This is a genomic window from Rhizobium sp. Root483D2 (assembly GCF_001426685.1).
Taxonomy (GTDB): Bacteria; Pseudomonadota; Alphaproteobacteria; order Rhizobiales; family Rhizobiaceae; genus Pararhizobium; species Pararhizobium qamdonense.
The window spans coordinates 454,134-508,512 of the sequence record NZ_LMFB01000019.1; the positions used below are offsets into that span (position 1 = coordinate 454,134).

At 61.2% G+C, this 54,379-nt stretch carries 61 protein-coding genes and 1 tRNA gene (2 of these 62 only partly in view); 27 read left to right on the top strand and 35 right to left on the bottom strand.

Annotated features, from left to right (window positions below; genetic code table 11):
- Positions 1-406: the 3' portion of a DUF930 domain-containing protein gene (locus ASD32_RS18385; protein WP_060639455.1), read on the top strand. Its footprint begins 362 nt before the window's first position; 406 of the gene's 768 nt are visible here — the last part of the coding sequence; its start codon lies beyond the left edge, outside the window; it ends in the stop codon at positions 404-406.
- A gap of 32 nt (positions 407-438) precedes the next feature.
- On the opposite strand, the gene ASD32_RS18390 is transcribed toward ASD32_RS18385, so the two are convergent.
- The 7 genes from ASD32_RS18390 to ASD32_RS30325 all read right to left on the bottom strand — a co-directional run bounded on the left by ASD32_RS18390 (position 439) and on the right by ASD32_RS30325 (position 6,433).
- Complete coding sequence (locus ASD32_RS18390; RefSeq protein WP_060639456.1) at positions 439-1,701, bottom strand: RNA polymerase sigma factor; 1,263 nt, start codon at positions 1,699-1,701, stop codon at positions 439-441.
- Positions 1,702-1,769: 68 nt separating this feature from the next.
- Positions 1,770-2,192 carry a YciI family protein gene (locus tag ASD32_RS18395; RefSeq protein ID WP_060639457.1) on the bottom strand — a complete coding sequence of 141 codons (423 nt, stop codon included), beginning with the start codon at positions 2,190-2,192 and terminating at the stop codon, positions 1,770-1,772.
- A gap of 202 nt (positions 2,193-2,394) precedes the next feature.
- A complete protein-coding gene (locus ASD32_RS18400) occupies positions 2,395-2,625 on the bottom strand; it encodes a sulfurtransferase TusA family protein (protein WP_060639458.1) in 231 nt (76 codons plus the stop codon).
- A complete protein-coding gene (locus ASD32_RS18405) occupies positions 2,625-4,097 on the bottom strand; it encodes a murein L,D-transpeptidase family protein (protein WP_060639591.1) in 1,473 nt (490 codons plus the stop codon). Before ASD32_RS18405 ends, ASD32_RS18400 begins: the two co-directional genes overlap by 1 nt.
- A 200-nt stretch (positions 4,098-4,297) precedes the next feature.
- Positions 4,298-5,251, bottom strand: coding sequence for an acetyl-CoA carboxylase carboxyltransferase subunit alpha (locus ASD32_RS18410; protein WP_060639459.1), 954 nt, complete (start codon positions 5,249-5,251; stop codon positions 4,298-4,300).
- A 79-nt stretch (positions 5,252-5,330) separates the two neighbouring features.
- The gene (xerD, locus tag ASD32_RS18415) at positions 5,331-6,287 is read right to left on the bottom strand and encodes a site-specific tyrosine recombinase XerD (protein ID WP_060639460.1); all 957 of its coding nucleotides are present in this window, start codon (positions 6,285-6,287) and stop codon (positions 5,331-5,333) included.
- Positions 6,284-6,433 (bottom strand): hypothetical protein, encoded by a 150-nt coding sequence (locus ASD32_RS30325; RefSeq protein ID WP_156383228.1) that lies wholly within the window; start codon positions 6,431-6,433, stop codon positions 6,284-6,286. Before ASD32_RS30325 ends, xerD begins: the two co-directional genes overlap by 4 nt.
- A 216-nt stretch (positions 6,434-6,649) precedes the next feature.
- Between ASD32_RS30325 and ASD32_RS18420 the strand changes: the two genes are divergently transcribed.
- From ASD32_RS18420 to ASD32_RS18430, 3 genes are read left to right on the top strand one after another with little or no spacing between them, the layout of a single operon-like run.
- Positions 6,650-7,228, top strand: coding sequence for a shikimate kinase (locus tag ASD32_RS18420; RefSeq protein WP_060639461.1), 579 nt, complete (start codon positions 6,650-6,652; stop codon positions 7,226-7,228).
- Positions 7,229-7,232: 4 nt separating this feature from the next.
- Positions 7,233-8,366: a 3-dehydroquinate synthase gene (aroB, locus tag ASD32_RS18425; protein WP_060639462.1), complete on the top strand. Its 1,134-nt coding sequence runs from the start codon at positions 7,233-7,235 to the stop codon at positions 8,364-8,366.
- Positions 8,363-9,697, top strand: a complete 1,335-nt coding sequence (locus tag ASD32_RS18430) for an HlyC/CorC family transporter (protein ID WP_060639463.1) — start codon at positions 8,363-8,365, stop codon at positions 9,695-9,697. Before aroB ends, ASD32_RS18430 begins: the two co-directional genes overlap by 4 nt.
- A gap of 47 nt (positions 9,698-9,744) precedes the next feature.
- Here ASD32_RS18430 and ASD32_RS18435 read toward each other — a convergent pair whose 3' ends face one another.
- Complete coding sequence (locus ASD32_RS18435) at positions 9,745-10,026, bottom strand: BolA family transcriptional regulator (protein WP_060639464.1); 282 nt, start codon at positions 10,024-10,026, stop codon at positions 9,745-9,747.
- Positions 10,027-10,178: 152 nt separating this feature from the next.
- Between ASD32_RS18435 and ASD32_RS18440 the strand changes: the two genes are divergently transcribed.
- The 4 genes from ASD32_RS18440 (at position 10,179) to ASD32_RS18455 (ending at position 14,923) form a co-directional block, all read left to right on the top strand.
- Positions 10,179-10,814 carry a J domain-containing protein gene (locus ASD32_RS18440; RefSeq protein ID WP_156383239.1) on the top strand — a complete coding sequence of 212 codons (636 nt, stop codon included), beginning with the start codon at positions 10,179-10,181 and terminating at the stop codon, positions 10,812-10,814.
- Positions 10,815-10,907: 93 nt separating this feature from the next.
- A complete protein-coding gene (cobS, locus tag ASD32_RS18445) occupies positions 10,908-11,903 on the top strand; it encodes a cobaltochelatase subunit CobS (RefSeq protein WP_060639466.1) in 996 nt (331 codons plus the stop codon).
- Positions 11,904-11,906: 3 nt separating this feature from the next.
- The gene (gene cobT / locus ASD32_RS18450; protein WP_060639467.1) at positions 11,907-13,811 is read left to right on the top strand and encodes a cobaltochelatase subunit CobT; all 1,905 of its coding nucleotides are present in this window, start codon (positions 11,907-11,909) and stop codon (positions 13,809-13,811) included.
- Between the two features lie 146 nt (positions 13,812-13,957).
- A complete protein-coding gene (locus ASD32_RS18455; protein WP_244490201.1) occupies positions 13,958-14,923 on the top strand; it encodes an esterase-like activity of phytase family protein in 966 nt (321 codons plus the stop codon).
- A 70-nt stretch (positions 14,924-14,993) separates the two neighbouring features.
- Here ASD32_RS18455 and ASD32_RS18460 read toward each other — a convergent pair whose 3' ends face one another.
- Positions 14,994-15,632, bottom strand: a complete 639-nt coding sequence (locus ASD32_RS18460) for a queuosine precursor transporter (protein WP_060639468.1) — start codon at positions 15,630-15,632, stop codon at positions 14,994-14,996.
- A 162-nt stretch (positions 15,633-15,794) separates the two neighbouring features.
- Positions 15,795-16,097: a 50S ribosomal protein L28 gene (rpmB, locus tag ASD32_RS18465; RefSeq protein ID WP_037099739.1), complete on the bottom strand. Its 303-nt coding sequence runs from the start codon at positions 16,095-16,097 to the stop codon at positions 15,795-15,797.
- A 350-nt stretch (positions 16,098-16,447) separates the two neighbouring features.
- Here rpmB and ASD32_RS18470 point away from each other — a divergent pair, with 350 nt between their 5' ends.
- Both ASD32_RS18470 and ASD32_RS18475 read left to right on the top strand, forming a co-directional pair.
- Positions 16,448-17,224, top strand: a complete 777-nt coding sequence (locus ASD32_RS18470) for a DUF3108 domain-containing protein (RefSeq protein ID WP_082546811.1) — start codon at positions 16,448-16,450, stop codon at positions 17,222-17,224.
- 29 nt (positions 17,225-17,253) lie between these two features.
- A complete protein-coding gene (locus ASD32_RS18475) occupies positions 17,254-18,144 on the top strand; it encodes an EamA family transporter (RefSeq protein ID WP_060639469.1) in 891 nt (296 codons plus the stop codon).
- Positions 18,145-18,146: 2 nt separating this feature from the next.
- Here the strand turns inward: ASD32_RS18475 and ASD32_RS18480 are convergent, their stop codons facing one another.
- Both ASD32_RS18480 and gloB read right to left on the bottom strand, forming a co-directional pair.
- The gene (locus ASD32_RS18480) at positions 18,147-18,590 is read right to left on the bottom strand and encodes a cupin domain-containing protein (RefSeq protein WP_060639470.1); all 444 of its coding nucleotides are present in this window, start codon (positions 18,588-18,590) and stop codon (positions 18,147-18,149) included.
- On the bottom strand, positions 18,590-19,360 hold the full coding sequence (gene gloB, locus ASD32_RS18485) for a hydroxyacylglutathione hydrolase (RefSeq protein WP_060639471.1): 771 nt from the start codon (positions 19,358-19,360) through the stop codon (positions 18,590-18,592). The genes ASD32_RS18480 and gloB overlap by 1 nt, the downstream gene beginning before the upstream one ends.
- Positions 19,361-19,449: 89 nt before the next feature.
- Between gloB and ASD32_RS18490 the strand changes: the two genes are divergently transcribed.
- From ASD32_RS18490 to ASD32_RS18510, 5 genes are all read left to right on the top strand, one after another.
- Positions 19,450-20,193 carry a class I SAM-dependent methyltransferase gene (locus ASD32_RS18490; RefSeq protein ID WP_060639594.1) on the top strand — a complete coding sequence of 248 codons (744 nt, stop codon included), beginning with the start codon at positions 19,450-19,452 and terminating at the stop codon, positions 20,191-20,193.
- A gap of 286 nt (positions 20,194-20,479) precedes the next feature.
- Positions 20,480-21,586, top strand: a complete 1,107-nt coding sequence (gene hisC, locus ASD32_RS18495; protein ID WP_060639472.1) for a histidinol-phosphate transaminase — start codon at positions 20,480-20,482, stop codon at positions 21,584-21,586.
- Positions 21,583-22,509 carry a prephenate/arogenate dehydrogenase family protein gene (locus ASD32_RS18500; protein ID WP_060639473.1) on the top strand — a complete coding sequence of 309 codons (927 nt, stop codon included), beginning with the start codon at positions 21,583-21,585 and terminating at the stop codon, positions 22,507-22,509. Before hisC ends, ASD32_RS18500 begins: the two co-directional genes overlap by 4 nt.
- 306 nt (positions 22,510-22,815) lie before the next feature.
- Positions 22,816-23,127 carry a hypothetical protein gene (locus ASD32_RS18505; RefSeq protein WP_060639474.1) on the top strand — a complete coding sequence of 104 codons (312 nt, stop codon included), beginning with the start codon at positions 22,816-22,818 and terminating at the stop codon, positions 23,125-23,127.
- On the top strand, positions 23,114-23,458 hold the full coding sequence (locus tag ASD32_RS18510) for a hypothetical protein (protein ID WP_060639475.1): 345 nt from the start codon (positions 23,114-23,116) through the stop codon (positions 23,456-23,458). The genes ASD32_RS18505 and ASD32_RS18510 overlap by 14 nt, the downstream gene beginning before the upstream one ends.
- An 80-nt stretch (positions 23,459-23,538) precedes the next feature.
- On the opposite strand, the gene ASD32_RS18515 is transcribed toward ASD32_RS18510, so the two are convergent.
- Positions 23,539-24,582, bottom strand: a complete 1,044-nt coding sequence (locus ASD32_RS18515; protein ID WP_060639476.1) for a DUF2125 domain-containing protein — start codon at positions 24,580-24,582, stop codon at positions 23,539-23,541.
- A 197-nt stretch (positions 24,583-24,779) separates the two neighbouring features.
- On the opposite strand from ASD32_RS18515, the gene ASD32_RS18520 reads away from it, so the two are divergent.
- Positions 24,780-25,325 (top strand): gamma-glutamylcyclotransferase, encoded by a 546-nt coding sequence (locus ASD32_RS18520; RefSeq protein WP_060639477.1) that lies wholly within the window; start codon positions 24,780-24,782, stop codon positions 25,323-25,325.
- A gap of 23 nt (positions 25,326-25,348) precedes the next feature.
- Here ASD32_RS18520 and ASD32_RS18525 read toward each other — a convergent pair whose 3' ends face one another.
- The 4 genes from ASD32_RS18525 to ftsE all read right to left on the bottom strand — a co-directional run bounded on the left by ASD32_RS18525 (position 25,349) and on the right by ftsE (position 28,697).
- Positions 25,349-26,146 carry a 1-acyl-sn-glycerol-3-phosphate acyltransferase gene (locus ASD32_RS18525; protein WP_060639478.1) on the bottom strand — a complete coding sequence of 266 codons (798 nt, stop codon included), beginning with the start codon at positions 26,144-26,146 and terminating at the stop codon, positions 25,349-25,351.
- A 92-nt stretch (positions 26,147-26,238) separates the two neighbouring features.
- The gene (locus tag ASD32_RS18530; protein WP_060639479.1) at positions 26,239-26,934 is read right to left on the bottom strand and encodes a YdcF family protein; all 696 of its coding nucleotides are present in this window, start codon (positions 26,932-26,934) and stop codon (positions 26,239-26,241) included.
- 100 nt (positions 26,935-27,034) lie between these two features.
- Positions 27,035-28,045, bottom strand: a complete 1,011-nt coding sequence (locus ASD32_RS18535; protein ID WP_060639480.1) for an ABC transporter permease — start codon at positions 28,043-28,045, stop codon at positions 27,035-27,037.
- On the bottom strand, positions 28,038-28,697 hold the full coding sequence (gene ftsE / locus ASD32_RS18540) for a cell division ATP-binding protein FtsE (protein ID WP_082546812.1): 660 nt from the start codon (positions 28,695-28,697) through the stop codon (positions 28,038-28,040). The genes ASD32_RS18535 and ftsE overlap by 8 nt, the downstream gene beginning before the upstream one ends.
- A 276-nt stretch (positions 28,698-28,973) precedes the next feature.
- Here ftsE and ASD32_RS18545 point away from each other — a divergent pair, with 276 nt between their 5' ends.
- The 3 genes from ASD32_RS18545 to ASD32_RS18555 all read left to right on the top strand — a co-directional run bounded on the left by ASD32_RS18545 (position 28,974) and on the right by ASD32_RS18555 (position 30,771).
- Positions 28,974-29,642 (top strand): hypothetical protein, encoded by a 669-nt coding sequence (locus tag ASD32_RS18545; protein WP_060639482.1) that lies wholly within the window; start codon positions 28,974-28,976, stop codon positions 29,640-29,642.
- 61 nt (positions 29,643-29,703) lie between these two features.
- Complete coding sequence (gene hpt, locus ASD32_RS18550) at positions 29,704-30,249, top strand: hypoxanthine phosphoribosyltransferase (RefSeq protein WP_060639483.1); 546 nt, start codon at positions 29,704-29,706, stop codon at positions 30,247-30,249.
- Between the two features lie 162 nt (positions 30,250-30,411).
- A complete protein-coding gene (locus ASD32_RS18555; RefSeq protein ID WP_060639484.1) occupies positions 30,412-30,771 on the top strand; it encodes a response regulator in 360 nt (119 codons plus the stop codon).
- 245 nt (positions 30,772-31,016) lie between these two features.
- On the opposite strand, the gene ASD32_RS18560 is transcribed toward ASD32_RS18555, so the two are convergent.
- The 4 genes from ASD32_RS18560 to argH all read right to left on the bottom strand — a co-directional run bounded on the left by ASD32_RS18560 (position 31,017) and on the right by argH (position 36,774).
- A complete protein-coding gene (locus ASD32_RS18560) occupies positions 31,017-33,644 on the bottom strand; it encodes a TIGR02302 family protein (RefSeq protein WP_060639595.1) in 2,628 nt (875 codons plus the stop codon).
- A gap of 145 nt (positions 33,645-33,789) precedes the next feature.
- Entirely contained in the window at positions 33,790-35,058 is a 1,269-nt protein-coding gene (gene lysA, locus ASD32_RS18565; RefSeq protein ID WP_060639485.1) for a diaminopimelate decarboxylase, read from the bottom strand.
- 12 nt (positions 35,059-35,070) lie between these two features.
- Positions 35,071-35,265 carry a lipoprotein gene (locus ASD32_RS18570; protein WP_060639486.1) on the bottom strand — a complete coding sequence of 65 codons (195 nt, stop codon included), beginning with the start codon at positions 35,263-35,265 and terminating at the stop codon, positions 35,071-35,073.
- Between the two features lie 105 nt (positions 35,266-35,370).
- Positions 35,371-36,774 (bottom strand): argininosuccinate lyase, encoded by a 1,404-nt coding sequence (gene argH / locus ASD32_RS18575; protein WP_060639596.1) that lies wholly within the window; start codon positions 36,772-36,774, stop codon positions 35,371-35,373.
- 84 nt (positions 36,775-36,858) lie between these two features.
- Between argH and ASD32_RS18580 the strand changes: the two genes are divergently transcribed.
- On the top strand, positions 36,859-37,485 hold the full coding sequence (locus ASD32_RS18580; RefSeq protein WP_060639487.1) for a TlpA disulfide reductase family protein: 627 nt from the start codon (positions 36,859-36,861) through the stop codon (positions 37,483-37,485).
- A 65-nt stretch (positions 37,486-37,550) separates the two neighbouring features.
- Here the strand turns inward: ASD32_RS18580 and ASD32_RS30965 are convergent, their stop codons facing one another.
- Positions 37,551-37,679 carry a hypothetical protein gene (locus ASD32_RS30965; RefSeq protein ID WP_280139458.1) on the bottom strand — a complete coding sequence of 43 codons (129 nt, stop codon included), beginning with the start codon at positions 37,677-37,679 and terminating at the stop codon, positions 37,551-37,553.
- A gap of 86 nt (positions 37,680-37,765) precedes the next feature.
- Complete coding sequence (locus ASD32_RS18585) at positions 37,766-38,638, bottom strand: 3-hydroxybutyryl-CoA dehydrogenase (protein ID WP_060639488.1); 873 nt, start codon at positions 38,636-38,638, stop codon at positions 37,766-37,768.
- On the opposite strand from ASD32_RS18585, the gene ASD32_RS30045 reads away from it, so the two are divergent.
- The gene (locus ASD32_RS30045) at positions 38,631-38,903 is read left to right on the top strand and encodes a hypothetical protein (RefSeq protein WP_162252675.1); all 273 of its coding nucleotides are present in this window, start codon (positions 38,631-38,633) and stop codon (positions 38,901-38,903) included. The two genes, ASD32_RS18585 and ASD32_RS30045, sit on opposite strands and share 8 nt — an antisense overlap.
- Here ASD32_RS30045 and ASD32_RS18590 read toward each other — a convergent pair.
- The 6 genes from ASD32_RS18590 to ASD32_RS18615 all read right to left on the bottom strand — a co-directional run bounded on the left by ASD32_RS18590 (position 38,869) and on the right by ASD32_RS18615 (position 43,349).
- Complete coding sequence (locus tag ASD32_RS18590) at positions 38,869-39,798, bottom strand: electron transfer flavoprotein subunit alpha/FixB family protein (protein ID WP_060639489.1); 930 nt, start codon at positions 39,796-39,798, stop codon at positions 38,869-38,871. The genes ASD32_RS30045 and ASD32_RS18590 overlap by 35 nt on opposite strands.
- A 27-nt stretch (positions 39,799-39,825) precedes the next feature.
- Positions 39,826-40,575 carry an electron transfer flavoprotein subunit beta/FixA family protein gene (locus tag ASD32_RS18595; protein WP_060639490.1) on the bottom strand — a complete coding sequence of 250 codons (750 nt, stop codon included), beginning with the start codon at positions 40,573-40,575 and terminating at the stop codon, positions 39,826-39,828.
- 287 nt (positions 40,576-40,862) lie between these two features.
- Positions 40,863-41,657 (bottom strand): rhomboid family intramembrane serine protease, encoded by a 795-nt coding sequence (locus tag ASD32_RS18600; protein ID WP_060639491.1) that lies wholly within the window; start codon positions 41,655-41,657, stop codon positions 40,863-40,865.
- Between the two features lie 55 nt (positions 41,658-41,712).
- Positions 41,713-42,291, bottom strand: a complete 579-nt coding sequence (locus tag ASD32_RS18605) for a cob(I)yrinic acid a,c-diamide adenosyltransferase (RefSeq protein WP_060639492.1) — start codon at positions 42,289-42,291, stop codon at positions 41,713-41,715.
- A 3-nt stretch (positions 42,292-42,294) separates the two neighbouring features.
- The gene (locus tag ASD32_RS18610; RefSeq protein WP_060639493.1) at positions 42,295-42,492 is read right to left on the bottom strand and encodes a twin transmembrane helix small protein; all 198 of its coding nucleotides are present in this window, start codon (positions 42,490-42,492) and stop codon (positions 42,295-42,297) included.
- Positions 42,493-42,515: 23 nt separating this feature from the next.
- Positions 42,516-43,349, bottom strand: coding sequence for an SDR family oxidoreductase (locus ASD32_RS18615; RefSeq protein WP_060639494.1), 834 nt, complete (start codon positions 43,347-43,349; stop codon positions 42,516-42,518).
- A gap of 93 nt (positions 43,350-43,442) precedes the next feature.
- Between ASD32_RS18615 and ASD32_RS18620 the strand changes: the two genes are divergently transcribed.
- Positions 43,443-44,375, top strand: coding sequence for a YihY/virulence factor BrkB family protein (locus ASD32_RS18620; RefSeq protein WP_060639495.1), 933 nt, complete (start codon positions 43,443-43,445; stop codon positions 44,373-44,375).
- On the opposite strand, the gene gluQRS is transcribed toward ASD32_RS18620, so the two are convergent.
- Complete coding sequence (gluQRS, locus tag ASD32_RS18625; protein ID WP_060639496.1) at positions 44,370-45,260, bottom strand: tRNA glutamyl-Q(34) synthetase GluQRS; 891 nt, start codon at positions 45,258-45,260, stop codon at positions 44,370-44,372. The genes ASD32_RS18620 and gluQRS overlap by 6 nt on opposite strands.
- 86 nt (positions 45,261-45,346) lie before the next feature.
- Between gluQRS and ASD32_RS18630 the strand changes: the two genes are divergently transcribed.
- Together ASD32_RS18630 and ASD32_RS18635 are read left to right on the top strand one after the other, a co-directional pair.
- A complete protein-coding gene (locus ASD32_RS18630) occupies positions 45,347-45,994 on the top strand; it encodes a DNA-3-methyladenine glycosylase (RefSeq protein ID WP_060639597.1) in 648 nt (215 codons plus the stop codon).
- Positions 45,995-46,102: 108 nt separating this feature from the next.
- The gene (locus ASD32_RS18635; RefSeq protein WP_060639497.1) at positions 46,103-46,660 is read left to right on the top strand and encodes an HNH endonuclease; all 558 of its coding nucleotides are present in this window, start codon (positions 46,103-46,105) and stop codon (positions 46,658-46,660) included.
- A 56-nt stretch (positions 46,661-46,716) separates the two neighbouring features.
- Here the strand turns inward: ASD32_RS18635 and ASD32_RS18640 are convergent, their stop codons facing one another.
- Both ASD32_RS18640 and ASD32_RS18645 read right to left on the bottom strand, forming a co-directional pair.
- Complete coding sequence (locus ASD32_RS18640; protein WP_060639498.1) at positions 46,717-47,238, bottom strand: disulfide bond formation protein B; 522 nt, start codon at positions 47,236-47,238, stop codon at positions 46,717-46,719.
- A gap of 19 nt (positions 47,239-47,257) precedes the next feature.
- Positions 47,258-47,845 carry a YqaA family protein gene (locus ASD32_RS18645; protein ID WP_060639499.1) on the bottom strand — a complete coding sequence of 196 codons (588 nt, stop codon included), beginning with the start codon at positions 47,843-47,845 and terminating at the stop codon, positions 47,258-47,260.
- Between the two features lie 176 nt (positions 47,846-48,021).
- On the opposite strand from ASD32_RS18645, the gene ASD32_RS18650 reads away from it, so the two are divergent.
- The 3 genes from ASD32_RS18650 to ASD32_RS18660 all read left to right on the top strand — a co-directional run bounded on the left by ASD32_RS18650 (position 48,022) and on the right by ASD32_RS18660 (position 50,335).
- A tRNA-Leu gene (locus ASD32_RS18650) sits at positions 48,022-48,106 on the top strand.
- Positions 48,107-48,375: 269 nt separating this feature from the next.
- Positions 48,376-48,600, top strand: coding sequence for a hypothetical protein (locus ASD32_RS18655; RefSeq protein WP_060639500.1), 225 nt, complete (start codon positions 48,376-48,378; stop codon positions 48,598-48,600).
- Between the two features lie 106 nt (positions 48,601-48,706).
- Positions 48,707-50,335, top strand: coding sequence for an AMP-binding protein (locus ASD32_RS18660; protein WP_060639501.1), 1,629 nt, complete (start codon positions 48,707-48,709; stop codon positions 50,333-50,335).
- A gap of 25 nt (positions 50,336-50,360) precedes the next feature.
- Here ASD32_RS18660 and ASD32_RS18665 read toward each other — a convergent pair whose 3' ends face one another.
- The 3 genes from ASD32_RS18665 to secA form a co-directional block, all read right to left on the bottom strand.
- The gene (locus tag ASD32_RS18665) at positions 50,361-51,644 is read right to left on the bottom strand and encodes a GNAT family N-acetyltransferase (RefSeq protein ID WP_060639502.1); all 1,284 of its coding nucleotides are present in this window, start codon (positions 51,642-51,644) and stop codon (positions 50,361-50,363) included.
- On the bottom strand, positions 51,641-53,056 hold the full coding sequence (locus ASD32_RS18670) for a lipopolysaccharide biosynthesis protein (protein ID WP_060639503.1): 1,416 nt from the start codon (positions 53,054-53,056) through the stop codon (positions 51,641-51,643). Before ASD32_RS18670 ends, ASD32_RS18665 begins: the two co-directional genes overlap by 4 nt.
- Before the next feature lie 421 nt (positions 53,057-53,477).
- Positions 53,478-54,379: the end of a preprotein translocase subunit SecA gene (gene secA, locus ASD32_RS18675; protein WP_060639504.1), read on the bottom strand. The gene runs 1,810 nt beyond the window's last position; only the last 902 of its 2,712 coding nucleotides appear in the window; its start codon lies beyond the right edge, outside the window; the stop codon is at positions 53,478-53,480.

The window sequence follows — 54,379 nt, forward strand, 5'->3', positions numbered from 1 at the left end:
GGTGGATGCGATGGTTCAGGCAAAGAACCTGCAGTCGGCAAAGGTTCTAGCCGATCCGCGCAGTGCCAAGGCGCGGAAGGCGATGGGTCAGCTTGCATCCTCCGAGCGTATCGTCCAGCTCTGCAATATCGAGGCAATGGAACAGGTGCATCTCTGGAAGCCGACGTTAAAGCCGGATTTTCTGGTCGCCTATGCGATGGCAGATACGGAGCTGTCGGGGCAAAAGCTCAAGGCGGATGGCGGGGCGTTTCGCAGCAAGAGCCGCTGGTACAAGATCGGGTTCACCTGCGAAGTGACGCCGGACCTCAAGCAGGTCGTCTCGTTTGCCTTTGCGGTTGGCAGCGAGATTGCGAAAAGCGAATGGGCCGATCACAACCTGACCGCGGATGATGGTCCGGTGGATTAGAGCCTCGTACTCAATATTGATCGTATGAGGCTCTAATTGCCGCAGGCAGCGGCCCTTGCAAGAAAGAACGCCTTTTCGCTGCTGTTACGGGTGAGGCTTGCCGCGCGCTCGAATTCGGCCTTGGCGTCCGCCAGGCGTCCGGCCCGGTACAGGAAATCCCCTCTTGCGGCGGGCAGGGGGACGTAGTTTTGCAGTCCCGCTGCCGGATCGATCTCGTCAAGGCGCGCGAGCCCGGCTTCCGGCCCAAATGCCATGCTATGGGCGACGGCCCGGTTGAGATCGACCACCGGCGACGGCATGACGTCGCGCAGCGTGTCGTAAAGCCCGGCAATTTTATGCCAGTCCGTGTCTTCCGCCTTGCGCGCCCGGGCGTGACAGGCGGCCAGAGCCGCCTGCAGGGCATAGGGACCATGTGCGCCGCCGAGCGCTTCCACACGCTTGAGGGCTGCAAGCCCGCGCCGGATCAGGAGCTGGTCCCAGTGGGCACGGTTTTGCTCGGTCAACAGGATCGGCGCGCCGTCCGGTGCCACGCGGGCATTGAGACGGGAGGCCTGGATTTCCATCAGCGACAAGAGGCCGAGCACTTCCGGCTCGTCCGGCATGAGGCCGGCGAGGATGCGGCCGAGACGTTGGGCCTCCGCGCAGAGCGCCGGGCGGATCAGGTCTTCGCCTGCGGTGGCGGCATAGCCCTCGTTGAAGATCAGGTAGATCACTTCCAGAACGGATGCGAGCCGTTCTGCGCGCTCTGCGCCGCGCGGCACCGCAAAGGTGAGGCCGGCATTGCCGATCGTCTTCTTGGCTCTCACGATCCGCTGGGCGATGGTGGTTTCGTTGGAGAGAAAGGCGCGGGCAATTTCATCGGTCGTCAAACCGCCGATCAGCCGCAGGGTCAGCGCTGCCCGCGCCTCTGTCGAAAGCACGGGATGGCAGGCAGCAAAGAGGAGACCCAGCAGCTCGTCGCCGAGATCGTCGTCCAGCGCCGCTTCGATATCCTCGACGCTGGTATCACGCTCATCTTCGAGGTCGCGGCCGATTTCGGCATGTTTGCGCGCCAGCATCGTCTTGCGGCGCAAACCATCAATGGCGCGGCGCTTGGCGGCCGCCATCAGCCAGGCTCCCGGATTTTTCGGAACGCCGTTTACTGGCCAATCCGAGAGCGCGGTCACCAGAGCGTCCTGCGCCAGTTCTTCCGCCAGCCCGACATCCCGCACCATCCGCGCCAGGCCGCCGATCAGGCGGGCCTGTTCGATCCGGAACACTGTCTCGATTGCCTGATGCGTTTCGTTTGCCGCCATACTTATGGATTAAACGAGCGGGAAAGGCCGCGTCAAGCCAGCGGTAGTCTGACGCGGCCCGGCCGAAATCAGCGCTTGGCTGCCTTTTCGCGCAGGCGTTCTTCCTGTTCGGCCAGTTCCGGCGTGAACGCCTCGCCGAAATCGGCTGCCTCGAACACTTGGCGGATTTCCAGCTCGCTTGGGCCGGGCATCGGGTTGGGGCAGCGCTTGGCCCATTCGACGGCCTGCGCCATGTCCTTGACTTCCCACAGCCAGAAACCGGCGATCAGTTCGCGGGTTTCGGCAAAGGGCCCATCGATGACGGTGCGTGACGGGCCGTCGAAGGCGATCCGCTTGCCCTTGACGGAGGGATGCAGCCCTTCGCCGGCCATCATGATGCCGGCATTGACCAGCTCCTCGTTATATTTGCCCATGGCTTCCAGAAGCTCGGTCGTCGGCATGACGCCTGCTTCGCTATCCTTCGATGCCTTGACGATCACCATCACACGCATTGTGTTCTCCCTTGATTATTGGAAGCCGGAATGGCCTTCCTGACCATACGACGAACGACGCCCGGCTCGATCGACATCGTTCCGGAATTTTTTTGAGAAATCTAGAGAAGTTGTGATGGAGAGGACTGCTTGGCCGTCTTTACGGCAGAATGTGCCCGGCGGGACAGAACAGGTCTCTCGCCGTCAAGTTTGACCTTGGACGTCAAGCCTTCTTGCGGATGACGAAACGGTGGCCGCCGGACAGCGCCTCGGATTGCTCCAGGCTATGGCCGTCCTCGTTGCAGAAATGCGGAATGTCGATGATGGCAAGCGGGTCGGTGGTCTCGACCGTGATCAGCGTGCCGGGAGCAAGGGAAAGCATGCGCTTGCGTGTTCGCAAGACCGGCAAGGGGCATTTCAGCCCCTTGAGGTCATAGATCAGGCCGTCGGGCATCAATTGCCCCAGAGTTTCCAGAATGGCCGCTTCTTCGGCTGCTGTTCGGCCACTGCCTGTTCGGCGACCGGTGCCGCGTCGGTGGCGGCCGCTGTCTGGGCGGCTGCGGCATCGGCGGGCTTCTTCACCGTTGCGGTCGTAACAGGCTGGGGCGTTGCCGTTGCTGCGGCTTGCTGCACGGCCTGCTTCTGGCCAGCCGGCTGCTGTTCTTGAGCCGCGTTGATAGGCGCTGCGGCTGCCGGCTCGAGCTGCTGCGCATCGGCGCCGCTCTTGGAAAACAGGCTGCCCCAGAAGCCTTTGCGCGCAGCGCCCGGCTGTTCGACGGCGGCCTGCTGCACTGGTTTGGGCAACGGATTTTCCGCAGGCACCGGCACGTTTTTGCCGTTCTTGGTGGACTTGTCCAGCTCGGCCTTCTGGATTTCGATCGCCTTCTTGACCTCTTCCAGCTCGGCCCGGCGGGCTTCCTGCTTTTCGAGGTCGGCGACCTTCATAAGCTTGCCGGCGTCCAGCGAGGTACCGGTCGGGGCATAGGCCAGTTCCTTGCCGACGCGCTGCTTGGCGACGATCGCCTTGCGCTCGGCTTCGCTCGGCTCATACCAGACCATGCCGTCGAGCTTCTTGGTCGCCTTGGCGTAGTCGTCGTTGTATTTCTTGTTATAGCTGGCGAGCGCGCCCTGCATGGTTGCCGGGGTCGACATGGCCGGGCATTGGCCGGTCGGCGAGAATTTGCCGTCGGTCTGCTGGTTGAAGACGTATTTCTTCTCGCAGATATTCACTTCCGGCGGCCGTTTGGTGATCTCGAACTGGTCGTAGCCGGGCTTCAGCATGTTCCAGAAGTCGATGTTCGGGCTGTTTTTGTGCCGCGCCATGTTCTCGGCCGTCATGCGGAAGGGCAGGGCCTGCAGTTGGATCGCCTGCTGGCCGCCCTTGTAGGCATCGCGCGACAGCGCAAAGATTTCCTGCATCTGCTCGTCGGTCATCGAATAGCAACCCGACGAAGAACAGGCGCCGTGGATCATCAGATTGGTGCCGAAACGGCCGTTGGCCTGGTCGAAGCGGTTGGGAAAGCCGGTATTGATGGCCAGATAATAGCTGGAATTCGGATTCATCTGGCCGGGCGAGATCGGGTAGAACCCTTCCGGCGCCTGGCGGTCGCCTTCCTTTACCTTCGGGCCGAGCTTGCCCGACCAGGCGCAGATCTTGTACTGGCGCAGCATCTCGTAGCGGTTGGAGGCATTGGCCTTCCAGACTTCGAGAACGCCTTCCTCCTTGAAGATGCGCAGCATGATCGGCGAATCCTTCGCCATGCTCATTGCCTGCATCTTCTGGACGATCTTGCCGGAGAGCTGGTAGTTGACCTTGCTGGAGACCTTCTTGAGGTCGACATCGACGGTGTCCATCGCCTCATTGGCGGTGCAGCTCGAAAGGAGCGCAGCGATGGCAGCGGTGGCAACAAGATGTGTCAAACGCATCGGCAAAGGTCCATCAAGAAAACTGTCGAACGTGGCTTTCCGTGCAGGCGGTCCACAGGGAATCAATATGCCCTTTTACTTCACAAAATATTAACCTTACAAAACCGCCCTGCTCAACCGTTCCAGACGCCCAGAATATGGCCAAGGTTGGACCGCGCACAGATTTGCCACGCCGATCCTCCCAAAGCCAGCAAATTTGCTTAGAGCTGGCGGCCGATCGCCAGGTATTTCTGGCGGCGGTCAGAGCGCAATTCGTCGCCGGTGCGGCCCGAAAGCTCCTTCAGCGCATCGGCGATGACGGTGCCGGTCTTCTCGATCACGGCGTTGGGATCGCGATGCGCGCCGCCGACTGGCTCGGTGATGATGCCGTCGATGATGCCGAGCGACTTCAGGTCTTCGGCCGTGATCTTCATGTTGGTTGCCGCTTCCTTGGCACGCGTACTGTCGCGCCAGAGGATGGAGGCGGCCCCTTCCGGCGAGATGACGCTGTAGATCGAGTGCTCCAGCATGTAGACGCGGCTGCCGGTGGCGATCGCGATCGCGCCGCCGGAACCACCTTCGCCGATGACCACGGAGACGATCGGAACCCGCATGTTCAGGCACATTTCGGTCGAGCGGGCGATGGCCTCGGCCTGGCCGCGTTCTTCGGCGCCAATGCCCGGATAGGCGCCGGCCGTATCGATCAGGGTGATCAGCGGCAGGCCGAAACGGTCGGCCATCTCCATGACGCGGATCGCCTTGCGGTAGCCTTCCGGCCGGGCGCTGCCGAAATTGTGCTTGATGCGCGACTTGGTGTCGTTGCCCTTTTCCTGGCCGATGACGGCGACAGGGGTGCCGCGGAAGCGCGCGAGACCTGCCTGGATCGCCTCGTCATTGGCAAACTTGCGATCGCCGGCCAGCGGCGTGAATTCGGTGAAGAGGTTGGCGGCATATTCCTGGAAATGCGGGCGCTGCGGATGGCGCGCGACCTGCGTCTTCTGCCAGGGGTTCAGCTTGGAATAGATTTCGGCCATCGCCTCGCGGGCGCGGACTTCCAGACGCTCGACCTCGTCGGCCGTGTCGATGCTCTCGTCCTCGCTGGCAATCTTCTTCAGCTCGTGAATCTTGCCTTCGAGATCGGAGATTGGTTTTTCGAAATCGAGATAATTGTGCATGTGATGCGTTTCCGATCATATTGCGCCAGTGGCTACGGGTATGACGTTTCAGCCGTCCCGGCCAAGTGTTCTGGCGCTCCTAATCCTGTTTTTTCGCGTGTTTGGCAAGAGGGTGATGGTTTTGGACCAGCTGATGCAGCCGTTCTTCCAGCACATGGGTATAGATTTGTGTCGTTGAAATGTCCGAATGTCCGAGAAGTTCCTGCACGGCGCGAAGGTCGGCGCCATTGGCAAGCAGATGGCTGGCAAAGGCATGGCGCAGCACATGCGGCGAGATCGCCGCAACGCGGATGCCGGCGCGGGCGGCGAGATCCTTCAAGTCGCGGGCAAAAACCTGCCGCGGCAGGTAACCCGCCTTGCCGGAGGAGGGAAAGAGCCACGGGCTTTCCGGCGGCGGCGTTTTCTGCGCGGCATTGTCGCTGGCCATCGCCGTGCCATAGGCCTGCATCGCGCGGATCGCCGAATGCGACAGCGGCACCATGCGCTCCTTGTTGCCCTTGCCGCGAACGACGAGAAAACGGCCGTTCTGGGCAAGCACGGAGGCCGGTAGCGATACGAGCTCGCTGACGCGCATACCGGTGGCATAGAGCAGTTCGATCAGCGCATGCATGCGCAGCCGCGCAACCGTATCGCCGCCGCTTTTTGCCGCTTCCGCTTCCGCCTGACCGATCAGCTTGGACACGTCGTCGATGCTGAGCACCTTGGGCAGCGAACGGCCTTTCTTCGGCGCGTCGAGAACGCCGGTCGGATCGTCCGTGCGCAGGCCTTCGGCATAGAGAAACTTGTAGAACTGCCGCAGTGCCGAGAGCCTGCGGGCCTGCGAGGAGGCCTTGAAGCCCTGCTGCGCCAGATGCGAGAGATAGGCGCGCAGGTCATCGGAAGCTGCATCCGTCGGCTTGACGCCGCGCTGCTTTAAGAAGGAATAGGCGTCTTCGAGATCGCGCTCATAGGAGATCAACGTGTTGTTGGCAGCACCCCGTTCGGCGCTCATCATCTCCAGGAAGGATTCCATATGGGCGGCGGAAAGATCGATCATTGCGGCTTGTTGATCCGCTCGGAGGGAATGCGGATGGTGACGTCGCGCTCGACCGGATTGACGAATGTCACCAGCGCCACCATCGTTCCATAGATCACGCCGCCGATCAGGGCGCAGATGAACAGGAACCGGAACAGGGTGGGCATTTTCAACTCCTAGAGCCTCGTATGATCAATGAGGCAACAGCATGCGCCTCATTGATCATGCGAGGCTCTGACGTCAGGGGTCTATATGACCATGCCTGTTTGCAAGTGCAAGAACCGCTGTATCGCGCGGGATTCCCGTGACCTTGTATGCCGTGAAGTCTTGACGCTTCCAGCTGTTTTGTCGATACCGGAGCGGAACGGGGAAATTAAAACTGCATGAGCGACGTGATTGAACCGGTTTCCGAAGCGCTGGTCGAGCGGGCGAAGGCCGCGCTCGGGCGACGAAACCTCGTCTTCGTCGGTCTGATGGGGGCTGGAAAATCGGCGGTCGGCCGGATTACGGCCTCGGCGCTCGGAATTCCCTTCGTCGATTCCGATCATGAAATCGAGCGTGTTTCGCGCATGACGATCACGGAACTCTTCGCGGCCTATGGCGAAGACGAGTTCCGCGCATTGGAGACCCGCGTCATCAAGCGGTTGCTCAAGACCGGCCCGCGCGTCGTTTCCACCGGCGGTGGCGCCTATATCAACGAGCGCACCCGCAAGCATATCAAGCGCCAGGGTCTCTCTGTCTGGCTGAATGCCGAGCTTGAGGTGCTGTGGGAGCGGGTCAACAAGCGTGACAGCCGTCCGCTCCTCAAAACCGAAAACCCCAAGCAGACGCTGGAAAACCTCATGCACGCCCGCTATCCAATCTATGCTGAGGCGGACCTGACGGTGCTGTCGCGCGATGTCAAGAAAGAGGTGATGGTGGAAGAGGTTCTTGCCGCTCTCGCCAGTCTCCCGAAGAAGTGAAGCCATGACCACGACCCGTTTATCTGCCGCCCGCAAAACCGTCCGCGTCAATCTCGGCGACCGGTCCTATGATATCCTCATCGGTCCCGGCCTCATTGCAACGGCCGCAGACGAGATCGCCGGGCGCCTGAAGGGCCGGCGCATGGCCGTGATCACCGACGAGCATGTCGCACCGCTCTATCTCGAGCCGTTGATGGAAAGCCTGAAAGTAAAGGGCATCACCGCCGTGTCGCTGGTTTTGCCGGCCGGCGAAAAGACCAAGAGCTTCGAACATCTGATCCCGGTCTGCGAGGCGATCCTTGGGGCCCGCATCGAGCGCAACGATGCCGTTATCGCCCTTGGCGGCGGCGTCATCGGCGATCTCACCGGCTTTGCCGCCGGTATCGCCCGGCGCGGATCGCGCTTCATCCAGATCCCGACGTCGCTTCTGGCCCAGGTGGATTCGTCCGTCGGCGGCAAGACCGGCATCAACTCGCCGCACGGCAAGAACCTGATCGGCGTGTTCCATCAGCCGGATCTGGTTCTGGCCGATACGGATGTGCTGGATACGCTCAGCCCGCGCGAATTCAAGGCAGGCTATGCCGAGGTCGCCAAATATGGCCTGATCGACAAGCCGGACTTCTTTGCCTGGCTGGAAAACAACTGGCAGGCCGTCTTTGCCGGCGGCGACGTCCGTATCGAGGCGATCGCCATCAGCTGCCAGGCCAAGGCCGATGTGGTTGCTGCCGACGAACGCGAAAACGGCCAGCGGGCGCTGCTCAATCTCGGGCACACATTCGGCCATGCGCTGGAGGCGGCGACGCAGTATGATGGCGCGCGTCTCGTGCACGGCGAGGGGGTGGCGATCGGCATGGTGCTGGCCCATCAGTTCTCGGCGCGCATGAACCTTGCAAGCCCCGATGACGCCAGGCGCGTCGAAGCGCATCTGCGGGCGGTGGGCCTGCCGACCCGCATGGATGAAATTCCCGGCACTTTGCCGCCCGTGGAGACGCTGATGAACGCGATTGCCCAGGACAAGAAGGTCAGTGGCGGCAAGCTCACCTTCATCCTGACGCGCGGCATCGGCCAGTCCTTTGTCGCCGATGACGTTCCGGGATCGGAAGTGACCGCGTTTCTCAAGGAAAAGCATCCGGGATGAGCAACGAAGCCTTCACGCTCTTCCTGACCGACTACGGTCCGGGCATTCTGATCATTCTCGTGATGATCGTGCTGTCGGCTTTTTTCTCCGGCTCGGAAACGGCGCTGACTGCGGCATCGCGCTCAAGGATGCACACGCTGGAGGCCAATGGCGATGAGCGGGCCGGCATGGTCAACCGCCTGATCGAACGCCGCGACCGGCTGATCGGCGCGCTTCTGATCGGCAACAACCTTGCCAATATCCTGTCGTCATCGATCGCCACCAGTCTGTTCCTGCATTTCTTCGGCGCGTCCGGCGTGGCCTATGCGACGCTCGCCATGACGATCATTCTGGTCATCTTTGCCGAGGTGCTGCCGAAAAGCTGGGCGATCGCATCGCCGGACCGGTTTGCGCTTGGCGTGGCACGCACGGTCAATGTCATCGTTCTGGTGGTCGGCCCGGTTTCGAGCCTGGTCAACTGGATCGTGCGCCGCATTCTCGGCCTGTTCGGCATCAATCTGTCTTCGGAAATGCCGATGCTGACGGCGCATGAGGAATTGCGCGGTGCGGTCGATTTCCTGCACCGGGAAGGCTCGGTCATCAAGGCCGACCGCGACCGGCTCGGCGGCGTTCTCGATCTGGGCGAGCTGGAAATTTCCGACATCATGATCCACCGCACCTCGATGCGCGGCATCAATGCCGATGATGCGCCGGAAGTGGCGGTTCGCGCGGTGCTCGAAAGTCCCTATACCCGCATGCCGGTCTGGCGCGGATCGACCGACAACATCATCGGGGTCGTGCATGCCAAGGACCTGTTGCGGGCGCTGGCGGAACCGGATGTCGAGCCGGAAAATCTGGATATCGTCCGCATCGCGCAAAAGCCGTGGTTCGTGCCGGAAACCACCAATCTGAAGGAACAGCTCAACGCCTTCCTGCGCCGCAAGGTGCATTTCGCCATCGTCGTCGATGAATATGGCGAGGTGCAGGGGCTGGTGACGCTGGAGGATATTCTGGAGGAAATCGTCGGCGATATTTCCGACGAACACGATATCGAAATCCAGGGCGTGCGCCAGGAAGCCGACGGCTCGATCGTCGTGGATGGCAGCGTGCCGATCCGCGATCTCAACCGCGCACTCGACTGGACCCTGCCGGACGAGGAGGCGACCACGGTTGCCGGGCTTGTCATCCACGAATCCCGGACGATCCCGGAGGAGCGGCAGGCGTTTACCTTCTACGGCAAGCGCTTCATCGTCATGAAGCGGGTGAAGAACCGGATCACGCGGCTCAGAATCCGGCCAGCCGATGACCCGACCCTGCCTCCGCTGCCGGTCAAGACCGAAAGCGTCGAGTAATTCAGGCAGGTTTTGAAACGGTCAGCCCTTGTGGCTGCCGATGCCGCTCACCAGCGGGTGGCTTCGCCTGGAACAGCCGGTTCCAGCGCCAGCGCATGCAATCCGGCGTCGATCTCGGGCTGCAAAACCTCGTTGATGGCGCGGTGGCGGGCGATGCGGCTCATGCCGATGAACGCGCTGGAGACGATGCGCACCCGCATATGGGTTTCGCCGGTGCCGTCGATGTCCGGATGATGACCGGCATGCAGGTGGCTTTCGTTGACAACGATCAGCCGTTCGGGCGAAAAAGCCGTGTTGAGTTTTGTTTCGATGCGGCTTTGAAGCGACATGTTTTAGCCCCGATTCTCTGGCTTTTCGGCTGGCATCGATCGTAAACGAGCGGCCCGTCCGGGATTGCGCTGTGCGCGGTGCAAAATGGCTTCACAAAGCCTGCAACATTCCCGTTTGTCAATTCTTGTTGTGGCGTCCGCCACGCCCCATAATTAGCGCCATGAAACTTGATTCAAAATACTTTGATGGGATCCGGACGCGCCGCAGGGCGACCCAGAAGCCCGAGCCGATGGCTCCGAAGTGCCAGTGGGACGGGTGCGAGGAGAACGCCGTCCATCGCGCGCCGGTGGGCCGCAATGCAGAGAACGAGTTTTTCATGTTCTGCTTCGAACACGTCAAGGAATACAACAAGGGCTACAATTATTTTTCCGGCCTGTCCGACAGCGAGATCGCGCGCTACCAGAAGGAAGCCATCACCGGCCACCGCCCGACCTGGACGGTGGGCGTCAACAAGAACGCCAAGAATGCGCCGCAGCAGTCGCAGCAACGGTCGGGGTCGGCCGGTGCGCAGGCCCGCATGCGCGATCCCTTCGGCTTTGTCGATCAGGCGCGGGCCCGCGCCAACCGGCAGGAGCCGCGGCTGCGCAAGCTGAAGACATTGGAGGCCAAGGCCTTCGAAACGCTGGGTCTGCATGCCAATGCAACTGCGGCAGATGTGAAGTCGGCGTATAAAGAGCTTGTAAAAAAGCATCACCCCGATGCAAATGGCGGAGACAGGGGATCGGAAGAGCGTTTTCGCGCCGTGATCCAGGCATATCAATTGTTAAAACAGGCTGGCTTCTGCTAGGAACCCGTTTTATTACGGTCACACATTTATAAAGGCATAGACGGGAGCGCCCCCGCAAATTGATCGTAGGGGCTTTACCGTGCTGGAGACATGATGAGCAAGGTAGACCTCGATATTTCCAATCTCCCCGATACGACGGTTTCCGTCCGTGACGTTTTCCGTATCGATACCGATCTGCGCGTGCCGGCCTATTCGAAGGGCGATGCCTATGTGCCGGATCTCGATCCCGACTATTTGTTCGACCGCGAGACGACGCTCGCCATCCTGGCCGGCTTTGCCCATAACCGCCGCGTGATGGTGTCCGGTTATCACGGCACCGGCAAATCGACCCATATCGAGCAGGTCGCGGCCCGTCTCAACTGGCCCTGCGTGCGCGTCAACCTAGACAGCCATGTCAGCCGTATCGATCTCGTCGGCAAGGACGCGATCGTCGTCAAGGACGGCATGCAGGTCACCGAATTCAAGGACGGCATCCTGCCCTGGGCCTACCAGCACAATGTCGCGCTCGTCTTCGACGAATATGATGCCGGCCGCCCGGACGTGATGTTCGTCATTCAGCGCGTGCTCGAATCATCGGGCCGCCTGACGCTGCTCGACCAGAGCCGCGTCATCAGGCCGCACCCGGCTTTCCGCCTGTTTTCGACGGCCAACACCGTGGGCCTCGGCGATACGACCGGCCTCTATCACGGCACGCAGCAGATCAACCAGGCGCAGATGGACCGCTGGTCGATCGTCACCACGCTGAACTATCTGCCGCATGACAACGAGGTCGATATCGTTGCCGCCAAGGTCAAGGGCTTCACCAAGGATCGCGGCCGTGACACGGTTTCCAAGATGGTCCGCGTTGCCGATCTCACCCGTGCAGCCTTCATCAACGGCGACCTGTCGACCGTGATGAGCCCGCGTACCGTCATCACCTGGGCTGAAAACGCGCATATCTTCGGCGATATCGCCTTTGCGTTCCGCGTCACCTTCCTCAACAAGTGCGACGAGCTTGAGCGGGCGCTGGTGGCCGAACACTATCAGCGCGCCTTCGGTGTCGAGCTGAAGGAAAGCGCTGCCAATATCGTGCTCGAAGCCACGGCCTGATCGATGGCAGGCCGGGGCGACAATTCGAAAGCAAGGCCGGCCGGCGTCGTGGATGTGGAACCGTTCCGCCGCGCACTGACCGGTTGTATCCGCTCGATTGCCGGCGATTCGGAGGTCGAGGTCGTGTTTGCCAACGAGCGTCCGGGCCTTTCGGGCGAACGCGTGCGGCTGCCGGAAATCTCCAAGCGGCCGACGCGCCAGGAACTTGCGGTGACCCGCGGGCTCGGCGATTCCATGGCGCTGCGCAAGGCCTGCCATGATGCCCGCATCCACGCCACCATGGCGCCGCAGGGTGCCGACGCACGCGGCATTTTCGATGCCGTCGAGCAGGCGCGCGTCGAGGCGATCGGGTCGCTGCGCATGACCGGCGTTGCCAGCAATCTGACATCGATGCTGGACGAGAAATACGCCCGGGCCAATTTCGGCAATATCGACCGCCAGGCGGATGCGCCGATCGAAGAGGCGGTTGCCCTGATCGTGCGCGAAAAGCTGACCGGCCAGAAGCCGCCTGCCTCCGCCGGCAAGGTGCTTGATCTCTGGCGCGATTTCATCGAGGAAAAAGCCGCCGGCGACATGAAGGAATTGTCTGCGGCTGTGAACGATCAGCAGGCCTTTGCCCGCGTCGTGCGCAATATGCTGACCTCGATGGAGATGGCCGAGAAATACGGCGACGACGATGTCGAGCCGGACGATCAGGAAAGCCAGACCGACGAGGACCAGCCGCGCAGCCAGGAGCAGGATGAAAACAGCTCCGACGACGATGCCGGCTCCGACGCCGCTCCAGCCGACGAAAACGAATCTGCCGACGAGCAGATGGACGACGGCGAGATGGACGGTGCCGAAATCTCCGAAGAGGAGATGTCGGACGATGGCGAGGACGACAGCGAAACGCCCGGCGAGGTCAAGCGGCCGAGCCATCCGTTCGACGATTTCAACGATAAGGTCGATTACGGCGTCTTTGCCGAGGAATTCGACGAGACGACCACGGCCGAAGAGCTTTGCGACGAAGCCGAACTCGACCGCCTGCGCGCCTTCCTCGACAAGCAGCTGGCGCATTTGCAGGGCGCGGTCGGCCGTCTGGCCAACCGGTTGCAGCGCCGCCTGATGGCGCAGCAGAACCGGTCCTGGGAATTCGACCTGGAAGAGGGCTATCTCGATTCGGCGCGGCTGACGCGCATGATCATCGACCCGATGCAGCCGCTCTCCTTCAAGCGCGAGAAGGATACCAATTTCCGCGATACGGTCGTCACGCTGCTGATCGACAATTCCGGCTCGATGCGCGGACGGCCGATCACGGTTGCGGCGACCTGCGCGGATATCCTGGCCCGCACGCTGGAGCGCTGCGGCGTCAAGGTCGAAATCCTCGGCTTCACGACCAAGGCCTGGAAGGGCGGACAGTCGCGTGAAAAATGGCTGGCCAGCGGCAAGCCGCAGATGCCGGGACGTCTCAACGATCTGCGCCACATCATCTACAAGTCCGCCGACGCCCCTTGGCGCCGCGCGCGCCGCAATCTCGGCCTGATGATGCGCGAGGGTTTGCTGAAGGAAAATATCGACGGCGAAGCGCTGATCTGGGCACATAACCGCCTGCTTGGCCGTTCCGAGCAGCGCCGCATCCTGATGATGATCTCGGATGGTGCGCCGGTTGATGATTCCACCCTGTCGGTCAATCCGGGCAACTATCTCGAACGGCACCTGCGCGCTGTCATCGATCAGATCGAGACGCGCTCACCAGTCGAATTGCTGGCGATCGGTATCGGCCACGACGTGACGCGCTATTATCGCAAGGCCGTGACCATCGTCGATGCCGACGAGTTGGCAGGTGCGATGACCGAGCAGCTGGCGTCGCTGTTCGACGACGAGAGCTCCCGGCGCCGGGCTGCTGCGCCACGGCGGCGTGCGAGCTGATTGTCTTGCCGGCCGGGGCACGACTATGGCTCCGGTCTTTTCTGCATATTGCATGGTGAATTTTCCGGAGCCGTTTTGTGCTTCCTGCCGGCCTGCCAGAAGGACGTCTTTTGAAAGCGACACTGATCCAGGCCGCCGCCCTTTCCCTGTTCCTGGCCGCTACGCCCTCGGTTGCGGCGCCGCTCGCACCGTCCGAAACCGTTCCGGTGAAAAGCCGGCAGATCGAGAATTTCAAGATCGGCTCGGATCAGAAACGGTTCGGCAAGCTGGAATTTATCGGCGGCATCGAAATGTCGTCGTCGAACGCGCTGCTCGGCGCGATTTCGTCGATCCGCTTTCGTCCGGACCGGAAGTCCTTCCTCGCGATCATGGATACCGGCCATTGGGTCGAAGGTGAAATCCGGCGCGACCAGGAGGGCAAGCTCTCCGGCACGAGCGATCTCACCGTCACCTCGATGATCGACGCCAACGGCCGCTCGGAGCAGGTCAAGGAGCGGATGGATTGCGAGGGCGTCGCCCTGCGAAACGGTGAGGTTCTGGCGAGCTATGAGGGGTTGCACCGCGTCGATGTCTATCCGGATCCGGGCTTTGCCCAGTCCGGGCCTTTGGCGACCCTGCCGCTTCTCATTCCGGTCACGTCGCTGCGTGGCAATCGCGGTCTGGAAACCATCGCCGTCTCTCCGAAGGACAGTCCGCTTGCAGGCGGCGTCACCGTGGTGTCGGAGCTGAGTTTCGACGCGAACGGAAACCTTCTGGCTGCCGTGCTTGACGGTCCACGCAAAGGCATTTTCGGTGTCGTCCGCAAGGGGGCGTTTGCCGTGACCGACGGCGCGTTCCTGCCCAATGGCGACCTCCTCATTCTGGAGCGTCGCTTCAGCTTTGCCGAGGGCATCGGCATGCAGATCCGCCGCATCAAGGGTGACGCTATCAAGCCGGGCGCAGTGGTCGATGGCGACATTCTTTTGAATGCCGACATGGGCTATCAGATCGACAATATGGAAGGCCTCGACGTGATCGTCGAGCCCGGCGACACCCGCCTCATCCTCGTGCCTGACGACAATCACTCGATCCTCGAGCGCAACCTGATGCTGGAATTCCGGTTGACCGAATAGAAAAACAGGCAAGAAAAAACCCGCATCATGGGAGTGATGCGGGCTGCATTGCTTTCATCGGGTATCCGTCTCAGGCGTTGGCCTTCGCACCCGGCATCGGCTTGATCACGTTCATCAATGCGCCATAGGGCAACAGCATGACCAGGCCGACGATGATCTTGACGCTGAGGTCGCCGAGCGCCCAGGAGATCCAGCGCGGTGCTTCTGCGGTCATGACGCCGAGGATCGGCGCGCTTTCGAGCGCGAAGGGATCGTTCGGGCCAAAGACCACGAAGACGGCGGCAAAGGCGAAGGAGAAGAAGATCGCGGTATCGAGGAAAGAGCCGAACAGCGACCCGATCAGCGGCGCGCGCCACCAGCTCTGCGCCCGCAGCCTGTTGAACACCGAAATATCCAGAAGCTGGCCGAACAGGAAGGCCGAACCCGAGGCGATCGCGATGCGCGGTGTGGCGACCAGCACCGACAGGACGATGGCGACGGCAAAGCCGGCAATCACCACCTTGCGGGCAGTGCGTGGTCCGAACTGGCGGTTGGTAAGGTCGGTGACGAGAAAGGCGATCGGATAGCTGAAGGCGCCCCAGGTGAGCAGATCACCCAATTGCATGCCGGCAATCGAGCCGGGCAGGGGATACTGGACCAGGAAATTGGAGGCCACGACCACGAGGGTCATCAGCGCGACATAGGTGAGAAACGTGCGGTTTTTAAGCATTTTTTTATCCTGGGGTATGCCACCAGTTGGAGCGATCGGAGCCCGCTCTTTGCCATGCTTTTGGGCCGGCAAGCGCAGACGGTTTACAGTCTATAGGACACGAGAAAAAGGCTCGCCGGTTGCCCTAGCAAGCCTTCTCATCTGTGTAATCAAGTGTGCCGGTTAAGCGGCGACAGCGACGGCTTCAGCCGTCTTCTTGACGATCTGGCGGCGCAGCAGGCGAGCGCGCATCGACAGCTCGACTTCGTCAGCCTTGATCAGGAATGCGTCGAGACCACCGCGGTGTTCAACCGAACGCAAAGCTGCGGCCGAAACGCGCAGACGGTAACGCTGGCCGAGCACGTCGGAAATCAACGTAACCTGGCACAGGTTCGGAAGGAACTTGCGCTTGGTCTTGTTGTTTGCGTGGCTCACATTGTTGCCCGACTGGACGCCCTTGCCGGTCAATTCGCAACTACGGGACATGATGCACCTATTTTTCTTTTCGCCTTCGGTCCATGCGTTGGCGGGCCATATGCCCAGGCCGCATTCCGTTGGCCATGATTGGAAAGTTGCGGTTCTATAGTCAGACAGAGCCGCGGCGTCAAGCCAAACCTTCGTTTTCCGGGAAAAACTCTTGAGAAACGCAGGGTCTTTCAAGCCGGAGATGCCGTACGGTTTGGATTCTCCTCGTCCCTATACATCTTTGCGGCGGGCAATTCTACTTTATTGGTCCATGCGTTAAGGCTTGTGGCAAAAGCGGGGTTTGCGGCGCAGAAATGCCGTAAACACACCGTATCGGCTGTTGTCGCATGACCAATTGGAAGGGCTGAGGAATGAACTGGCGCATCGGTGTCTCGGCGCTTCTGGCGTTTGCAACGGCAACGTTTTCCACAGGTACGGCTTTTGCCGCCGATATCACGCATAATACGGATTACAGCATCTCGCTTGCCGGCCTACCGATTGCCAAGGCCTCGTTCCATACGGCATTGAACGACAAGCGCTACACCATTTCCGGCACGATGAACTCGGCAGGGCTTGCCGATATTTTTGCAAAGACCTCGGGTGAAACCTCGGTATCTGGCGTCATCGGCCGTGACCAGCTGAGTGCTTCCGAATACCGGGTGCGCTATCAGAGCGGTAAGAAGGGCCGGGCGATCGATGTCCAGTTCCGTGATGGCGATGTGGTATCCGCCTCGATGAAACCGCCGCGCAAGATCCCGAAAAACTGGGTGCCGGTGACCAAGGCCGATATGCGCAATGTCGTCGATCCGCTCTCCGGCCTGATCTTTCCGGCCGATACGCGGGTCTGCCCGAAAAGCGTGCCGGTCTTTGACGGCGAATCGCGCATGGACCTGAAGCTCTCGCCCAAGGGCACAAAGCCCTTCAAGACGGAGGGTTTTTCGGGCGATGTCATCGTCTGCGGTATCAAGTTCGTGCCGAAATCCGGCTTCCGCAAGGGCCGCGACGACGTCGATTACCTGCGCAAGCTGGAAACCATGGAAATCTGGTTTGCCAAGGCTGAAGCGGTGAATGTATATGCTCCGGTCTACGTCCGCATCCCCACCAGCTACGGCCCGGTCACCATCTGGGCCACGCGGTTCGGAAGCTGACATTTCCATTTGCGCCGGGGGGCACAGGCATGAAGGTCAAGGCAACGCTGATCGGCTTTTCGGCGATCCTGATGTGGTCGCTGCTGGCGCTGTTTACCGCCGCCTCCGGCACGATGCCGCCTTTCCAGCTCTCGGCCATCTGCTTTTCGATCGGCAGTATTCCAGGCCTCGCCGTCCTGGCGCTGAAGCCCGCGCGGCTCAAGCTTCTCAGGCAGCCGGCACAGGTCTGGATCGTCGGCATTGCCGGACTGTTCGGCTACCATTTCCTCTATTTCACGGCGCTTCGGAATGCGCCGGCTGTTGAGGCCGGGCTGATAGCCTATCTGTGGCCGCTGCTGATCGTCGTCGGTTCGGCGCTTTTGCCGGGCGAGCGGCTGCGCTGGTATCATGTCGCGGGCGCCGTCTGCGGTCTGGCCGGCACGATCCTGATCGTGGCGCGCAACGGCGTCCAGTTCGATGATGCCTATGTGATGGGCTATAGCGCGGCTTTGGCCTGCGCCTTCACCTGGTCGGGATATTCGCTGCTGACGCGGCGGTTCGAGGCGGTTTCGACCGATGTCGTCACCGGCTTTTGCCTGGCAACTGCGGCGCTGTCGTTCCTGTGCCATCTTGGGCTCGAAACCACGGTCTGGCCGGAAAGCGCCACGCAATGGATTGCGGTTGTGGGTCTTGGCCTCTTGCCGGTCGGGGCTGCCTTCTATGCCTGGGATTACGGCGTCAAGAACGGCAATATCCAGATCCTCGGTGTTGCCAGCTATGCGGCACCGGTTCTGTCCACGCTGGTGCTGATCGCCTTCGGTTTTGCCGAGCCGTCGTGGCGCATTGCGCTCGCCTGCCTGTTCGTCACGGGCGGCGCGGTGCTGGCGGCCAAGGATATCATTTTCCGGGACCGGTCGCGCGCCGCGCAGCCCGCCGCGTAGACTTAGAGCGCAGACGGCTGCCAGCCGGGCGGGGCCATTTCAAAGGCCGAGAAATCAAAGCCCGGTGAAACGGTGCAGCCCACCAGCGTCCAGGCACCAAGCGAAGTTGCCGATTGCCAGCCGTTCGCCGGCACCACGGCCTGCGGCAGTTCGCCGATCAGGATATTCGAGCCGAGCTTGATGGTCGTGGCAGGCTTGCCATCCTCAGCGATGCTGAGCGCCAGGGGCGCACCGGCATAGAAGTGCCAGACCTCGACCGCATCGCGGACCCGGTGCCAGTGCGAGCGTTCGCCGCGCTCCAGGAGATAATAGATGGCCGTCGAGTATCCTCGCGGGCCGCCTGCTGTGTCCTTGAAGGTCTGGATATACCAGCCGCCTTCCGGATGGCGCTGCATGTTCAACGTTTCGATAATGGCTTTCGCCGAGAGCGGCAGTTGGACGTCCATCAGAAATTGTCCTTGCGCTTGCGGATTTCGGCAAAGACCTCAGCGTCCGATGCGTTGTCCATATGCAGATGTGCCCTTATGGCCGCGTCATGCGGCCGCAGGAAGGGGTTGGTTGTCTTTTCCAGTCCCAGTGTCGTCGGCGCGGTGAAGGCGCCCTTGGCGCGCAACGCCTCGATCTCGGCCGCCCGCGATTTCAGCGCCGCATTGTCCGGATCGACGGTGACGGCAAAGCGGGCGTTGGACAGCGTATATTCATGGCCGAAATAGACCACCGTATCGTCCGGCAGCGCCATCAGTTTTTGTAGCGAGGCCCACATCTGCGCCGGTGTACCTTCGAACAGACGGCCGCAGCCGAGCGCAAACAGCGTATCAGCGGAAAACAGCAGCTTGTCGTCTGGAAAATAGAAACAGATATGCCCGGCCGTGTGCCCCGGCGTTTCGAAAACATGAACTTTGTGGCCGGCAAATTCGAAGTCACCACCGTCGCCAATGGTCATGTCGATGCCGGGAATTTTCTTGGCTTCGTTTTCCGGGCCGATGATCGTCGCCTCATAACGCGTCTTCAGCGCCAGGTTGGCGTCCACATGGTCGGTATGATGATGGGTGGTGAGAATATGCGTCAGCGTCCAGCCCCGGCGTTTCAAGGCGTCGAGGATCGGCTGTTCCTCCGGCGCATCGATCGAGGCGGTGGCGCCCGTTTCCGGATCGTGGATCAGCACGCCGAAATTGTCGGAGCGGCATGGGAACAGTTCGATGTCGAGTTTGGCCATGAGAGAATTCCTGCGGAGGGGCGGGGCGTTATGGCGAATGTAGTGAGCCGCGCCTTGAAGTCCACCTGTTCCAGTCTAACATGCATGTCATGCACGCAGATATCGTCGACCTTCGCCAGTTCTATCATTCCCGCCTCGGGCGCTTTGCCGAACAATCGATCGGCATGGCGCTGTCGTCCGTCTGGGCGCGGTTGCCGGAAGAGCGGTTGGTGGGGCTCGGATATGCCGTTCCCTATCTCGATCGTTTCCGCGCCGATACGGAGCGGACCTTTGCCTTCATGCCGGCGGGGCAGGGCGCGGTAAACTGGCCGGTGGCAGAGCTGTCCTCGACGGCGTTGATCTTCGACGAGGAATTGCCGCTGCCTGATTCGTCGATCGACCGGGTGCTGATGGTGCATTCGCTGGAATTTGCGGAAAATCCACGCGAAACGATGAAGGAGCTCTGGCGCATTCTGGCGCCGGGCGGACGGCTGGTCATCGTCGTGCCGAATCGCCGTGGCGTCTGGGCGCGCATGGAGCACACGCCGTTCGGGTCAGGTAGGCCCTATTCGCGCGGACAGCTCACCGCATTGCTGCGCGAAACCAATTTCACCCCCGGCGCCTCCGCCGATGCCCTGTTTTTCCCGCCGTCGAAACTGAAACTGATCCTGAAGATGCGCCAGGCATTCGAGCGCATCGGCCGCTCGCTCTGGCCGGTGTTTTCCGGCGTCATCATCGTCGAGGCGCAAAAGCGGCTCTACCAAGGCCTTCCGGTCGCCGCCCGCGCCTCGCGCCGTGTCTTCGTGCCGGTGCTCGCGCCACAGGGCGTTCCGACGACGCGGGATGTTGGGTAGGTCCATTTTGGCCACGGAGCCCGCTCGTCCCCCTCTGTCACGGAGCCGGTCCTCGGGCTTGCCGAAGGCAAGACCCGGGGGTGACATCTCCCCCTCAAGGGGGGAGATTATTCCTTTCCCTTATGGCGACAGAGCTGGCGGCTAATCTCCCCCCTTGAGGGGGAGATGTCGGCGTCGCCGACAGAGGGGGGTAAGTCACAGGCGCGAGCCAAGCATCGCACTCGACAAAAACCCGCTGCACCGGTATTGGCTGAGCGTCATTTCCCTGTTGCCGAAAGCTGATCCCATGAGCGCAGACATCCAGAGCCCCACGCCACGTCCCGGTATCCTTGATATTGCCGCTTACGTGCCGGGCAAGGAGCATGCGCCGGGTGTCGCCAAGGTCTATAAGCTGTCTTCGAACGAGACCCCGTTGGGGCCAAGCCCGAAGGCGATCGAGGCCTTCCAGAAGGCTGCGGCCAAGCTTGAAATCTATCCGGACGGCCAGGCGATCGAATTGCGCGAGGCGATCGCCTCCGTCTATGGCCTCAACATCGCCAACCTGATGTGCGGCAACGGGTCCGATGAACTGCTCGGCCTGCTCTGCCACGTCTATCTGGCGCCCGGCGATGAGGCGATCATCACCGAGCATGGCTTCCTGGTTTACAAGATCCAGATCATGGGGGCCGGCGCGACGCCGGTCACCGTGAAGGAAACCGATTGCCAGGTCACTGTCGATGCCATTCTTGCTGCGGTCACGCCGAACACCAAAATGGTCTTTCTTGCCAATCCCGGCAACCCGACGGGCACCTATGTTCCGGTCGACGAAGTGCGCCGCCTGCAGGCCGGCCTGCCGAAGAACGTCATCCTGGTTCTCGACGCTGCCTATGCCGAATATGTCCGCCGCAATGATTATGAGGCGGGCCTCGAGCTGGTGTCGTCCAACCGGAACGTGGTGATGACCCGCACGTTTTCGAAAATCCATGGGCTTGCAGCGCTCAGGATCGGCTGGATGTATGCGCCGCTTGCCATCATCGATGCGCTGAACCGGGTGCGCGGACCCTTCAACATGAATGCGCCGGCCATTGCCGCCGGTGCCGCTGCGATCCGCGATCAGGCTTTCGCCGCAACCGCCGTCGAGCACAATCAGCTCTGGCTCGGCAAGCTGACCGATGCGCTCTCGGCGCTCGGTTTGCGCGTGACGCCGTCGGTCACCAATTTCGTGCTGATCCATTTCCCCGATCTCGACGGCAAGCGTGCGCCGGAGGCCGATGAATTCCTGACTAGCCGTGGCTTCATCCTGCGCGCGGTGCGCGGCTATGGGCTTCCCAATGCGCTGCGCATGACCGTCGGCTCGGCCGAGGCCAATGAGGGTGTGATTGCCGCACTCACCGAATTTATGGGCCGGGTGTGATGGCACAGCAATTCGAAACCATCGCGCTGATCGGCATCGGCCTGATCGGCTCGTCGATCGCCCGCGAGATCAAGGACAAGGGCCTCGCCGGTACCGTCGTGGTCTCGACGCGCAGCGACGCGACGCTGAAGCGGGCAGAGCAGCTGAACCTGGGCGACCGCTACACGACATCGGCGGCCGATGCGGTGAAGGATGCAGATCTGGTCATCGTCTCGGTGCCGGTCGGTGCTTCCGGCGCTGTCGCTGCCGAGATCGCGCCGAACCTCAAGCCGGGCGCCATCGTCACCGATGTCGGCTCGACCAAAGGCTCTGTCATCGCCCAGATGGCGCCGCATATGCCGCAGGGCGTGCATTTCATCCCCGGGCATCCGATTGCGGGTACCGAATATTCCGGCCCGGATGCCGGCTTCATCGGCCTGTTCAAGGGCCGCTGGTGCATCCTGACGCCGCTGCCGGATACCGACGAAACCGCCAAGGCCAAGCTGCGGACGTTCTGGGAAACGCTGGGGTCGATGGTCGATGACATGGACCCCGAGCATCACGACAAGGTTCTGGCGATCGTCTCGCATCTTCCGCATATCATTGCCTACAACATTGTCGGCACGGCGGATGATCTGGAAGCGGTGACCGAATCCGAAGTGATCAAATATTCCGCTTCCGGTTTCCGCGACTTCACCCGTCTTGCAGCATCAGACCCGACCATGTGGCGCGACGTCTGCCTGCACAACAAGGATGCTATCCTCGAAATGCTGTCGCGCTTTTCCGAGGACCTTGCCTATCTGCAACGGGCGATCCGCTGGGGCGACGGCGACAAGCTGTTCGACCTCTTCACCCGCACCCGCGCCATCCGCCGCTCGATCGTCCAGGCGGGCCAGGATACGGACATGGCTGACTTCGGCCGGCATGCGATGGATCAGAAGTAGGCGGTTCTTTACTGCGGCGTCTGGCAATGTTCGAAGACGTTTATTCCGCTTCGTAAGGCTCTTGCACGTGAATGCACGTTAAAGTAGCTTTTCTTCTATTATGAAGAGTGTTTTTGCGTGCGCTGCCGCTTGACTTATGCGTGTTTCGCGTCGAACTTGCGAGGATAGCGAGTGGATGGCTAACGAGCCGTTTCATAAGAACCAGAGCGTTTCACATCGTTTGTATTGACGAACATGATGGGCAGGCGAAGATCTGATCAACCTCGCGAATGTCGAGTGCGTTGAGCACTGGAAGGACGTGATGCAGTGAGTGACACTAAACCAAACTACGATTCTGTTGCCGCTAGCGAACATTTTCAACGAGTCATCCGAGAAACCTTTGGTCAAGATGAGCGGCCCGCTGAGATCAAACATGTCGCTGAAGTCTATCTGAACATGATTTCCATCCTCGACATCGTCTTTGCGATGGGGCAGGCGTTCGAATCCATGCAACTGACCTCGGAGCAGCGCCAGTTATTCGATAGAGCCCGCGGACCTCTGCAAAGTCTCATGCACGGCATTGGTACCGGCGTAACAAATCTAGCCCCATCGAAGGGAGAGCCAGATGGCGATGCCTAAGAGTGCAAACCAGAACGAGATTGGTAGCGAGGTCAAGGGATGGGTCGCTTCGTTCGAACGGCCCCAGTTGAAATCAGGTGGCGATGGTGGCAATAATGGCGGCATGGAAAAGCGGATGGATGCACTCGAAAAGCGCTTCGACAAGATAGAAACGAAGTTCGATTCCTTGCAAAAGGATTTTGGTGACGTGCGAATTCAGATCGCGACGCTTGTTGAGCGGGTTGCGCATCTTCCAGGCAAAGGCTTTATCGTCACTGCCACGATCAGTGCCCTCGCACTGTTCTCAGCCCTCATGATTTTCAAAGAAAAGATCGCCTTGCTTCTAGGCTAACAGTTGCGATCAGGGTGACCGCTTCGGCGGGTTCTTTTTTGCAAAACACGCGCACTGATCGCGTGTTCGCATAATCCTCATCACAGCTGCGGCAGTTCCCCGATCGGGAAGAACGCCAGGAATGCAATCCCGTCGCGCACGTTGAGCTTCACGGTCGCCTCGTTCTTGCCGTCGGCAAGCGCGGTCAGCATGTTGGCGATGTTGTTGACCATGACGGTGCCGTCCTTGTCGGTGAAGACCTTGACGAGGTTCTGGCGCCAGCCCTCGATATTCTTCATGGTGACGCTGAATTCTCCGGAGATCAGGCCCTGATCGTTGACGCTGAACGGGCCGGAGGCGGTCGTGACCATGTCATTGCCGAGGTCGAGCGTCAGGTTGCGCATCTCGCCCTTGCTGCCGCGCAGCGCGTCCGGCTTCCAGCCGCCCCGCTGCATCAGGATGCCCCGCTCGGCGAAGGTCATGTCGGCGCTGGCATTGACGGGCGGCAGCAGGCTTGTTCCGGCATCAAGCTTCAGATCGAATTGATCGACGCTGAGCGCCGCATCGAGATCAGGGCCGTTCTGGCGGAAATGGGCTTCGCCATGCCCGGCGTTGAAGATGATTTTATGGGTGTCGCCGGGTGCTGCATCATCCTCGAAAGCGGGGAGCATGGCGGTTCCCGCCAGTTTGTCATAGGTGAGCGAGGTGCGGTCAAGGCCGGAGAGCGCCGCCTGCACGCTGGCATGCATCAGTTCCCAGTCTGCCGAGACTGTCATGCCGGGGGAGAAGCGGATTTCCGCCGGGCCGTCGAGTTCGATGATCGCATGGCCCGGCCTGTAGACCTGGGCTGCCGAGCGCAACGCGCCGAAGGAGGCGGATGCGCCGCGTTTGATATCATCGAGGCGGACGCTGTTGCAGAACAGGCCGATGCGGAAGGGAAAGCCGCGTACGTTCATATCGTCGCATTCAGCCGAGGCGCCGCTCGCCTTCTTCTCGGTCAGAAAATGTGCGAGCCGCGTCTCGATCTGGTTGGCCGCGACAAACCATGCGCCGCAATAGACGATCAGGAACAGCACGATGCCGATCGCCAGCCGTTTGATTTTCCGGCTACCGGCGGAGGGGGCGGCGATATCTGCTGCGGTCATGGTCTGCTCCGTCGTTCGTGCGCAAGCTTCCGCACGGGAAGTCTGGTCTGCCGGTCTGGCCATCCACCGCCGCATGCGCTCCGATACCGTGCAGGAAATCGATTCCGATTACCCGGCAGATGCGCTAGGAAAGCACCAGAGTGGACTGTCCGCCGCTCCTGGCCCCGTTTTGTGGCGCCGGAATGGCATGGATGTGAATGGCAGTGGATATGGACGATTTTTGGGTGTTTGGCTATGGTTCGCTGATGTGGAACCCCGGCTTTGCCTTTGCGGACAAGATGACAGCGCGGGCGTTCGGCTACCGGCGCTCGCTCTGTGTCAGCTCCTTCGTGCACCGGGGAACGCCGCAACGGCCGGGCCTCGTGCTCGGTCTCGACCATGGCGGCTCCTGCCGTGGCATGGCGTTCCAGGTGGCGTCGAAGGACAAGGACGATGTTTTAAGCTACCTGCGCGAGCGCGAACTGGTCACCCATGTCTATCTTGAGCGCATCATGCCCATCCTGCTTGCCGATGGCCGCCGGGTTGCGGCATTGACCTACACGATCGACCGCACCCATGTGCAATATGCAGGTGCGCTCAGCGCCGAGGATGCCGCCGCTATTGTCGCAGTATCGCATGGCAAATCAGGACCCAATCCGGAATATGTGGTCAATACGCTCGCCCATCTGAAAGAGATGGGCATTCGCGATCCTTGGCTGGAGGACGTCGCCGCCATCGTCGAGAGGCTCCTGTCTCATGCTTAGAGCCTCATTGATCGTACGAGGCTCTAAGCGCCGCGCCCGTTCAGTTCGTTCAACTCCTTCAGCCGCTGCACCGCTGTCGGCGGCAGAGGCACCTGCGGATTATCCCGGACGGTTTCCACAAGCAGCGCATCGCTGGCGCTTTCCATGACATCGACCAGTGTTTTCAAAAACACGTCGGGGTCCAGCCCTGGACCGATCGGCGGCAGGATGCGCACCTTGAAATGGCCGGGATAGCGCAGGAACTTGCGGCGCGGCCAGAACAGGCCGGGATGCATGACGACGGGGATCACCGGCATGTCCAGATCGCGGTAGAGCCTTGCGATGCCATATTTGTATTCCGGCGGGGCGCCCGGCGGACGGCGGGTGCCTTCCGGATAGATGATCAGCTGGCGGCCCGTTGCTAGTTCGTCCTTGGCGCGCTTCATCACCGCCGCCATCACCTTGCCGCGTGCGCCGCGATCGACCGGCACCATGCGCTGCTTCTGGACATACCAGCCGAACAGCGGGATCCATACGAGTTCGCGCTTGAGGATGAAGAACGGGTCCGCCAGCCATGGCAGCAGGGCGTAGACATCCCAGAACGACTGGTGCTTGGGCGCGAAAATATAGCCGCCCTTGGGGATATTCTCCAATCCCTCGATCTCGAAGGTCGTGCCGACGATGACCCGGAACAGCCAGTGATTGCTGCGCGCCCAGTTCTTCGGAACGAACCACGAGGTCTTGCGCGGCGCCAGGAAATAGAACGGCGTCATCACGACCATCTGTAGGATCAGGTTGATGTAGAACACGATGTTGAACAGGACTGAACGCAGGATGATCATCGGGCAGGCTTTCGCAGCGAAAAGGTTAGCCCGCTGCCTACACCAATATTCCGCCAAGGCAAACAGCTGGGTGGCGCGATCGGGCAGGATGTCTAGCCGCTGCTGGCGGCATCCCTGGTTTCCGTGCGCAATCCGCTGGCCGGATGCGCGCCGAGCGCATCGCGCACCGACGCAATCGTCAGCTTCAGATATTCCAGGAGGATCGTCTTCAGCACCATCGGGTTTGCCAGCCAGTTGGTGCTTTTCAAATCGGAATTGACGACGGGATAGGCGATGAACTCTATGCCCGGATTGGCCCGGCGCAATTCCAGCAGGCTGCGCGGCATATGGTAATTGTTGGTGACGACGAGGATGCTGCGATAACCATTGTCGCGAATCCAGTTGGCGGTCTCGTTGGCATTGCCGATCGTATCGATCGCATCATGACCGATATCGACGCAGCATTTGAACAGGTCGGCCGAACTCTGGGTGTTGCGGCGGATCTGGCCGCCGGTGGTCGCGGGGTGAACGCCCGAGATCAAGAGCCGCTTTCCAGCGCCCATCTGCAGCAGTTCAACCGCCTGGTCGATCCGCTGGAAACCTCCGGTCAGAACCACGATCGCATCAGCCTTCGGATTGGCCGGCGGCTGCAGAGAGGCGACCGAATCGGCGAAATAGAGGAAGCCCGCAGCGGCAATGGCGGCAACCAGGATGAGCACGTAAAATGTCAGGCGCACCAGGCGGCGGCGCAGGCTGACATGCCGCCGCACCAACGTTCCCTTCTGCCGTGTTTCGCCGTTTTCGCTCATTGCCGTTCCACCTGCTCCGCTGGGACCAGGAGTGATTCTGATTCTTCCATAGAAGCAGATTGCGGCAACGGAGGGATGCAGGACAGCGCAATCATGACAATCAGGTCTGATTGCCGTCGATGCGTGCCGGATCGGACCGGATCAGATCGATTTCATAGATCGTGCGCATCACCGTGAAACGGGCCGTCAGCGTCGTCAACAGCGCAATCACGATCATGATGGCGGCAATGCCGAGATAGCCGGTATAGCCGATGGAGAAGCTGCCGAACATGGCGGTCGTCTGGTCGCTCTGCGGCGTTGCCAGCGACCGCGATTGCCAGAAGCTGGCAATGGCAAAGCAGGCCGCAGCCAGAAGCCCCCCGGCGCCCGAACCCTTCAGGCTGATCTTCAAGAAGTGTTTCTGGAATTCCGAAGCGACGAAGCCAGCCTCCGCCCCGACGAAATGCAGAACCTCTACAATGTGCCGGTTGCCCGAGAGCGTGCCGCGCGTGGCAAAGATCACCGTCAGCACCATGGCGGAAAACACCAGGACCAGCACGCCGGTGCCGATCAGCGCCGTGGTATGGGCCATCGCCACCAGCCGGTCGACCCAGGTGCGGTGATCGTCGAGATAGGCCTGTGGAATGGTTTCCGTCAGCATGGCCCGCATGGCGGCGAAATCCGGCGGGTTCTGCTCGTCGATGGTGATGATCACGAGGCGCGGCACCGGCAGGTCATCGAGATCAAGGCCGGCTCCAAGCCAGGGCTCCAGCAGGCGCGCGGTCGCCGCCTTGTCAACGATGGTGCCGTTGGTGGTGCCGTCAAAGGTGAGGGCAAGATCGCGGGCGTCCGCCAGGGCCTTTTCCATATCGAGCTTTTCGTCCGGCTTGATCTGGATGGTAATCTCGCGGGAAATCTGGCTTTCCCAGCTTTGCGCCGTCGAGCGCACCATGCTGACGGCGCCAAGTGTCAGGCAGGCCAAAAACGCCATGATGGCGATGACCAGCACGAGCGCATTGCCGGAGACATTTCCCGGCGGCACGATCGGCGCGGTCGGGCGGACACGCAGCGCCGCCTTGCGCTCCTGCGGCGCAGCCGGGCTGGTGCGGTTGTTGACGGGCGCCTCACTCATAGATATCAAGCCGCCCCTGCGACAAGATCATCCGTCGCGCCTCGACCTGATCCATCAGCGAGAGATCGTGCGTCGCGATGACGACTGCGGTGCCGAGCCGGTTCAACTCGAGGAACAGATTGAGCAGGCGGCGCGCCATCGGTGGATCGACATTGCCCGTCGGCTCGTCGGCCAGCAGGATTTCCGGGCGGTCGATCAGGGCGCGCGCAATCGCCGCGCGTTGCTTTTCGCCGCCTGAAAGCACCGGCGGCAAAACATTGATGCGTTCGCCAAGCCCGACCCAGCCGAGCAGTTCGAGAACATCGGCCCGGTAAGACGATTCGTCCTTGCCGCGCACCCGCAGCGGCAGGGCGACATTCTCGTAGGTTGTCAGATGATCGAGCAGGCGGAAGTCCTGGAAGACGATGCCGACACGGCGGCGCAGCATCGGGAATTCGTCGCGCGGAATGGTCGAGATATTGCGGTCGAACATGCGGATGAGGCCGCGTGTCGGCTGCAGCGATAAAAACAGCAGCCGCAGAAGCGTGGTCTTTCCCGCACCGGAAGGACCGGTCAGGAACTGGAACGATTTCTTGGGAATGTCGAAGGTCAGGTCGCGGAGGATTTCCGGGCCCATTCCATAGCGCAATCCGACATTTTCAAAATGAATCAACGGGTCAGTCCAGCTTCTCTTCGATCCAGCCTGCCACGTCTTCGCGGCAGGTTGATGGCCCTTGTTGCAGCATATGGCGCAGCATGCCTGTTACAGCGCCAACATGGTTAAACAGTGGTTAACTTTGCGTGAAAACGGCCCGGTCCGGCAGTGCCGTTTTCAAAGCATTAACCATTTAGGTTTACGTCTGGGAAAGGTTTGTTTCAATGCCCGAATCTGGCCTGCCTATACCTTGGAGTATTCGGGGAGAGCCGGTCTGGCTGCGAAGGAGAGACGATGAACGCTTTCCGCTCCAACGGCGCTGCCAGCCGCATGGATTTCTTGCCACCGGAACGCCGGGGGCGGCCTGCTTCCGCACGGGCTGTGACCAAACGCAGCGATATCGTTGACGCAGAGTTCGAGACCGTCGTGTCGCCCGGGCGGCGCCATGTCTATCCGGTTTTCAACGATAATCGCGCGCGTCCGGCAGCCGAGCCTTCGGGGAGTGCGCGGTCGGTCGCATCGGTGTGCGGATGGGCGGTCAATCATGTCGAGCGCCTGCTGCAGACGGCATCCCCCAAGGCTTTCGCCGTCCTGGTCACCTGCCTATGCGCCCCGGTCTTCGTATTATTTGCCAGCCTGCCGCAGTATCAGCCGGCCATTCCGCCGGCGCCGGCATTGTCAATCAGCGATGTCACCACGTCGCTCAACGATGCCAATGGCATGAAGATCCTCTCTGTCTACGGCGCGGTCGAAAATCACTCCGATGCACCGAAGGCCGTGCCGGCAATCCTGGTCGATGTGATCGCCAACGGCCACAGGCGCCCGGCCACCCGTATCGACGCCAGCGAAACGGTTCTGGCTCCGGGCGAGAGCCGTCCGTTTTCGACCCGTCTCCTACACACAGGTGGAAAACTGCCCGGTGTCGCCGTTTCCTTCGGTCAACCGGGTGATTCGGCGCCCTGACTGTGTTAAGCGGCTAGGTTCCGGAGGCGCAGTCTCCACTATCGTTCTGGAGACACCCCACATGCCCGTCGTCCGTGGAAAAAATATTGATCCGCTCTATTCCGCCGAGGTGATTGCGGCGCGCAACGTTGAAATGGCCGAGCAGATCGTCAAGGGGCCGCTCAATGATCTTCTGGTCATTGCCGTTCTCAAGGGCTCCTTCATCTTCGCCGCCGACCTCATCCGGGCGATGCACACCGTCGGCCTTGCGCCGGAGGTCGAGTTCATCACGCTGTCCAGCTATGGAACGGGTACGGTGTCGCAGGGCGTCAAGATCATCAAGGATATCGACAGCGATGTGCATGGCCGCGATGTTCTTCTGATCGACGATATCCTGGAGTCGGGCCGCACCCTGCGCTTTGCCAAGGAACTGATGCTGGAGCGCGGCGCAAAATCGGTGACGATCGCTGTTCTGCTCGACAAGAAGGTCAAGCGCTCGACCGATCTGGAGGCCGATTATGTCGGTTTCGAATGCCCCGATTATTTCGTCGTCGGCTATGGCATGGACGTCGCCTATGCCTTCCGCGAACTGCCGTTCGTCGGCGTTGTCACCGGCGATGCCGAATAGGACCTTGTCTGTGGAAAGCCGCTGATCGCGGCATCGGCGTTTACGGAAAACAAACAAAACTCTGGTGGTGTTGACCCCGCAGCGTCTGTGCTGCGGGTCCGGGAACCAGCGCCATCAAGGGCAGCGGGTTGCCAGTGAGGTGTTGACGAAACGGAGGCCATGATGGCGAAAATCCTGATTACCGAAGATGAGGACGGCCTGCGCCGTTTCGTTGCCCGCGCCCTGCAACTGGATGGTCATGAGACCGTCGAAGCGGCCGATGGCGCCGAGGGGCTGGCCTGCCTGAAGGGCGCAAATTTCGATCTGCTTCTGTCGGATATCCGCATGCCTGTCATGGACGGCATCGAGCTTGCCCACCAGGCATCCGCCGCATTTCCGGCGTTGAAAATATTGTTGATGACCGGCTATGCCGAACAGCGCGAACGGGCCGACAATCTGACGGGAAAGGTCATCGATGTCGTGTCGAAGCCGTTTACGTTGCCGGATATTCGCAAGGCTGTTGCGGTGGCGCTGGCGGCTTAAGCAACCCGTCGAGCATTTTTGCCGTGACGTACCCCCCTCTGTCACTCCGTGACATCTCCCCCGCAAGGGGGGAGATTGGCCGCCGGCGTTCTGCGCCCCTGACGGGCATTGTTCTTAAGGGAAAAGGATGATTGTCCTCTGAGGGGAATGATGATCTCCCCCCTTGCGGGGGAGATGTCACGGAGTGACAGAGGGGGGTCGTATCCACATGCTCGGTCAGTGCTGCTACCAGCCCCAATCACACCTCACCGAATATCCAGCAACCGCTCCAGATACTGCCGCTCCGTCTCCGGCGATGAATTCGTGCCCAGCCGGCGGCGGATTTCGTCGAGGATTTCTCGGGCGCGCTGGGTGTCGATTTCGTCGGGCACCTTGACCTGGTCGCCGAAGTCCGGTCCGGCATTCTGCTGGCGGCGGCCGAGCGGGTCGCGGCCGTTCTGGCCATATTGCGGCACGCCCTGGCCCTGGCCTTGCCCCTGGCTTTGCATCTGCTGCATCATGTCCTGCGCGCCGTCACGCAGCGCCTGCAACGCGCGGCCCTGGCTGCCGACGGCCTGTTCGCCCTGGCCGTTGCCAAGAGCGCCCGAAGCGCCCTTCATCTCGCGGCCGGCTTCACCAAAGCCCTTTCCGGGCTTGATGCCCATGCCTTCAAGGCCCTTCTGCAATTCGCCGAGCTGTTTGCCCAGCTGGTCCTGCTGCGCCTGCATGTCTTTCAGCGCCTGCTTCAGCTCTTCGGCCGTCATATTGTCGAATGGACCGGGCTGCTGGCCCTGTTCGTTCGGCTGCTGGCCGGGCTGCTGCGGCATGTCCTGGCCGAACAGTTCCTGATCCTGACCCTCCAGCGGATCGCCGCGCTGCATGCGGTCGCGCAGCGCCTGGTCGTATTTGAACGTCTCGTCCATCAGCCGCTGTTGCTCCTGCATCAGCTGGCCGAGCTTGTCCATCTGCTGGCGCATCTCGCTGTTGTCCTGGCCCTGCTGTTGCTGCTGGGGACGGCCGGCCTGGAGATTGTTCATCATGCGCTGCATTTCCGACAGCAGCTGGCGTGCCTGATCCTTGGCGCCGGATTTGGCGAGGTTCTCGATCTGGTTCATCATCTTTTCCAGATCCTGCTGACGCAGCACATTGTTCTGGTTCGGATTGGCGGCCACCTGCGGGTTCTTCGCCGCCTGCTTCGCCAAGGCCTCCATATAGGCCTGCATGGCGTCGCGCAGTTCCTGCATCAGCTTGGCGATCTCTTCATCCGATGCGCCCTTTTCGAGAGCGTCGGAGAGATTCTGCTGGGCGTCGCGCAGCCGCTTGTCGGCCAGCGCCATGTCGCCAGCCTCGATGCCAAGGGCGATTTCCCAGAGATAGCCCGCCGCGTCGCGCAGCATGTCGTCATTGCGCGCCAGCGCCATGCGGCTGCCGGCCGATTGCAGCAAGAGGAAATGCGTCAGGTTGGGGATGGTCTCATCAGGCCGCACCGACAGGGCGTCGTTGAGTTCGATGGCGCGCGGCAGGTCGTTGGCGTTGAGGGCAAATGTCTGGCGCTCTTCGGCGACGGCACCGGCCAGAGGCTCGAAGAAAGGACGCGCGGGCAGGATCATGTCCTGCGGCACGCTGCGGCCTTCCTGACCGGCCGCATCCTTGGCAACCAGGGTGACACGCACGCGCTTGCCCGACAGCGGATGTTCGCTGAGATTGCGGCTGGTCAGGCCCTTGGCCTCGCGCGCGTTGCGCTTGGGCAGGTCGAGACGGTATTCGGGGCGCGGATATAGCGGCCGCGCGTCGGCTGCGGGCGTGTCGAGCGGCGTGATTTCGGCCCAGGCCTCCTGAATGCCGTAGTCGTCCTTGGCAGCAAAGCCGATTTCCAGCGCCGCGTTGACCGTCGTGCGCGGAATGCCGTCGAAGGCAATATCCGGAACGCTGTCGGGAACAACCGTGAAGGCCCATTGTTCGCCACCAACGGACAGCGCGCCATCCTTGGTGATCTTCATCATATGCGTATTGCTGCTTGGCCTGGCAGGTCCAGCTGGCGGTGTTTCCGCCGCAGCCTTCTCATCCGTGCCGGGCTTTGCCGCCTGCGCTGCAATCAGCAGCGGCTGGGTTGCACCGTTTTCCAGATAGGTCACCGGCGTATCGTCACCGCCACTGGTGATGCGCACGGTCAGCTCGCTGAATTGCGGGATGCGCAAGGCTCCGGTGCTTCCGGCAACCTCTTGCGGGCCTTGGCTGCCTGTCAGGAAAACCGGTGCCCGGCCGGTATAGGCGGGGGGCGTCACCCAGGCGTCGATGCGCACATCCGGCACGGCGGCAATGTCTTGCGGCGGGTGGAAGACATCGGAGATCAGGCCGGCGCGGTTCGAATAGGAATAGGCAAAGGCCACGCAGGCAATCAGAACGGGAACGGCGCGCAGGCCGTAGCTGTCGGTGCGGGCAATATCGGGTTTGGGCAGTCCGGCTTCCAGCGAACCGATCATCCGCGCCATGCGCGTCTGGTGTTCCTGCCACAGAGCCTGGCCGAAGGCGCCGCTGGTGGCCGGCTGATCGTCCTGAACGCGGATGGCCTGGTGCGGCAGGTCGTTGCGCTCCTCCAGCATCCGGTCCGCATCGGTGTTGCCGGGCAATTTCACGCGCAGGTGTGGGATCAGGAAAATGACGAAGGCGGCAGCGAAGGCAAAAAGCGATGCCGCATGCAGCCAGCCGGGCACAACCCGGAAGAACCCGAACCAGGCGGCGGAAAGAAACAACAGCACGACGGCAATCGGGGGCAGGGCACGGGGAGCAATCTGCTCGGCAACGAGAACGATGCGCGCAAGCGTTCGTTTGACCGCAAGACTTTTCATGAAGCCTGGCGCTGCCGTCGCTTTATCCCGCCGGATCTGCGTCATCCGTTCCCTTTCAACGTTTGAAACGTGCGTGTGGAGGATAACACTCTTTGTGGCGAAGACGAGGGCGGCAACGCAATCGTGATCGATTTTGGCGCGCGGTGCGCGGCCCATCAACAGCGGCCGGTTGGCCGCCGTTTAACCGTCGTCAATCCAGCCAGTCGGGAACCGAATCGAGGCCGATCAGGTCCTCATAGGTGGTGCGGGGACGAATCACATGGAACCGGCCGCCTTTGACTAGCACTTCGGGGACCAGAAGGCGGCTGTTGTAGGTGCCGGCCTGCACAGCCCCATAGGCGCCGGCGGTGCCGACCGAGATCAGGTCTCCCGGCTTCGGCATGGCCATTTCGCGGTCGAGCGCCAGATAGTCGCCGGTCTCGCAAACGGGACCGACAATGTCGGCCTTGATGCGCGGTGCGTTGGCGGCGGAGATGCGCACCGGCTGGATCTCGTGATAGGCCTCATAAAGCGTCGGGCGGATCAGGTCGTTCATGGCGCCATCGACGATGACGAAGGTCTTTGAGCCGCCATCCTTCACATAGATGACTTCCGTGACCATGATGCCGGCATTGCCGACGATCAGCCGGCCGGGCTCCATGATGATCTTGCAGCCGAGCTCGCGCAGCTGGTCCTTGACGATCGTGGCATAGGCGTCGGGCAGGGGCGGAGGGCTGTTGTCCTGCTTGTACGGCACGCCCAGACCGCCGCCGACATCGACGTGATCGATGTTGTGGCCGTCGGTGCGCAGCGTGTCGACCAGTTCGCGCAGGAGCTTGAAGGCATCGGCGAAGGGTTGCAGCTCGGTGATCTGGCTGCCGATATGCATGTCGATGCCGGTCGCCTGAATCCCGGGCAGGGTCGCCGCATGGGCGTAAACAGCGCGGGCGCGTTCATAGGCGATGCCGAACTTGTTTTCCTTCTTGCCGGTCGAAATCTTCGCATGGGTCTTGGCATCGACATCCGGGTTGATGCGGAAGGAGACATGCGCCTTCTTGCCTTCGCGCACGGCGCGAGCATTGAGCACTTCCAGTTCCGGCTCGGATTCGACGTTGAAGCAATAGATACCGGCGTCCAGCGCCAGGTCCATTTCCTGTGCCGTCTTGCCGACACCGGAAAACATGATGCGGTTTGCAGGAATACCGGCTGCAAGCGCCCGGCGCAGTTCGCCGCCCGAGACGACATCGACCCCGGCGCCCAGGCGGGCGAGCGTCTTCAGCACGGCCTGGTTCGAATTCGCCTTCATGGCATAGCAGACCATCGCGTCGATATCGGAAAACGCCTTGGAGAACACCGAATAGTGCCGTTCCAGCGTTGCGGTGGAATAGCAGTAGAAGGGTGTGCCCACCGCCTTGGCGATGTCGATGACGGAGACGTCTTCCGCAAACAGAATGCCGTCACGATATTCGAAATGGTTCACGAGTGTGCTCTGTTACAGGAGGGGATCGAGGAAGAACGGCTTGCCGGGCGCTTCGTCCTTCGTTTCAGGGCTGCCCGGTGCTGCCTTGGTGTTGATCGGCGCAGACGAGCCCGGACGATCAAGATCGCCCTTGCGGCCGCAGCCCGACAGCGTCAGGCCGGCAATGGCAAGGGCTGCAATCAAAATGGCGGTGTTTCGTGACAGCATCGATGGTTCCCGGTCCGGGCAATCAGCCCTTCAGCGCAAATTCGTCAAAACTCATATCGGCTTTTCAGGGCATTGTGCACCCTGAATCTTGCCCTCATTCCTGGATCAGTTGCGGTTGCGCCACCAGGCGATCTGCTTGCGCACTTCACTGGGAGCGGTGCCGCCAAAGGAGGTGCGGCTGGCAACCGAGGCCTCGACGGTCAGGACGCCGAAGACGTCACCGGTAATATCCGGATGGATCGCCTGCAGGTCTTCCAGCGAAAGCTCCGCCAGCTCGCAAGCCTTCTGCTCGGCCAGCGCCACGGCGCGGCCGGTGACATGATGAGCATCGCGGAAGGGAAGCCCCGCTTCGCGCACCAGCCAGTCGGCGAGGTCGGTGGCGGTGGAATAGCCGGAACCTGCAGCAGCCTTCATCCGGTCCGCACGGATGGTCATGTCGCGGACCATGCCGGTCATTGCGGCAATGGCCAGTTCCAGGCTTTCGGCCGAATCGAACACCTGTTCCTTGTCTTCCTGCATATCCTTGGAATAGGCGAGCGGCAGGCCTTTCATGACGGTCAAAAGCGCGATCAGCGAGCCGTTGATGCGGCCGGTCTTGGCGCGCACAAGTTCGGCAGCGTCGGGGTTTTTCTTCTGCGGCATGATCGAGGAGCCGGTGGAAAATGCATCCGACAGGCGCACGAAACCGAATTGCGGCGTCGACCAGATGACGATCTCTTCGGCCAGCCGCGACAGATGCACGGCGCAGATCGAGGAGATCGACAAAAATTCCAGTGCGAAGTCGCGGTCGGACACGGTGTCGATCGAGTTGCGGGTGGGTTCGCGGAAGCCGAGCGCCTTGGCGGTCATGTGGCGGTCAATCGGAAAGCCGGTGCCGGCAAGCGCAGCAGCGCCGATCGGGCTTTCGTCCATGTGCTCGATCGCATGGCGCACGCGCTGCCTGTCACGGCCGAACATTTCGACATAGGCCATGCAATGATGGCCGAAGGTGACGGGCTGGGCGGTCTGCAAATGGGTAAAGCCCGGCATGACGGTTTCGGCGTGCTCTTCGGCGCGGTCGAGGAAGGCGGCGATCAGATCCGTCAGCATGCCCTCGCATTTCTGCAGCTCTTCCTTCACCCAGAGGCGGAAATCGAGCGCCACCTGGTCGTTGCGCGAGCGGGCGGTGTGCAGGCGGCCGGCCGCCGGGCCGATCAGGTCGCTGAGGCGCGCCTCCACGTTCATATGGATATCTTCGAGACGGCGGGAAAATTCGAACTGGCCGCTCTCGATCTCTGACAGGATCGTGTCGAGGCCGTGAACGATCTTGTCTTTATCGTCTGCCGAAATGATGCCTTGATGCGCCAGCATGGTCGCATGCGCCATTGAGCCGCGGATGTCCTGGGCGAAAAGCTTCTTGTCGAAGCCGATCGAGGCATTTATCTCCTCCATGATCGCCGCTGGTCCTTGCGCAAAGCGACCGCCCCACATCTGGTTGGAGCTTTTGGTTTCAGAAGTGCCGTCAGCCATGAAGATGCCCGTCCTGGAGAATGACCCGTTTTGGAAAATCACGTAAACGACAGGAAGAAACGCTTTCCCCCTGCCAGACTGGTTATGATCGCTGCCCTCGGGGGGCTGATCGCCGGTGCGGCAGCGGTATACGTCAGGGAAAGCGGGTCTGGCAATGGTGCGGCGGTGGAAACCGCAGGTGCCAGGACCTGCGAGGCGGCAAAAGACAAGGTCGCGGCCATCACCCCGTTCCTCAAGGGCCAGGTCGCCGCCATGGCGCCGGCCAGTGATCCCCGCCCGCTCCCCGGCCTGAATTTCAAAGGCAAGGACGGCAAGGACCTGACCATCGCCGATTTCACCGGCAAGACCGTCCTTCTCAATCTCTGGGCGACATGGTGCGTGCCATGCCGCGAGGAAATGCCGGCGCTGAACGCGCTGCAGCAATCGGCCGGCAGCGACAAATTCGAAGTCGTGGCTGTGAATATCGATATCGGCGGCGATGAAAAGCCGACCGCATTCCTGAACGAAACCGGCGTGCACGACCTTGGCTACTACCGCGATGCCTCGATGGGCGTTTTCAATGCGTTGAAAAAGGAAGGCCTTGCCTTCGGCCTGCCGGTGACGCTTTTGATGGACGACAAGGGCTGCCTGATTTCGTCGATGAACGGTCCTGCGGCCTGGGACAGCGGGGATGCCAAGGCCTTGGTGAAGGCGGCGGCTGGTGGCAGCTGAGTTACGGTATTTTGAAGAGGGACGTCACGATGACTGAGGATGTTAGTCAGGTGCTCAAAGGCGGATTATGCGGAGACCGTGAGAAGGAGCCGCTTGCGGATCGCGTCGCGCGCATTGCCGCCGATCTTGCAGATCAGGCCGGTCCGCATCGCGGAACGATCGGCAAGGAAGAAATTGACGCCATGTGGGGTCATTCCCCGCGTTCCTCGATAGACCGGTGATTGCGGAAGCTTTTTAAGGGTATCAATTTTTGCCAGGACCGACATTCCCGCCGCTTGATTTACCGCGTCGGAACGGGAACCTCGCCGCGATAGTCGTAAAAGCCGCGGCCGGATTTGCGGCCGAGCCAGCCGGCCTCGACGTATTTGACGAGCAGCGGGCAGGGGCGGTATTTCGAATCCGCCAGGCCGTCATGCAGCACCTGCATGATCGACAGGCAGGTATCGAGCCCGATGAAATCGGCAAGCTGCAGCGGGCCCATCGGATGGTTGGCGCCGAGTTTCATGGCCGTATCGATCGCATCGACGCTGCCGACGCCTTCATAGAGCGTGTAGATCGCTTCGTTGATCATCGGCAAGAGGATGCGGTTGACGATGAAAGCGGGAAAATCTTCCGCAACCGTGATCGTCTTGTCGAGTGTTGCGACGAATTGCTTGGCGGTTGCGAACGTGCCTTCTTCAGTGGCGATGCCGCGCACCAGTTCGACCAGCTTCATCACCGGAACCGGGTTCATGAAATGGATGCCCATGAAGCGTTCCGGCCGGTCGGTCGCAGAGGCGAGCCGGGTGATCGACAGCGAGGAGGTGTTGGTAGCGAGAATGGCGTCGGCCTTTAGAACTGGACAGACATGGCCATAGATCTTGCGCTTGACGCTTTCGTCTTCGGTGGCAGCCTCGATCACCAGATCCATCGGCGAGAGGTCGTTGACATCGGCGGAGCCCTTGATCAGCGACAGCGCCTTCTTGCGTTCGTCGTCCGTCAGTTTGCCGGAGGACACCTGGCGGGCCATATTGCCGTTGATGGTCGCAAGCCCTGCTTCAACCCGGTCGGCCGAAATGTCGTAAATATGCACCTTGTAGCCAGCCGAAGCCGATACCTGGGCAATGCCGCAGCCCATCTGTCCAGCGCCAACAATTCCGACATTTTTGATCATCGAGCCGATTTTCCATCATCCTAACGAAAGTGCGATTGCGCTTCCGTTCGTGCAAAAGGCAAAACGCCCGGCGGGGCGAGATATCCGGATGCCAGTGATAAAGGCATCGCAGCCAATTTTCCAGCCTTTATTCGCGGCGGACGGCATTGGCGATGTAGGAAACGCATTGCTTATAAAACGAAAAACGGCCGCGCTCAGTTGCGCGGCCGCCGATATCGACGTCAAAAAGCTCAGAGGGCTTTTTCAAGCTCCGGCAGGATGGTGAAGAGGTCGCCGACGAGGCCGTAATCCGCCACCTGGAAGATCGGGGCTTCCTCGTCCTTGTTGATGGCGACGATGACTTTACTGTCCTTCATGCCGGCCAGATGCTGGATCGCGCCGGAGATGCCGACCGCGATATAGAGCTGGGGGGCGACGACCTTGCCGGTCTGGCCAACCTGCCAGTCGTTGGGGGCATAACCTGCATCAACAGCAGCGCGCGATGCGCCGACGGCGGCACCCAGCTTGTCGGCCACCGGCAGAATGACTTCCTGGAACTTGTCCGAGGAGCCGAGTGCGCGGCCGCCGGAAATGATGATCTTGGCAGACGTCAGTTCCGGACGGTCCGACGAGGATAGCGCGTCCTTGACGAAGGTCGAGAGGCCGGGGTTTTCGGCAGCCGAAATGGTTTCGACCGGGGCCGAACCGCCGTCCGCAGCCGATGCAAAGGAGGCGGTGCGCACGGTGATCACCTTTTTCGCCTCGCCCGACTGCACCGTCTGAATGGCATTGCCGGCGTAGATAGGCCGCTTGAACGTGTCGGCCGAGACGACCTCGGTGATCTCGGAGATCTGCACAATATCCAGCAGAGCTGCAACGCGCGGCAAAACGTTCTTGCCGGTCGAGGTGGCCGCCGACAGGATGGTGTCGTAGGACCCGGCGAGCGAGACGATCAGGGCTGCGAGCGGTTCTGCCAGGTTGTTGGCAAGGTCGTCGCTGTCGGCCAGCAGAACCTTGGAAACGCCGGTGAGTTTTGCAGCGGCATCGGCTGCAGCCTGTGCACCCTTGCCTGCGACGAGAACATGCACGTCGCCGCCGATCTGGCTTGCAGCCGTCAGCGCCTTGGCAGTCTGGTCAGACAGGGTTACGTTGTCGTGGTCAGCCAGAAGAAGAATGGCCATGGTGTTAGTCTCCTTATTCTGGGGCTTTTAGAGGACGCCGGCTTCGTTTTTGAGCTTGTCGACCAGTTCGGCAACGGTCTTGACCTTGATGCCGGCCTTGCGGCCCGAGGGCTCCTCGGTCTTCAGGACCTTCAGGCGCGGGCTGGTCTCGACGCCGAAATCGGCCGGGCTCTTCTTGTCGAGCGGCTTCTTCTTGGCCTTCATGATGTTGGGCAGCGAGGCATAACGCGGCTCGTTCAAACGCAGGTCGGTGGTCACCACCGCCGGCAGCTTGATCTCGATCGTCTGCAATCCGCCATCGACTTCACGCGTCACGGCAGCCTTGCCGTCGCCAAGCTCGATCTTGGAGGCAAACGTGCCCTGCGCCCAGCCGAGCAGCGCCGACAGCATCTGGCCGGTCTGGTTCGAATCGTCATCGATCGCCTGCTTGCCGACGATGATCAGGCCGGGCTGTTCGGCTTCCGCCACGCCCTTGATGATCTTGGCAACGGCCAGCGGTTCGACCGCATCGTCGGTCTCGACCAGGATCGCCCGGTCGGCGCCCATGGCCAAAGCCGTGCGGAGCGTCTCTTCGGCTTTCGCCGGGCCAACGGAAACGACGACCACTTCCTCGACCTTGCCGGCTTCCTTCAGGCGAAGCGCCTCCTCGACCGAAATCTCGTCGAACGGGTTCATCGACATCTTCACATTGGCAAGCTCGACACCCGATCCATCCGGCTTCACCCGGATCTTCACGTTGTAATCGACGACACGCTTGACGGTGACCAGAACTTTCATGATGTCCTTCCTTACGAAACGTTTGCGAGAAAATGCGCTTTAACGCAGCGGCCTGATTGTCGGTTGGCGACATCGATACGCGTTTTTTCTCCAATTACAATCTTTGCCCATAGCTCGCTCGCAAGATTGCCACGGGAAAAATACTGACGTTTACGTGCGCGTCAATCATAAACTCGAAGAAAGCGGTCTTCTTCTGGGAGGCCGGAGTACCCTGTGCGTGTCCCAAGTCCATTAACGCCCTGTTTTCAATTGGCTATCCCGGACCACCAGCATTTGCCGGGAAGACTTCAGCTTGGCCGGCCCCATTGTGTGGGCTTTCTCACCGGCTCGGAGGAAGCCGGCGGCACGGCGACCGGGGCTGCTTCAACATGCCGCACGGCGCGGGGTGTCACGATCGTCCGGTCGAACAGGGGCACGTCGCGGCGTCGCAAAATGACCACCAGGATCAGCCCGGCAATGATGCCGCCGACATGTGCGCCCCAGGAAACGTCGCCTTCCGGGTCGATCAGAACCATGAAAAACTGCTGGCCGATCCAGAAGGCCAGCGGAATGAAGGCGGGCAGGGGCAGCGGGATGCGAAACAGCACCAGCACCCAGACGCGCACCTTCGGATGCAACAGGAAATAGGCGGCGACGACACCGGAAATGGCCCCGGATGCGCCGATCAGCGGCGCCTGCGATTGCGTGTTGATCAGTCCATGCATCAGCGCCCCGGCGGCCGCGCAGAGGAGATAGAAGAGGAGGAAGCGGAAATGCCCCAGCGCATCCTCGACATTGTCACCGAACACCCAAAGGAACAGCATGTTGCCGGCCAGATGCCAGAAATCGCCATGCAGGAAGGAATAGGTCAGATAGGTGGCATCATCGGGTACGAGCACCAGGTTCGGCGCCAGATGCGCATTGTCGAAGGCGATTGCCGGGATGTAGCCCAGGCCCATCGTCGCGGCATTGGTGACCTGCTCGGGCGCCAGCAACGGCCCGGTCAGCAACCAGATGATGGTGTTGATGACGATCACGCCGATCGTGACGTATTGGACCTTGATATGCTTGAGAGAATTCGCGTCGTGCAGCGGTATGAACATAGGCGCGTTGGTTCCTCGAAGCGGTGATCGGCGTCAAGCTTGTCTGTTTTTGAGCTTACCTGTTTTTCCCCGGAACCCAAAGCACGTCCGACTTGCCTTTGCCGTTGGTCCAGCGGGCGGCAACGAAGAGGAAATCGGACAGCCGGTTGACATAGGCGAGCGCTTCGCCGCTGACGATCTCGCCGTCGATGCGGGCAAGGTCCACCATCAGCCGTTCGGCGCGGCGCGCTACCGTGCGGGCCATGTGCAATGTGGCGGCAGCACCGCTGCCACCGGGCAGGACGAAGGAGCGCAACGGATCGAGGTCGCCGTTCAGTTCGTCAATTTCGGCTTCCAGCCGCGTCACCTGCGCTGCGATGATCCGCAGCGGCTCGTAGGCCAGCGTTTCGCCGGTATCGGGCGTCGAAAGGTCGGCGCCAAGGTCGAACAGGTCGTTTTGAATGCGCATCAGCATCGCATCGAGCCCGGCCAATTCCTGCGTATGCTGGCGTGCCAGCCCGATGAAGGAGTTGGTCTCGTCGATCGTGCCATAGGCCTCGACGCGCAGGTCGCTTTTCAGGCGGCGTGGGCCGGTGGCAAGCCCCGTGGTGCCGTCATCGCCGGTCTTTGTGTAGATCTTGTTGAGCTTCACCATCGATCAGCGGCCGCCGCCGGTGATCCACAGGGTCAGCATGATCAGGACGATCGCCACCGCCTGCAGGAATACGCGCGCCTGCATCAGCTTGTTGGACGTGTTGCCGTCGCCGCCTTTTGCCATATGGAGCAGACCGCGGATCAGGACGATGGCGACAAGGCCCATGACGAGCAGTGTCAGACCGGTGAGAAAACTATGCATGTGACTAACCCTTGCCTTTCAGCTCAGCCGAAGCGGCCCATCAAACGATAGAACAGCCCGGCCGGCAGCAGTTTCTTCAAAAGCGCACCCTGCTTGGCCGGCTGCGTCACGATGTAATGCGGCTTCGGCTTCTTCGCGGTCAATGCGCGTTTCAGCGCAGTATACACCGCATCGGGCTCAAGCTTGCCCTTTGCCGCTCCGCTTTCCCCCTTGAGCCGCCGCATCTGCCGTTCATACTCCACGGCATGGACAGACCCCCTGAGGTCGATGAACCGCTCGATATTGACGATCGCATTGGCGGTAAAGCGCGATGTGATCGGTCCGGGCTCGATCAGGCTCACTTCGATGCCGCTGCCTTCCAGTTCCATGCGCATGGTCAAGGTCAGGCCTTCCAGCGCAAATTTCGACGCATTATACGCCCCCCGCCACTTGAACGGGACAATGCCCAGAATGGACGAGCATTGCACGATGCGGCCGTGACCCTGTGCCCGCATCGCCGGGATGATCCGCCGGGTCAGGTCGTGCCAGCCGATGACGTTGGTTTCCAGCTGCAGCCGCAATGCTTCCACCGGCAGGTCCTCGACGGCACCCGCCTGGCCATAGGCGCCATTGTTGAACAGGGCATCCAGCCTGCCGCCGGTGCGGGCAAACACGTCGTCGACAAGTTTGGATATGGTGTCCGGTTTGGTATAATCCATCAGGAAGGCTTCGATGCCGTCATTTTCCAGTGCGGCAAGATCCTCCGCCTTGCGGACGGTGGCAAAGACCCGCCAGCCGTCCTTAAGGAGGGCGCGGGCGCACCAGGCACCAATGCCGGAGGAGCAGCCGGTGACGATTATCGAGGGACGGTCGATCATAATGGGTCGTTTCCTGTAGAAATTGCCGACCGGTCTCCCATATTCATGAGCGGGTGACAATCCGGGGAGCATGATGAGACAGTTGGAGAGAGAATGCCGGCCTTCGTACGCATAGCCTGGAAGGTCGTTTTCGATGCCGTCTGGCATTTCAGCGAAGACGACGGCTGGGCGATGGCGAGCCATGTGGCGCTCTCCACCCTTCTGGCGATCTTTCCCTTCCTGATCTTCGGCACGGCGCTCGGCAGCTTTCTCGGCGCCGACCAGTTTGCCACGACCGCGGTGCATTTCATTTTCGACACCTGGCCCGAATCGATCGCCAAGCCGATTTCCGATGAAGTCGTGCGGGTCTTGACCACGCCGCGCGGCGGACTTTTGACCGTGTCGGTTCTCGCCGCCGCCTATTTCGCCTCCAACGGCGTCGAGGCGCTGCGCGTCTCGCTCAACCGCGCCTACCGGGTGGCCGAAAGCCGGGCCTGGTACAAGACGCGTGTGGCGAGCCTTGCCTTCGTGCTGGCCGGCGTCCTGGTGCTTGCGATCGTCAGCCTGCTGCTGGTCGCCGTGCCGCTCGCCATCCGCTATGCCGGCACCTATCTACCCTGGTTTAACGGCCTGCTGTCGATGATCGACAGCTGGAGCCTTGCTGGCGTCTTCATCATGCTGACCACCGGCCTCATCGTCAGCCATCTCTGGCTGCCGGACGGGCGGCGCAAGATCATGGACGTGCTGCCGGGCATCATCCTGACGCTGATCGCCTGGTCTGTCGGCGCCTATGTGTTTGCGTCCTACCTGTCCACGTTCGCCAATTACGTCTCGACCTATGCCGGTCTCGCCTCGATCATGATCGCGCTGGTGTTTCTCTATATCGTCGGCGTCATCTTCATTCTCGGCGCCGAGATCAACGCGGCGATCATGAAATACAAGGTCAAGCGCATGGTCATCCGCCATATCATGGGGCCGCGCGAAGAGGCGGTTAAGGCCGATCCGGAAGCCGCGCAGCCCGAGGTCCCCAGGGAAAACGTCCTATAGCAGCAGCATCTGTCTGATATCATCCGGCGTCTTGCCCGCCTCCCGGAACGCGGCGATGCCGGTGTCGCGATTGCTTTTCGATAGCTTGCGGCCGTCTGGACCAAGGATCAGCCGGTGATGATGATAGACCGGCTGGGGCAGATCGAGCAGGGTTTGCAGCAGCCGGTGCACCGATGTGGCATGGAACAGATCGCTGCCCCTGACCACATGGCTCACCCTTTGCAGCGCATCGTCCAGCGTCACCGCCAGATGATAGCTCGATGGCGCATCCGAGCGTGACAGCACGACATCGCCCCAGGCGGACGGATCGGCCGCAATCAAACCTGTTTCGTCCTTCGGGCCGCTGCCGCTTTCCTGCCATGTCAGCGGTTCTTGCAGCTGCGCCATCGCCTTGGCCATGTCCAGCCGCCAGGCATGCGGCTTGCCGCCGGCGAGCATGCGCTGGCGGGCAGCGTCTGACAGCCTGCGTTCCTCGCCGGGATAGAGCGGCGCGCCGTCGGGATCGCGTGGCCACGTCTTTCCCCTTGTCTCGAATTCACCGACCGCCGTTTTGATCGCACCGCGCGTCAGGAAAGCCGGATAGACCAGATCGCGCGCGATCAGCTGGCCGAGCGACTGGCGGTAGAGATCGAGGTGCTCCGATTGCCGCCGCACCGGCTGTTCCCAGTCAAGTCCCATCCATTTGAGATCGGCGATGATCCCGGCTTCGAATTCCGGCGTAGAGCGGGCAATATCGATATCCTCGATCCGCAGGAGGAAGCGTCCGTGCTCCCTTTTCGCCATGTCATGGTTGAGAATGGCCGAGAGCGCATGGCCGAGATGCAGCTGGCCGTTCGGGCTTGGTGCAAAGCGGAAGACCGGTTGTTTTGAGGCTGGTTTGTTCATATTTACGTCTTGGCACGGAAGCGCGCATCCGGCCACGGGTTTTGTCCGTCGGCAAGCATAGGCGGATGGCGGGTGGAGGAATGGACATGCGGATCATCCGCACGCATGAGGATATCACCGCAGGGCTGAGCGGTCTGGTGATGCTCGATGCGCGGCTGGAGCATGTCGTGTCGAAGGCTGGCCCCGTTCCCCTGCGCCGCACCGATCCCGGCTATCGCGGCATCGCCAATATCATCGTTTCGCAAATGGTGTCGAAAGCCAGTGCTGCTGCAATCTGGAACCGCATGGAGATGGCGGTGGGTCTGATCGACGCCCGCAGCGTGACCGCCATGTCCGACGAGGATTGCCGTATGGTCGGCCTGTCGCGCGCCAAGGCCGATACGCTTCGGCGGGTGGCGCGCGCCGTTCTGGACGGCGAGCTAGACCTGGAGGCAATCTGTTCGATCGAGGGCAGCGCCGCGATCCGCGAGATGACCGCCATCAAGGGCGTCGGCCGCTGGACCGCTGAAGTCTATCTTCTGTTTTGCGCCGGTCATCCCGATGTGTTTCCGGTCGGCGATATCGCGCTGCAAAACGCGGTCGGGCATGCGCTGATGCTGGAGACGCGCCCGTCTGTGCGTGAACTTGATTCGCTGACGGCGCTCTGGGCGCCCTGGCGCAGCGTCGCGGCGCGGTTGTTCTGGGCCTATTATGCCACGCAAATGCGCCGGGACGGCACTCCGGCGCCTCTTTGAGACAAAAAGCGAATCTTTTGTTTCCTTTTTCCTTTTGGCTTCACAATCCTGACGCAACGGGCCTAATATAGAAGGTGCAGGTGCCGAATCGAGCAGGAGTATACTGGCTTGACGATTGCAGTCTCACCACACGGCCTTCCAGCGCTCGTGCTGAACGCTGACTATAGGCCGCTGAGTTATTACCCCTTGTCGCTCTGGTCCTGGCAGGACGCGATCAAGGCCGTTTTCCTAGACCGTGTGCATATCCTGGCCGAATACGATCATCAGGTCTCTTCCCCCAGCTTTTCCATGCGCCTGCCCAGTGTCGTCTGCCTGAAAAGCTACGTGCAGCCGTCGCGCCATCCGGCCTTCACGCGGTTCAACGTGTTCCTGCGTGACCGCTTCGAATGCCAGTATTGCGGCTCGCCGGACGATCTGACCTTCGACCATGTGATCCCGCGCTGCTGCGGCGGCCAGACCACCTGGGAAAATGTCGTCGCCGCCTGCTCGCCGTGCAATCTGCGCAAGGGCGGCAAGATGCCACGCCAGGCGGGCATGTTCCCGCACCAGAAACCGTTCCACCCGACGGTGCAGGACCTGCACAATAACGGCCGGCTGTTCCCGCCCAACCATCTGCATGACAGCTGGATGGACTATCTCTACTGGGATGTCGAACTGCAGCCTTGATCGAGCGGGCTGGATATCTGTAACGGCTGCGGCTGCGCTTGCAGCCGCGTCAAGGCTTACGCCTTGGCGGCGCCGCGCAGGGCAATGGCCGCCAGGATCAGGCTGGCAATGACATTCCATCCGGCAAAGGACAGACCGAGCACGCGCAGGGCTGCATCCGTGCAAGACGGGCCGTGTTTGCTGTCGAGATCGCCGAGCAGGTCGCCGACATTGCCGGACACGCCTGAGGCCGATGTTGCGCAGGTGGCAGGCCCTTCCCAGAAATGCCATTCGACACCGGCGTGATAGACGCCGGTTCCGGCCCCCACCAGCATCAGGATGCCGATGACCACCAGCAGCGCGCGGGTCGTCCAGACCGGAAGACGCAGGAAGGACGTCGCAATCGCGACGAGGCCGATCGGAATGCCCCAGTAATAGGGCGTGCGCTGCAAGAGGCAGAGCGCGCAGGGGATGTAGCCGCCGATATGCTCGAACGCGAGCGCGCCGCCGACGGTGCCGGTCATGCCGAGCGTGGCAAGGACAGACGGCAGAAGGCCGCGGGGGGACTGGGTCTGGCTGTCGCTCACGGCGGGCTCCATCGGAATGTCAGGCAAAATCTCAGGCAAGGAAACGGTAGGCGGCGAACATGGCGATCAGCACACCGGCGCAAGCCGCTGCCAGAAGACCGAGACGCTTTTCGATGAAATGGCGGATTTCTTCGCCATAGCGCTGCAAAAGCCAGGCGAGAAGGAAGAAGCGGGCGCCGCGGGCAATGACTGCCGAGACGATGAACAGCCCCAGACTGATATTGGCAGCACCCGACAGGATGGTCACAACCTTGATCGGCGGCAGATGCGCAAGGCCTGATGTGACCAGCAGCAGCACCAGCGTCTCATAGCCGACCGATGCTTTCATCGCCTCGAAGGCTTCGAGCTTGCCATAGAAATGCAGGATCGGCTTTGCCAGGGCCTCAAAGGCGTAATGACCGATATACCAGCCGGCAATGCCGCCGAGAACGGACGCGATCGTTGCCACCAGCGCATAGCGGTAGGCACGCTCGGGCTTGGCCAGCGCCATCGGCAGGAAGAGAACATCGGCCGGAACCAGGAAGACGGAACTTTCGACAAATGCGATGACCGCGAGCCACGCTTCGGCGGATTTCCGGGCGGCAAGCGACATGGTCCAGTCGTAAAGGCGTCGAAGCATCAAGGATTTCCAGTTTCGGTTCCCGCCTTTTAGGCAGGATTGGCCATGCTGTAAATGATTTGCTACAGCGCGAATTGCACAGTTTTGTGATTCCCGGCCCCCGATCTTCAAAATCCCGGTTGACCGTTCCGAAACGGTTCGTGTAAACGCTTTTTGCTACCCCGAAAGGTATCCGTGCCCCGTTGGCGGAATTGGTAGACGCGCCTGACTCAAAATCAGGTTCCGAGAGGAGTGCTGGTTCGATTCCGGCACGGGGCACCATTTCACTTTTTAATCACAGCTGTTGTATTGTGAATCGCTCAGTCGCGCGTATCAATCCTTTTCGCGCGGCGCGTAAGTTGCTTAATTGAAACACAACCATTTCGCGCGCGAATTCGCCATATCACTTTTGGCATGCTCCAAATCAGAACACCTTGCGAAGACGATTAACCGCCTCGTGGCATCGGCGTTGCAAATTGCCGCTGCGGTGACCAATCTGGGACAAATCAAATCCCTCATTGGCACATTCTGCCTTTAACCCGGAGCCGAGCATGTCCCAGTCTGCTGCGTCCTGCGCCATTTTTGATGATATCGATGCGTTGTCCGGCGCGTTGTTTTCCTTTTGCGCGGAGCGTGGCGTTCGTTTGCGCAGCCAGGAAGGCGTCAGTGCGGCCGGTGCCGTCATCGATCTGTTCTTTGCGGGCTACACGACGCAGGACGAATTGCTGGGGGCGTTGAACGACCGGCATAGCCGCGAAGTTGCTTTTGCGTCCTGACGTGCCGGGAACGCGCCACCGGTTCTCAAGGGTCAGCGAGCTTTGGTTGAATTTCCTTGGCCGGAAGTGTTAGGTGCGCTGCAGCGACATTTCTTGCGGCGGGCACATGCTTCCGATCAGCGATACCTATGACAATCTCCGCCGCGATTTCCGTTGGCAGATTCCGGACAAATTCAACATCGGCGTGGCTGTCAGCGATGCCTGGGCAAAGCGCGATCCGGATCGTGTCTGCCTGCAGCATTTCAGCCCCAATGGCGCGCATCTGTCTTTGACCTATGGGGCTTTTTCGGCGCAATCCTCCGCTTTTGCGCAAGGGCTTCTGGATCAGGGTGTCAGGCCCGGAGATCGCGTGGCGATCCTTTTGCCGCAAAGTTTCGAGACGGCAATCGCGCATGCGGGCATCTACAAGCTGGGCGCCATCGCGCTGCCGCTGGCGCTGCTCTTCGGTGTTGAAGCGCTTGAATACCGGCTGCGCGATGCGGGTGCCGTGGCTGTTGTCACCAATCGTTTCGGTTATGAAAAGATTGCAGCGATCCGCAGGGAGCTGCCGGACTTGAAGACAGTTGTTCTGGTGGATGGCGAAGGGCAGGACACGATCGGCTTTTCCGGTCTTGCGCAGACGCCGGCGGCCGATTTTACCGCTGCCGATACGGTGCCGGATGATCCGGCGATGATGATCTACACGTCGGGAACGACAGGGCCGCCGAAGGGCGCGCTGCACGGGCATCGGGTCCTGCTCGGCCATGTCCCCGGCTTCCAGTTCCACCATGCCTTCCTGCCACAGCCGGGCGACCGGATGTGGACGCCGGCCGACTGGGCCTGGGCCGGCGGGCTCCTGAATGCGCTGCTGCCGTCCTTGTTTCTCGGCGTACCCGTGGTGTCGTCTCCCGGCCAGAAATTCGATCCGCATATGGCGTTTCGCATCCTGGAAGAGATGGAGGTGCGCAATGCCTTCATCCCGCCGACGGCGTTGCGCTTGATGAAAGCGGTGGACAATCCGCGTGCACTCTACAGGCTCAATCTGCGCACGATCGGCTCGGCGGGCGAATCGCTCGGGCGCGAAACCTGGGAACAGGCCAGTGCCGCCTTCGGCGTTCCGGTCAACGAGTTCTATGGCCAGACCGAGTGCAATATCGTCCTGTCGTCCGCTGCCAATCTCGGCGTGCTCAAACCGGGCTCGATGGGAAAGCCGGCACCCGGTCATGCGGTTGCGATCATCGATGGAACGGGCAAGAGGCTGCCTGCCGGAACCGTCGGGCAGGTTGCTGTCCGCAGGCCTGATCCGGTGATGTTTCTCGGCTATTGGAACAATGAGGCGGCGACGGCGGCAAAGTTCATCGGCGACTGGATGACGACGGGGGACCAGGGCATCGAGGACGAAGAGGGCTATATCACCTTCTTTGGCCGCGACGACGATGTCATCACCTCGTCCGGCTACCGGATCGGCCCAGGCGAGATAGAGGATTGCCTGGCGGGCCACCCGGCGGTGCAGCTGGCTGCTGCGATCGGCAAGCCCAATCCGGTGCGCACCGAGATCGTCAAGGCCTATGTGGTGCTGAGACCAGATTATGTGGCAAGCGCGGAGCTGGCCGCAGATATTCGCGACTGGGTCAAGACGCGGCTGTCGATGCATGAATATCCGCGCGAGATCGAGTTTCTCGACAGCCTGCCGCTCACCACGTCCGGCAAGGTGATCCGCCGCCTCCTGCGCGACAGGGCGGTCGCGGAGGGTTGATGTGTCTCATTGATCGTACGAGGCTTTAGCGCAGGACGCGGGGTGCCAGCGAGCGGATCTTTTCGCGCAGCAGCCGCGCCATGTTGCGGGTGTTGCGGTAGAGATGCAGCTGGGCCGCCACCTGGCGCACGTCGCGGTCGCGGTTCTGTTTGAGGCCAATCACCAGCGTTCCCATCTCCTCGCGCTCCTCCCAGAAGCGGCTCATGACCGGATGATCGGGAACGGCACAGCTGTCAGAGCGCATGATATTGGCATCGTCGAGATGCCATTCGGTCAGTTCGGCCAGAAGCAGCTTGCCCGGCGAGTATTTGCCATATTGCTCGTCATAGGCGGTTTTCCAGGTATAGGCCTCGCCCGCCATCATGAAGACGATCATCGAGGCAATCGCCGTACCATCGAGATCGATCGTGTGGATGCGGACGCTGTCGGCTTCGGCAAGATTGGTGATTGCCTCGCGCGCAAAGGCGGCGCGGTAGCGGTCGAGCACCATGGCTGTTGCGGCGCGGCCTTTCCAGCCGCTCGCCTCCAGCGCCAGAAATTCTTCCATCCGGACGCGGATATCGGCGGGCTGACGGGCCACATTGTAGGAGACGCGGCCGAGCCGTTCGAGCAGCTTCCATTGGCGGCGCAACTCGCGCAGATGGCCAGCGCTGATGGCATGGCGCAGATAGGTCTGGCCGTCCTGCAGGCTTTCCAGCATCGGCCGGCTGAATGTGTCGGTCACCGTCAGCGGCAGATTGCGGCCGATGGCGACGGCACGGGCCAGCTGGGCGAATTTTCCCTTGAGGCGGATATCGGGCAGCACGAGAACGCCGGGAAGATTTGCCGCAGGCGAGGTGAGCGCCTCGTAGAAATTGTCGATGGTTTCGGCCGCATCTTCCGCGTCGAGCAGAGGCACGCCGAGCGGGCCGAACGGATTGGACCAGGCACGGATGATCGGCGCGCCGATGGAAAAACCCGGCTTCTCGATCGAAAACGGCATCAGGAAACGGATGCGGCTGCGGCGTTCGTCATTGTCGCGGATCAGCGCCAGGCGGATGATACGGTCTTCCAGGCGCGGCATGGCAGGCGCGAGGAAACGGCCGGTGAAGAAGACGTTCGGCTCCATGGCGCGGTTGGAGAGGAAATCGAGTTCGGCCTGCAGTTCATAGCCTTGACGCGCGGGATAAAAGCAAAGCTGGCGGCCGGGGCGGCCGATGGCAATGGTGTTGTCGGCAACGGGCTGGTCCGGCACCGGCTGCGCAAGGCCCCCGAGGATACGGGCCGACCGGCTGTTGGCGTCATCTGGAAAATGCGGATTGCCGGTCATGGGCGGGGTGCCTCTGCTTTGATGGTTCGGGGATCGGCAAAGGCAAAGAGAACGATGCCGAAGGTACGCCGGACAGCGACGTGAAGGAGGATGGCCTCGACGACCATGGCGCCGGCCGTGGCGATCGCCGCGCCGGTCAGCCCGAACATCGGGATCATCGTGACGTTGAGCGCCAGATTGCACACAAGGGCCACTGCATAGAGCGCGACGCACAGTTTTTGCCGGCCAGCCATGGTTAGAAAGGCTTCGGCCGGGCCAACCAGCGCCTTTGCCATGATGCCGGCAAACAGGATGGCCATCAGCGGATAGCCGGAAACGAAGGCGGGGCCAAACAGCGACAGAAGGAACGAGCCGCAGGCAAGCACCATCAGGCCGACGGCGAGCGATGGCCAGAACGACCATTTGGCGCTTTCGATGGCGATGACGGCCAGTTGCTGGCGGTCGGGATTGGCCATGGCGGCGGAAAAGCGTGGTGATGCGGCGGCCTTCACCGAAAACATCACGAAATGCACCAGTGCCATGGTTTTTGCGGCGGCAAAATAGATCGCGACACTTGCCGGATCGAGGTAAAGTCCGACGATAACGACGTCGGAATTGGTCAGCATGAAGCCGAAACCCTCGATCAGAAAGATCGGCAGCGCGACGCGAAACCAGATGCCGAACTCGATACGGCTTGGGCCCTTGACGTAGCGCCGGCGCAAACGCCAGGTCAGGATGAAGAACTGGCTGACGCTGGTTAGGTAGGTGGCCGCCATTGCGGCGATCATCGCGGTGCGGGCCGTATGCGGCTCGCCGATCGCAACCGCCAGCATCATGAAGCCGAGGATGAGGACCGGCCGGATGATATAGGTCGGGCTCATGGCCGAAACCGCCCAGCTATGGGCGCGCGAGGTCCCGTCCATCACGTCGCCAAGCGCAATCATCGGCAGCGAGAAGACCCCGAGATAGAGCGGGACAAGATAATAGCTTTCGATACGTTCGCCGAACAGCCAGAGGCCGCCGATGCCGATGACGGCAACGCCGGTCGCCGACATCAGTGCGAAGATGCGCACCGTCGTCGTCATCCCGCGAATTTCAGCCAGGGCCTCGCGGGCACGGTACTGTGGCAGGAAGCGGATGATGGCGGTGTGGAAGCCAAGGCAGGAGAGGTTTCCGAACAGAACCACCAGCACCCAGACGAAAACGAAGATGCCGTATTCGAACTCGCCCATAACGCGTGCCAGGATGATTTGCGACACGAAGGCGATGGCCGCGCTGACGACACGGATGGCGAAGGCGACAAGCGCCATGCGCTGTGCAAGATGTTTGGGATCGCTGCTCGTCAGCACGGGAATGAGCTTTTCAAGCAGAGGCGATAGCCGCACCCTCAATGCGGGCGGCAGAATTCGTCCAGCCGTTTGACATGCTGCCATGAACAATGGAGTACCCGAAACTACGCAAAACAGAATGTCAGTCTTGACAGAACAGCGTTAACAAAGGGTGCAACCGGGAGCCGCCGGCACGGAGTTTTACAAAGCCGCCGGTGGCTGACAACAGAAAATCATATGCTATTATCGGTTGTATTCGATAGCAGAAGCAGCGAGCGCGAAGCCAGCCCGCGCAACCGGGAAGATGGTCTCCCCGGCTGTGGCAACGGCCTTGCTGTCGAATCTGGAGGTGTTCTATGTGGCAAAAGCCATTTAGCATCACGCTTATGATGCGGAAAACCCGGACGGGCTGGTCAATCGCCGTCCGGATAAATTTCCAAAAGTAAGTCAAAGGCAGACGGGATTGCACTCCCGTCTGCCACTCCAGAATTAAGCGATATCACCTAAAAAATCAAGCTCTCAAAGCTTATGCCTCGAATGCGCCATGGCAATGCTTGTACTTCTTGCCGGAGCCGCAAGGGCAGGGCTCGTTGCGGGAAACCTTGCCCCAGCTGGACGGGTCCTGCGGATTGCGGTTTTCCGGTTCGACGAAGTTCAGGTTGACGCTTTCGGCGAAGTCATCGACGCCGGTGTCGGGATCGATGTGATGGCCGACCATTTCCGGCGGAACCGGCTGCGGCGCTTCGGCGGCTTCACGAACGAGTTCGACGCGCATCAGTTGTGCCGTCACGGCCTGGCGCAGATTGCCCAGCAGTGCCTGGAACAGCTCGAAGGCTTCCGACTTGTATTCCTGCAGCGGGTCGCGCTGAGCATAGCCACGGAAGCCGATGACCGAGCGCAGGTGATCGAGGTTGACGATATGCTCGCGCCACAGATGATCGAGCGTCTGGAGAACCACGGAGCGCTCGACATAGAGCATGATGTCCGGGCCAAAGCGTTCGGCGCGGTCTGCAGCTGCCTTGTCGGCTTCAGCGGTAATGCGCTCGCGGATATCGTTTTCGTCGATGCCTTCCTCTGCAGCCCATTCGACGATCGGCAGGTCGAGGTTCAGCGAATTCTGCACGTCGGTCTTCAGGCCGGTGGCATCCCACTGTTCGGCATAGGCTTTTTCCGGAATGCGCTTGGCAACGATATCCTCGATCACCTCGTGGCGCATGTCGGACACGGTTTCGGAAATATCCGTTGCGTCCATCATCTCGATGCGTTGTTCGAAGATGACCTTGCGCTGGTCGTTCAGAACGTCGTCGTATTTCAGAAGGTTTTTACGCGTGTCGAAGTTGCGGGCCTCGACCTTTTTCTGGGCGCGTTCCAGCGCCTTGTTGATCCAGGGATGGACGATCGCTTCGCCTTCCTTGAGACCAAGCTTCT

Coding starts and splice junctions, on each gene's coding strand:
- ASD32_RS18390 (WP_060639456.1), bottom strand. CDS start 1,701: ATGGCGGCAAACGAAACGCATCAGGCAATCGAGACAGTGTTCCGGATC.
- ASD32_RS18395 (WP_060639457.1), bottom strand. CDS start 2,192: ATGCGTGTGATGGTGATCGTCAAGGCATCGAAGGATAGCGAAGCAGGC.
- ASD32_RS18400 (WP_060639458.1), bottom strand. CDS start 2,625: ATGCCCGACGGCCTGATCTATGACCTCAAGGGGCTGAAATGCCCCTTG.
- ASD32_RS18405 (WP_060639591.1), bottom strand. CDS start 4,097: ATGCGTTTGACACATCTTGTTGCCACCGCTGCCATCGCTGCGCTCCTT.
- ASD32_RS18410 (WP_060639459.1), bottom strand. CDS start 5,251: ATGCACAATTATCTCGATTTCGAAAAACCAATCTCCGATCTCGAAGGC.
- xerD (WP_060639460.1), bottom strand. CDS start 6,287: ATGATCGATCTTTCCGCCGCCCATATGGAATCCTTCCTGGAGATGATG.
- ASD32_RS30325 (WP_156383228.1), bottom strand. CDS start 6,433: ATGCCCACCCTGTTCCGGTTCCTGTTCATCTGCGCCCTGATCGGCGGC.
- ASD32_RS18420 (WP_060639461.1), top strand. CDS start 6,650: ATGAGCGACGTGATTGAACCGGTTTCCGAAGCGCTGGTCGAGCGGGCG.
- aroB (WP_060639462.1), top strand. CDS start 7,233: ATGACCACGACCCGTTTATCTGCCGCCCGCAAAACCGTCCGCGTCAAT.
- ASD32_RS18430 (WP_060639463.1), top strand. CDS start 8,363: ATGAGCAACGAAGCCTTCACGCTCTTCCTGACCGACTACGGTCCGGGC.
- ASD32_RS18435 (WP_060639464.1), bottom strand. CDS start 10,026: ATGTCGCTTCAAAGCCGCATCGAAACAAAACTCAACACGGCTTTTTCG.
- cobS (WP_060639466.1), top strand. CDS start 10,908: ATGAGCAAGGTAGACCTCGATATTTCCAATCTCCCCGATACGACGGTT.
- cobT (WP_060639467.1), top strand. CDS start 11,907: ATGGCAGGCCGGGGCGACAATTCGAAAGCAAGGCCGGCCGGCGTCGTG.
- ASD32_RS18460 (WP_060639468.1), bottom strand. CDS start 15,632: ATGCTTAAAAACCGCACGTTTCTCACCTATGTCGCGCTGATGACCCTC.
- rpmB (WP_037099739.1), bottom strand. CDS start 16,097: ATGTCCCGTAGTTGCGAATTGACCGGCAAGGGCGTCCAGTCGGGCAAC.
- ASD32_RS18470 (WP_082546811.1), top strand. CDS start 16,448: ATGAACTGGCGCATCGGTGTCTCGGCGCTTCTGGCGTTTGCAACGGCA.
- ASD32_RS18475 (WP_060639469.1), top strand. CDS start 17,254: ATGAAGGTCAAGGCAACGCTGATCGGCTTTTCGGCGATCCTGATGTGG.
- ASD32_RS18480 (WP_060639470.1), bottom strand. CDS start 18,590: ATGGACGTCCAACTGCCGCTCTCGGCGAAAGCCATTATCGAAACGTTG.
- gloB (WP_060639471.1), bottom strand. CDS start 19,360: ATGGCCAAACTCGACATCGAACTGTTCCCATGCCGCTCCGACAATTTC.
- ASD32_RS18490 (WP_060639594.1), top strand. CDS start 19,450: ATGCACGCAGATATCGTCGACCTTCGCCAGTTCTATCATTCCCGCCTC.
- hisC (WP_060639472.1), top strand. CDS start 20,480: ATGAGCGCAGACATCCAGAGCCCCACGCCACGTCCCGGTATCCTTGAT.
- ASD32_RS18510 (WP_060639475.1), top strand. CDS start 23,114: ATGGCGATGCCTAAGAGTGCAAACCAGAACGAGATTGGTAGCGAGGTC.
- ASD32_RS18515 (WP_060639476.1), bottom strand. CDS start 24,582: ATGACCGCAGCAGATATCGCCGCCCCCTCCGCCGGTAGCCGGAAAATC.
- ASD32_RS18520 (WP_060639477.1), top strand. CDS start 24,780: ATGGCAGTGGATATGGACGATTTTTGGGTGTTTGGCTATGGTTCGCTG.
- ASD32_RS18525 (WP_060639478.1), bottom strand. CDS start 26,146: ATGATCATCCTGCGTTCAGTCCTGTTCAACATCGTGTTCTACATCAAC.
- ASD32_RS18530 (WP_060639479.1), bottom strand. CDS start 26,934: ATGAGCGAAAACGGCGAAACACGGCAGAAGGGAACGTTGGTGCGGCGG.
- ASD32_RS18535 (WP_060639480.1), bottom strand. CDS start 28,045: ATGAGTGAGGCGCCCGTCAACAACCGCACCAGCCCGGCTGCGCCGCAG.
- ASD32_RS18545 (WP_060639482.1), top strand. CDS start 28,974: ATGAACGCTTTCCGCTCCAACGGCGCTGCCAGCCGCATGGATTTCTTG.
- hpt (WP_060639483.1), top strand. CDS start 29,704: ATGCCCGTCGTCCGTGGAAAAAATATTGATCCGCTCTATTCCGCCGAG.
- ASD32_RS18555 (WP_060639484.1), top strand. CDS start 30,412: ATGGCGAAAATCCTGATTACCGAAGATGAGGACGGCCTGCGCCGTTTC.
- ASD32_RS18560 (WP_060639595.1), bottom strand. CDS start 33,644: ATGACGCAGATCCGGCGGGATAAAGCGACGGCAGCGCCAGGCTTCATG.
- ASD32_RS18570 (WP_060639486.1), bottom strand. CDS start 35,265: ATGCTGTCACGAAACACCGCCATTTTGATTGCAGCCCTTGCCATTGCC.
- argH (WP_060639596.1), bottom strand. CDS start 36,774: ATGGCTGACGGCACTTCTGAAACCAAAAGCTCCAACCAGATGTGGGGC.
- ASD32_RS18580 (WP_060639487.1), top strand. CDS start 36,859: ATGATCGCTGCCCTCGGGGGGCTGATCGCCGGTGCGGCAGCGGTATAC.
- ASD32_RS30965 (WP_280139458.1), bottom strand. CDS start 37,679: ATGACCCCACATGGCGTCAATTTCTTCCTTGCCGATCGTTCCGCGATG.
- ASD32_RS18585 (WP_060639488.1), bottom strand. CDS start 38,638: ATGATCAAAAATGTCGGAATTGTTGGCGCTGGACAGATGGGCTGCGGC.
- ASD32_RS18590 (WP_060639489.1), bottom strand. CDS start 39,798: ATGGCCATTCTTCTTCTGGCTGACCACGACAACGTAACCCTGTCTGAC.
- ASD32_RS18595 (WP_060639490.1), bottom strand. CDS start 40,575: ATGAAAGTTCTGGTCACCGTCAAGCGTGTCGTCGATTACAACGTGAAG.
- ASD32_RS18600 (WP_060639491.1), bottom strand. CDS start 41,657: ATGTTCATACCGCTGCACGACGCGAATTCTCTCAAGCATATCAAGGTC.
- ASD32_RS18605 (WP_060639492.1), bottom strand. CDS start 42,291: ATGGTGAAGCTCAACAAGATCTACACAAAGACCGGCGATGACGGCACC.
- ASD32_RS18610 (WP_060639493.1), bottom strand. CDS start 42,492: ATGCATAGTTTTCTCACCGGTCTGACACTGCTCGTCATGGGCCTTGTC.
- ASD32_RS18615 (WP_060639494.1), bottom strand. CDS start 43,349: ATGATCGACCGTCCCTCGATAATCGTCACCGGCTGCTCCTCCGGCATT.
- ASD32_RS18620 (WP_060639495.1), top strand. CDS start 43,443: ATGCCGGCCTTCGTACGCATAGCCTGGAAGGTCGTTTTCGATGCCGTC.
- gluQRS (WP_060639496.1), bottom strand. CDS start 45,260: ATGAACAAACCAGCCTCAAAACAACCGGTCTTCCGCTTTGCACCAAGC.
- ASD32_RS18630 (WP_060639597.1), top strand. CDS start 45,347: ATGCGGATCATCCGCACGCATGAGGATATCACCGCAGGGCTGAGCGGT.
- ASD32_RS18640 (WP_060639498.1), bottom strand. CDS start 47,238: ATGGAGCCCGCCGTGAGCGACAGCCAGACCCAGTCCCCCCGCGGCCTT.
- ASD32_RS18645 (WP_060639499.1), bottom strand. CDS start 47,845: ATGCTTCGACGCCTTTACGACTGGACCATGTCGCTTGCCGCCCGGAAA.
- ASD32_RS18655 (WP_060639500.1), top strand. CDS start 48,376: ATGTCCCAGTCTGCTGCGTCCTGCGCCATTTTTGATGATATCGATGCG.
- ASD32_RS18660 (WP_060639501.1), top strand. CDS start 48,707: ATGCTTCCGATCAGCGATACCTATGACAATCTCCGCCGCGATTTCCGT.
- ASD32_RS18665 (WP_060639502.1), bottom strand. CDS start 51,644: ATGACCGGCAATCCGCATTTTCCAGATGACGCCAACAGCCGGTCGGCC.
- ASD32_RS18670 (WP_060639503.1), bottom strand. CDS start 53,056: ATGGCAGCATGTCAAACGGCTGGACGAATTCTGCCGCCCGCATTGAGG.